A 57,671-nucleotide genomic window follows, 5' to 3' on the forward strand; every position below is an offset into this window, starting at 1 on the left:
CCGGAACAGGCCGCCCCGGCCGGCGCCGAAGAACACCCGGGTGCGGCAGTCGGGGTCGGCGGGCAGGAGGAGGCAGCGCAGCGCGGCCGTATACCGCTCCGGGTCCGTCCCCAGCTCGCCGGCCCGGGCCCGCAGCCTGCCGAACCCGCGGTCGGTGAGCCGTCGCAGGCCGGACTTCAGTGCGTCACTGTTGCCGGCCAGGACGTCTTCGGCCAGCCGGGCGCGGCTGCGCCCGACGGCGCCGGCGATCCAGCGGCAGACGTCCCGGGCGGCGCGGGGAGCGGTGTCCCCGGTGTCTCCGGTGTTCCCGGTGTCCCTGGTGTTCCCTGTGCCCCCGGTGCTTCCGGTGCTCCCTGCGCTCCCGGTGGCGACGGCGACCAGGACGAGCGCCTGCCGCCCCGTACCGAACCGGGCGGTGAGCAGCGCGTCCGCACGCGCCCTGCCGTGCTTCCGGGCGGCGGCGCCGCGCACCGAGACCGCGCGCAGGGCCCACGTCCCGTATTGGGCGCCCTCCAGCTCGCAGTCCGGTACGAGGTCGTCGGGCGCGGCGGGGTCGGCGGCGGCCAGGGCCGCCGGGGCGACCACGGCGACCGTGGCGGGCCGGGACGGGGTGAAGCCCGGGGCGGGCCGGTACGAGACGGGGTCCGGGGCGGAGGCAGGGGCGGTCTCGGGTACGGGACCGGGCCGAGGTGCAGGAGCGGGATCCGGGCAGGGCCGAGGTGCCGGAGCCGGGTCCGGGCGGGGCTCGGCCCGGGGGCCGGGGCCCGGCTCAGGTGGGCCGGGGTCGAGCGGTGGCGCCTCCATCCCCACCGGGCCGGGGGTCACGTCCGGTATCGGCAGGTCCGGAGTGGGGGCCGGGGCCGGGACCGGGCCCGCGTCCACCTTCGGCCCCAGCTCCGGCCCGGAGGGAGCGGGCGCCTCACCCGACGAGTCCGGCCCGTCCGGAGGAGACGACCCGTCCGGAGGGGACGGTTCGTCCGGAGGGGACGGTTCGTCCGAAGAGGGCAGGCCGTCCGGAGTCAGGGGCGGCGCCACCGCACGGAACGCGGAGTCCACGTGGTCGTCGAGCGAGGCCCGGAGCACGTCCCCGACGGCGGCGGGATCCGGGTCCCGGGCGACGGCGCCGACACCGGCCCCGACCCGGCCCCATCGTCCTCAACCTCGTCGTCATCCTCATCCTCGTCCTCGTACAACTCCCGCCACCAGTCGTCCTCGTGGCCGGACTGGTCCGCCTGCTGGCTCATGGGCCGTATTGTCCATGGATGTGCGCCGGGGGAACAGAGCGCACAAAGGGGCCCGCGGCCGGGCGCGGACGCCGGGAAGCGCGTCGGGACACCTTCCGTCAGGCTGGGGCCATGAGCGTGTGGCAGTTGCTCGCGGTCGGCCTGGTCTTGCTGCTCGGCCTGCTCGGCGTGCTCATCCCGGGGGTGCCCGGCCCGCCGATCGTCTGGGCGGGCGTGCTGTGGTGGGCGCTGACGGAGCAGTCCGACCCGGCCTGGAGCGTACTGATCGGTGCCACCGGCCTGCTGCTGCTCAACCAGGCACTCATATGGGTGCTCCCCACTCGCAGCCTGCGCGGTGTCGGAGCGCCCTACCGCACCCTGTTCCTGTCAGGGGTGGCGGGCATCGCGGGGTTCTTCGTCGTGCCCGTCGTGGGGGCCGTGCTGGGGTCGGTCGGCGGGCTGTACGTCCTGGAGCGGTCCCGGCTGGGCAGTCACGGTGACGCTGCCGCCTCGGTCCGTACGGTGATGCGCTCCGTCGGCCTGGCCGTCCTGGTCGAACTGCTGTCCTGTCTGCTGGTGGTGGGCGGCTGGCTCTGCGCCGTCGTCCTGAGCTGAGCCACGGCGGAAACCGCAGTCGCGCCCCTCAGGCGGCCATCGCTCCCTCCGCCCTCTCCTCCTCGGACCCGGCCACTGGCCCCTCCTCGGACCCGGCCACTGGCGCCTCCCCCACCCCGGGAGCCGCCAGTCCGGCCCGCCACAGATGGTGCAGCGCGTACGAGCGCCACGGCCGCCAGGTCTCGTCCGTCCCCGCCGGGCCCACGTCCGGGTCGCCCAGCGCCCGCATCCTGATGTACGCGGCAGCCGCCGGCCCCACCCCGGGCAGGGCACCGAGCGCCCGCTCGGCGGCGTCCCGGTCGGCGCCCGCGTCCAGGACGACGGTCCCCTCGACGAGCGCCGCGCACAGCACGCGCAGCGGCTCGCCGAACGCGGCGGCGGCCTCGGCGCCGGTCAGTGCCTCGGGCTCGGGGAAGAAATGGGTGAGCGTGCCGTCCGGGGCGTCCAGCGGCTTCCCGTACGCCCGTACGAGGTCCGCCGCCCGCTCCGGAGGCCCGCCCAGGACCGTGCGCACGGCCATCTCGCGCGGGTCCGCGGCGCCCGGCGAGCGCAGCCCGGGACACCGCGCGACCAGCGGCCCGAGCAGGGGGTCCGCGCCCAGCCGCTCGGCGACCGCGAAGGGGTCGGCGTCCATGTCGAACAGGCCGCGCATCCGCTGCACGGCGGTGGACAGGTCCCGCAGATCGCTCAGGTGCAGCCGGCACTCCAGCCAGCCGCCGTCCGCCCCCTTGGCGGCCGGGCAGACCAGTCCGGCGCGCGGGCGGGCGCGCTGCCGCGCCCGGCGTGCTCGTGGACCTCGGCGATGCCCGTTCCGTACGCCAGTCGCAGCGTACGGCGGTACGTACGGGCGCCGCGCGCGCCCCGTACCTCCTCCACGCCCGGCACCGCCCGCGCCCCCAGGAAGTCGAAGATCTCGGCCGCCGCGTACGGACCCCGGTAGGCGAGCCGCAGCGGAATACCACCGGGAGCCTGCGGATCACCCCCGCCTCGCGCCGTACCGCCGCCCTTCGCCGTGCCGCCGGCCTTGGTGGCGCGTCCCCGCGTGTCCGCACCCCGGGCGGCCAGCCGCAGTTCGGTGGGGTGCTGGCGTAGATCTCCCGCATCGTGTCGTTGAACTGGCGGATGCTGGCGAAACCGGCGGCGAAGGCGAGGTCGGTGACGGGCAGCCGCGTCGTCTGGAGCAGCACCCGGGCGGTGTGCGCGCGACGGGCCCGGGCCAGGGCCACCGGGCCCGCGCCCAGTTCGGCGGTGAGCTGCCGCTGCACCTGCCGCGCGCTGTACCCGAGCCGCCGGGCGAGGCCACCGACGCCCTCGCGGTCGACCACGCCGTCACCGATGAGCCGTACGGCCCGTCCGACCAGGTCGGCGCGGAGGTTCCACTCGGCGGAGCCCGGCACCGCATCGGGTCGGCAGCGCCGACAGGCCCGGAACCCAGCGCCCTGGGCTGCCGCCGCCGTGGCGAAGAACCGCACGTTCTCCCGCTTGGGGGTGACCGCCGGACAGCTCGGGCGGCAGTAGATCCCGGTCGTCACCACGGCGAAGAAGAACTCCCCGTCGAACCGCGCGTCCCGGCTGCACACCGCCTCGTACCTGGTCTCGTCGTCCTTCACGCATTCCAGTGTGCGGGCTCCCCCGGCCGCCGACCGGCGGAAATCGGACGCCGCGTTCCCTGGTTCCCCGGCGCGAGCGGCGCCGGGGAACCAGGGACAGGAGAGCAGAGGTCCGGACAGCGAGGGTGGCGGCTGCGCGGCATCCGCAGCCGCCGCGCCCTCTACCGCGCCCGGTCCCGGCCCCGCTTCCGCTCCATCATCTGGCGCCCCAGGGCCTGCTGCTGCTTCCAGGTACGGCGCAGTTCCGCGCGCAGCCGCGCGTCCGTCTTCGCCGCGATGTGCTGGTTCTCCCGGAGCAGCTTGCGGTAGCTCTCCAGCCGGCGTTCGGGCAGGGCCCCGGTCTCCACCGCCTCCAGCACCGCGCAGCCCGGCTCCGTACGGTGTTCGCAGTCGTGGAAGCGGCAGTCCGCCGCCAGTGCCTGGACGTCGGAGAAGGTCTGCGTCAGGCCGGAGGCGGCATCCCACATCCCGACGCCCCGCAGGCCGGGGGTGTCGATGAGGGAGCCGCCCCAGGGCAGCGGCAGCAGGTCGCGGGTGGTCGTGGTGTGCCGGCCCTTGCCGTCCCGGTCACGGGTGGTCCGTACGTCCTGGACCTCCTCGCCGACCAGGGCGTTGGCCAGGGTCGACTTGCCCGCGCCGGACTGCCCGAGCAGCACCGACGTACCGCCCGCGAGGATCGCCGAGAGGACCTCTATGCCCTCGCCGGTCTCGGCGCTGACGGCCAGCACCTGCACGCCCGGCGCCGCGGATTCGGTGTCGGCGACCAGGTGGGCGAGGGTGTCCGGGTCCCCGACGAGGTCGGCCTTGGTCAGCACCACCACCGGTTGCGCGCCACCCCCTTCGAAGCCACCCCCTTCGAAGGAGCCGGGACCGGGGGTGTCGGCCGTACCCGGCGTGTCCGTCGTGCTCGCCGGCCCCTGCCCGTCCGGGCCGGAGGACATCGCCAGCGCCAGGAACCGTTCCACCCGGCCCAGGTCGAGGTCCACCGCGAGCGAGACGCAGATGAGGATGTGGTCGATGTTGGTGGCCAGCACCTGGCCTTCGGAGCGCTTGGAGGACGTGGACCGTACGAACGCCGTACGCCGCGGCAGCAGCGCCCGTACGATGCCGTCGACATGCGGCCCGCCACGGTCGTCACCGAGGTCGATGACGGCCCAGTCACCCGTGCACGGGACCCTCATCGGATCGCGGGTGGCGACCAATGCGGTGTCCGCCAGCACGGTACGGACGCCGTCGCCGCCGGGCTCGGCCACGACGGCGTCCACCCGCCCCCGGTCGACGCGGACGATGCGGCCGGGCAGGTATCCCTGCTCGGCGTAGGGAAGGAAGCTCTCCGCGAATCCCTGGTCCCATCCGTAGGACGTCAACGGGTGCGCGGACAGCGGCTGGTGGTGAAACAACGGGATGACCCTTCAGAGGGTGCGGTCCCGGCGGCGCGCGCTCGGCACGCGAGGTGAGGTGATGTCAGCCGGAGACCGCGGAGGTGGAATGGACGGTCTTTTGAACGCGGGCAGCGCTCATCGCAGTGACAGCCATCGGTCACACCTCCCGTTTCTCGTCGTACCGGACACCACACGAACACGCCACGGACGCGGCGGCCTTCAACCGGCCACCGCCCCGGCCCTCACACCCTAACCGCGCCTCCCCCGCGCCCGCCAACCCGTTTTTCACCTGCGCCGATGGCACGGATTGCCGAGCCGCCGGCCGGCGCGGGGGCTCGTCGGGAGTGCGTTGTCGGGTTATCGGGCGCGGGTCTGATAGTGGCGTGCGAGGGCGTGGAAGGCCAGCTTGGGTTCCCAGGGAAGGCCGGGGTAGGTGCGGGCGGCGGCGGGGACGGCGCCCGGGTCGTCGAGGAGCTTGACGATGCCGTAGGAGGCCAGGTCCTCGTCCGGTCCGCAGGTGCGGTGAGGGGTGCTGTATCCGGCGAAGCTGAACCAGAAGAGGGAGTCGACGCCCTCCTCCTCGAACACGGGCAGCAGGTCGTCGAGGTAGCGGACCTGTTCGCCCTCGTCGCGTACGAGGTCCGGTTTGAGGGTGACGCCGTCCGGTTCCCTGGCGACGTACCAGCCCGCGCCGCCCAGGTCGCCCGCCCCCCGGAAGGTGCAGCAGCCGACCTCCAGGACCGCGACCGGTTTGCCGTGGGCGAACTCCTTGCGCAGGTCCTGGCGGTAGGTGGCGGCGTTGTGCAGGCTCCGGAACGGGTTCAGGCCCACGATGTCGAAGGGGCTCCAGTCCACGCCGTCCAGGGGGTTGGAGGCATAGCTGAGGGGGCCGCCGAAGACGGGCCGTACGGCGGTGACGACCTCGCCGAGGAACGCGTTGACCTTGTCGGGGATGCCCGCGAGGGCGGCTTCGCGGCCGGGGCCGGCCAGGACCGGGATGCGGTCGTTCAGGGTGTCGCCGCCGGGCAGGTATCCGCGGGCGAAGACGCTCAGTTCACAGCCGGTGACCAGGCGGACGTCGGCGCCGTCACGGCGCAGCCGTTCGGCCCGTCGGGCGCAGTCGACGAAGTACGGCAGCATCTGCTCGTTCGTCATCTCGCAGGGGAACGGCGAGAACCAGATTTCGAGGCCGGCGTCCGCGGCGTACCGGGCCGCGGTCTCGATCCGGTCGGGGTCGCCGCCGGTGATGCGGACCGCGGTGCAGTGCAGGTCCTCGGCGATGACCCGCATCTCGCGTTCGACGACACGGGGTCGAAGACGGGGCGGGAGGTGTCGCCGTTGGGAAAGGTGCCCGTGTCGTAGTGAATGCCTTTGGCACGCATGACGGATGCCTCCAATAAGAGTCACTGTGTATCTTACGGCGGGCATTAAGATACATGACGTGTCTAAAGAGTTCGCGAGCTCCCCGGAGTCCCCACGCAAGCGTCGCCGAGGGGCAGAGCTGGAGGCGGCGCTCCTGGAAGCGGCCTGGGACGAACTGCGCGCGGTCGGCTACGAGCGGTTGTCGTACGAGGCCGTGGCCGGCCGGGCCGGTACCAGCCGCCCGGTGCTCTACCGCCGCTGGCCGACCAAGCGGGAGCTGGTCCTGGCCGCGCTGCGCCACCAGGCGCCGCCCCTGCCGGACGCGCCGCCGGACACCGGGGATCTGCGCGGCGACGTCCTGGCGCTGCTGCGTCTGGTCGTGCGGCGGATGCGGGAACTTGCACCCGTCCGCGAGGTGCTCGCCGCGGAACAGGGACAGGCGCCGGAGCTGTCCGTGTATCTGGCGTCGCGCAACCAGGGCCCGGGGCACGACTGGATGCGTACGGTGCTGGAGCGGGCGGAGCGGCGCGGCGAGGCCGGCGCCGTGGACGCCCTTCCCGGCCGGCTGGTCTCGCTGCCGGTGGTGCTGGTCGTCCATGAGCTGTTCATGGCCCGCCGCACCCCGGACGAGGCCGAACTGGAGGAGATCGTGGACGAGTTGTTCCTGCCGCTGGTCATGCGCGGGCGGGGACCGCGTAGCTGAGGGAGCTCTTGGACGGACGGGCCGGCAAGGGGGGTCGGTCCGGTCGGTCCGGTCAGCTTCTCCCGGTGGGAGGGGTGTAGGTGAGGAAAACTGTTTCCTCATGGGCCTGGTGGGACTCCTGGTCCACAAGGGTGCTGTTCTCGGCGGCGCGGAGGCGGATGTCGAAGCGGTGGCGGTACGGAGCCTCGGCGCGGGCCAGGAGGGTGCGTGCGCGGTGGTCCGGGAGTGCGGTCAGCAGCGGGTCGGTGGCGTTGGCCGCCGCGTTCCCGGGGAAGTAGACGCGGGTGAACAGGTGGTGCAGCAGGCCGCGGGCGTGGACGCACACCGCGATGTACGGGGCCGCCGTGGGGTGCCCGGCCGGTGCGGCGGGGGGCAGCGTGCGGATGGCGTAGTGCCCGTCGGCGTCGGTGGGGACGCGGCCGAACAGCGAGCTGGGGGCTTGTGTCGGGCTGTCGTCCGGTCCGGTCTGCCAGAACTCCAGGAGCGCGTCCGGGACGGGCGCCCCGGCACCGTCCAGGACACGGCCGTGGAGGGTGAGGGCGTCGGGGTGGCCGGCGGGGGCCATCTGTCCGCCGCCGGGGAGGGGCAGGGCGTGTCCGAAGAAGGGGCCGATGGTCTGGGAGGGGGTGGGGCCGGTCGGCGTGGTCCCCGCGGGCTCGGTTCCGGGCATCGGCGCTCTCCTCGGTCGCGGTGGCGGAGGGCGGAAGGCGGTAGGCGGAGGGCAGGTGCGGAGGGTGGGGCGGCGGGGGCTGGGCGCCGCGCCCTGCCCGCCCGCCCGTCCGTGTTCAGCGTTCGAGTACGAGGGCCAGGCCCTGCCCCACGCCGATGCACAGCGCCGCCAGGCCCGTACCGGAGCCGGCCGCCGCGAGCTGGTGGGCGACGGCCCCGGCGAGCCGGGCGCCGGACGCGCCCAGCGGGTGGCCGAGCGCGATGGCCCCGCCGCGCGGATTGACGATCGTGGGGTCCAGGTCCGGCCATTGGGTGAAACAGCCCAGCACCTGCGCCGCGTACGCCTCGTTCAGTTCGAAGGTGTGGAGGTCCTCCAGGCGCCGCCCGGCCTTGGTCAGGGCCCGTTCGACGGCCTGGACGGGGCCGAGTCCGAAGAGCTGCGGCTCGATGCCGGTCACGGCGCTCGCGCCGATCCGGGCCAGCGGTTCGCGGCCGGACGCGCGCAGCCCTTCCTCGTCCATCAGCAGCAGCGCCGCCGCGCCGTCGTTGAGCGGCGAGGCGTTGCCCGCGGTGACGGTACCGCCGTCCGGGCGGAAGGCGGGCCGCAGCTTGGCCAGGGCCTGGGCCGAGGTGTCCTCGCGGATGCACTCGTCCCGTCAGCGGCCGGTCCGCCGTCCGGCCGCCGGTGGCCGACGGCCCCTGGTACGGGACGACTTCGGCGTCGTAGGCGCCGTCCTTCCAGGCCCGGACCGCCTTCTCGTGGCTGGCCAGCGCGTACGCGTCCTGCCGCTCCCGGGTGATGCCGTGCCGGTCGGCGATCAGCTCCGCGCCCTCGCCCAGGGCCACCGTCCACTCCTGGGGCATCCGGGGGTTGGTCAGCCGCCAGCCGAGGGTGGTGGAGTGCATGGTCTGCGGGGTGGCGGGGAAGGCCCGTTCGGGCTTGGGGACCACCCAGGGGGCGCGGGTCATGGACTCCACGCCGCCGGCGATGACGACCGAGGCGTCGCCGAGGGCGATGGCACGGGCGGCCTGGATGACGGCCTCCATGCCGGAGCCGCAGAGCCGGTTGACGGTGACGCCCGGCACGGTCACCGGCAGCCCGGCGAGCAGCACCGCCATGCGGGCCACGTCGCGGTTCTCCTCGCCCGCGCCGTTGGCGTTGCCGAAGTACACGTCGTCGATCCGGGCCGGGTCCAGGTCCGGCGTACGGTCCACCAGGGCCTTGACGACATGCGCGGCGAGGTCGTCGGGGCGCACGCCCGACAGCGCGCCGCCGTACTTGCCGATGGGGGTGCGCACGGCGTCGACGACGTAGACGGCGCGGGTCGCCGACGCCCCGGCCGGGAGGGGGCCGGCGGGAGCGGAACCGGTGGAAAGGGAACCGTTGGCGGCGGAGCCGGGGGAGGCGGAGCCGGTGGGTTCTCCGGAGGGCATGGTCAGGGGTTCCTTCCAGCGCTCTGGGGCACACGCGGGGCGGCGGGTCCGGGCGCCGGGCACGCCCGCGCGGGGGAACGGGTACCGGCCATGTCGTCGCCTTCGTGACTCTCGTGACCTTTGTGGCCTGTGGGCCGTACGGGTATACGTGCTACTCGTCCGCCGTTCGTGTGGCGAACGGACGTTCATGATCGAGGTGCCCCGAGTCTGAACCCCTCTCCCGGCCCTGTCAACGGCACGGCGGGTGACCTGCGGACGGCCTGCCCCTCCACCAGGACGGCCCCCGCACGACGGGCGCGGACCTGCCGACGGCGCGCTCAGCGTCCGCGGCGCAGGGAGGAGTGCAGCCGGGTCCGTACGTCCTCCGGCGGCAGGAAGTCCGCCCAGCGCTCGGGGTATTCGGACGGCGGGTGACCGTCCTGGTCACCGCCCCAGCCGTCGTCCTCGTCCTCCTCCTCGTCCGGGTCCTCCTCGTCCGCGTCCTCGCCGGACGCGCCGCCCCGGTGTGCTCGCCGTTCCCACCGCCGTCCGCGCGCCGTGCCTCCGCCTCCGCGCGGGCCCGCCGTTCCTTCTCCGCCCGGCCCGCGGCCGTGGCCACCGACGGCCAGACCCGGTCGATCGCGGCGTTCATCGCGGCGCCGATCAGCACCGCGAAGGCGGACACGCCGATCCACAGCAGTACGGCCACGGGCGCGGCCAGCGACCCGTACACCGTGGGCCCCTCGACGGTCTGCGTCAGGTAGATGCGCAGCAGGAAGCTGCCGAGCAGCCACATGGCGAGCGCGACCACCGCGCCCGGGACGTCCTCGCGCCAGGGCGAGCGCACCGGCACGGACACGTGGTAGAGCGTGGTGAGGAAGGCGACGGACAGGATCAGCACGACCGGCCAGTACAGGACGCGGATGACGTCCTCGCTGGCCGGCAGCCAGCTCACGACCGTGTCGGGCCCCACGACCATCAGCGGCAGCGCGACCGCGCCGACGACCAGGGCCGCGAGGTAGAGGACGAAGGCCAGCAGCCGGGTCCGTACGATGCCGCGCCGCCCGTCGAGCCCGTACATGATCGTGATGGTGTCGACGAAGACGTTCAGGGCGCGGGAGCCGGACCACAGGGCGATGGCGAAGCCGAGCGAGATGACGTCGGGGCGGCGGCCGGTGAAGATGTCGTCCAGCAGCGGCCGGGCGATCTCGTCCACACCCTTGCTGGACAGGACGGCGTCCGAGGCGTCCAGGATGTTGCGCCGGATGCTGTCGATGGTGTCCTGGCCGATCCAGGGCTCCATGTAGCCGAGCAGCCCGATGAGGCCGAGCAGCAGGGGCGGCAGCGACAGCAGGCAGAAGAAGGCCGCCTCGGCGGCGAGCCCGGTGACCCGGTTCTCCATGCAGGAGTTCACGGTGTCTTTCACCAGCAGCCAGGTCAGACGGCGTTTGGAGACATTTCGGTACAGGACTCTCGCCCTGTGCAGACGGCCGGATGGCCGCTCTGCCGGTTCTTTCCCTGGCTGCACCTCCTTACCGTATCTGCCATGGCAGATACCACTCACACGGTCACCAACCAGCCTCCGCCCCTGGTGGGACACGATGTCTTCGCCACGGACGCGGCGCTCACCGAGGGCGTGGAGCGGTACGTGACCCCCGCCCTGCACAAGGAGGTCACCACCGAGCTGAGTGAGCTGGGACGGGCGGCCGGTTCGGAGCACGCCCGGCGGTGGGGCGCGCTGGCCAATGACCATCCGCCCGTACTGCGCACCCACGACCGCTACGGCAACCGCCTGGACGAGGTGGAGTACCACCCGGCCTACCACCGGCTTCTGGGGCACGCCGTCTCCTCCGGGCTCACCGCCGCCTGGACCCGCCCGCAGGGCCACCTGCGGCGCGCCGCGGGGTTCCTGGTGTGGACACAGGCCGACGCGGGGCACGGCTGCCCGCTGTCGATGACCCATGCGGCGGTGCCCACGCTCCGTACGGATCCGGCGCTGGCGGCCGAGTGGGAGCCGCTGCTGACCTCCCAGGTGTACGAGCCGGGGCTGCGGCCGATGGGCGCCAAGCCGGGCGCGCTCGCCGGGATGGCGATGACGGAGAAGCAGGGCGGCAGCGACGTACGGACCAACACCACCCGCGCCGAGCCGCTGGCCGAGGACGGCACGTATCTGCTCACCGGGCACAAGTGGTTCTGTTCGGCGCCGATGTCGGACGTCTTCCTGGTGCTGGCGCGGGCCCCGGGCGGGCTGACGTGTTTCCTGCTGCCCCGGACGCTGCCGGACGGGACCCGTAACTCCTTCCGCATCCAGCGGCTCAAGGACAAGCTCGGCAACCGCTCCAACGCCTCGGCGGAGGTCGAGTTCGACGGGCGGACCTGGGCGCGGCGGGTGGGTGAGGAAGGGCGCGGGCTGGCGACGATCCTCGGGATGGTCGCGGCGACCCGGCTGGACTGCGTGCTGGGGTCGGCGGCGGTGATGCGGCAGGCGGTGGCCCAGGCGCTGCACCATACGGCGTACCGGGAGGCGTTCGGGAGCAAGCTGGCCGACCAGCCGCTGATGCGCAACGTCCTGGCGGACCTGGCGCTGGAGTCGGAGGCGGCCACCGCGCTCGCGCTGCGGCTGGCCGCCGCCTACGACGCGGGCACCGAGGCGGACACCGGGCCGGACACCGGGTCCGAGCGGCACTTCCTGCGCCTGGCGGTCCCGGCGGCGAAGTTCTGGGTGACCAAGCGGTGCACCCCGGTGGTCGCGGAGGCGCTGGAGTGCCTGGGCGGCAACGGGTACGTCGAGGAGTCGGGCCTGCCGCGGCTGCTGCGCGAGTCGCCGCTGAACTCCATCTGGGAGGGCGCGGGCAACATCCAGGCGCTGGACGTACTGCGGGCGCTGCGCCGTGAGCCCGCCGCGCTCGACGCCGTGCTGAGCGAAATCGGTACGGCGCGGGGCGTGGACCACCGCTTCGACGGCGCGGTCAAGGGGCTGCTGACGGAACTCGCCGACCTGGAGGGCATCGAGGCGCGGGCGCGCCGGCTGGCGGAGCGGCTGGCGCTGGTGCTCCAGGGCTCGCTGCTGCTGCGGTACGCGCCGCCGGAGGTGTCGGACGCCTTCTGCGCGTCCCGGCTGGGCGGCGACCACGGCACGTCCTTCGGCACGCTGCCGCGCACCCTGGCGCTGCGGGCGATCGCGGAGCGGGCCCGGCCGGTGCTGCCGGAGGCGGGGTAGACCGGTGACGGCCGGAGGCGAGACAGACCGGTGACGGCCGGCGCGGTGGCGTACGGGGCCGGGTGGCGTACGGAGCACCGGCATACCGGCACGGCGGCGGAGCCTCTCCTCGGAGGAGGGCGGGGGTCGGGCTCCGCCGCCGCGCCGGTCAGGAGCGGTGCCGCGCCGACTCGGCACCCCTGCGGGTTCCGGAACCGGTACGCCGCACCGACACCGGAACGCCACTGTCCTCGTACGGCCGCGCGCGGACAACGGTTGCGGCCCGTTGCACCGGCTCCGGACAATGCCTCGTCACCATCCGCCCGCCCACGGCGCCGTCGGCGGGACCCGTACGGCCCCGGCCGCACACCACGGCCGTGCACACGTGCACAACGGAGAGCAGTGTGAGCAGCAAACCGACCGACACCGGCATCTGCCCGTCCCCGGACGTGCGCGAGACGGCACGGCGGCTCGCCTCGGCCCGTGAGAGCGCGCTGTGCGACGGCGAGGTGCCCGCCGCCGCCCGCGCGGTCATCGGCGAATCCTGGCGCCGGGCCCTGGGCTCGGGCGTGGACCCCGAACGCGACCGCCGCCGCACGCCGCTCCCCGTCGAGGAGCTGGAGCACCGCCGGCGGGCCTCCCCGTTGGCGGCGCTGCTGCCCGCGCTCGAAGGGAGTCTGCTGCCGGCCGCGGAGGCCGCACAGCAGATCATGGTGGTGGCGGACGCCGAGGGGCGGGTGCTGTGGCGGGAGGGCAGCGCGCCGGTCCGGCGGCTGGCCGACCGGCACGGTTTCGAGACGGGCGCGGACTGGACCGAGGCCGTCGTGGGCACCAACGCGATCGGCACGGCGCTGGTCGCCCGCCGCCCCGTCCTGGTGCACTCCGCCGAGCACTTCGTACGGAGCCACCACCAGTGGACCTGCGCCGCGGCCCCGCTCCGCGACGCCCGCAACGGCCGGCTGCTGGGCGTCGTGGACGTCAGCGGCCCCGCGCACACCTTCCACCCCACGACCCTCTCGCTGGTCACCGCCGTCGCCCGGCTGGCGGAGGAGGAATTACGGGCCCGGCACCGGCTGGCCCTGGACCGGCTGCGGGCGGTCGCCGCCCCCGTCCTGGCCCGGGTCCAGGGGCAGGCACTGGCCGTCGACAAGGACGGCTGGACGGCGGCGGTCACCGGGACCGCACCGCCGGAACGGGTGGCACTGCCCAAGGGCGTACGGGCCGGGGCGGTATGGCTGCCCCGCTACGGCACCTGCGCGCTGGAGCCGCTGCCCGGCGGCTGGCTGGTCCGCGTCGGGGCCCCGGCCGCCGCCCCGGGCCGAGCCGGGCGCTGCTGGACCTCAGCGGGCCTTCCCGGTGGACGATCGAGGTCGCCGGCGCGGCGGGCACCTGGTCACACACGCTCAGCCCGCGCCACGCGGAGCTGCTGTTCGTCCTCGCCACCCGGCCGGAGGGGCGCAGCGCCGCCCAACTGGCGCAGGACCTCTTCGGCGACCGGGCCCGTACCGTGACCGTACGGGCCGAGATGTCCCGGCTGCGCCGCCATCTGGCCGCCCTGCTGACCCACCGTCCGTACCGCTTCGCCGACGGCATCGGCGTCTCCCTCCGCCTGCCGCCGCACTCCCGGGACCTCCTGCCGCACTCGACCGCGCCCGCCGTGCTCGCCGCCCGCCAGAGCTGACCTGGGTCCGTCGCGGACCTGCCGCCCGGCGTCCGCCGCACCCGTTCAGACGTGTGCTGTCGCGCGGGGGGTGCGGCACGTCTAGCGTGCCGACAACGGGGTGCGGACGAATCAGTTGATGCAGCGACATGTACGGCGCATGCCTTGTACGTGCCGCGGGTGTCGGGTCTGCCGCGGGTGTCGTACGCATGCCGGACGGGCGCCGTACGCACGTCGTACGGACGCTGTACGGACGCCGTGCGTGGCATCGACGGCAGGGATCGACGGCGCGGGTCAGGTGAAGGAAGGCAGCAGCGATGGCCGAGGGTGACGGAGGGGGCGGGGCGACGCCGGAACCGGAACCGGAGGCAGCGACGGGCGCGGAGCCGGCGGCGGAGGCCGAGGCCCCGGCGGCGGAAGAGGGCGGGGGCGAGGCGGACCGGGCGGGGCAGGACCCGGCCCGGGAGCCGCCCGCGGAGGCGGACAAGCCGGCGGCAGCGGAACCGGAAGCGGAAACGGAACCGGAGCCCGCGGCGGAGACACCGGCGGACACGGAAGCGGACGGAGCGGCGGGAGCGGACGGGACAGTGGCGGAGCCGGAGACCGGGACGGAAGAGCAGACGGAAGGGGCCGAAGAGGCGGAAGGGGCTGAAGAGGCGGCTCCCGCCGGCAACCGCCGGACCAAGTGGTGGGCGATCGCGGCGATCGCGCTCATCGGCGGCGGCATGGTGCGCAACGGGCTGGCGGGCGGGAGCCAGGAGCCCGGGCAGCCCTCGTCCGCCGCGGTCGGCAGCGACCGGCTGACCGCCTCGCAGGACTCCGGGCCCTCCCTCCGGGTGTCCGGCGGTGCCTCGGGTACGGAGACCGGGCCCGGCGGCGGGTCCGAAGCAGGCACCGGTCCCGGGCCCGGCACCGGCCCCGACGCCGGGTCCGGCGCCCCTCTTCCCACCGCCTCCGCCGGTGGCGCGGCCGGCCTCCAGGAACTCCCCCGCTCACCGGCCACCCGGGTGGCCATCCCCTCGGCCGAGGTGTCCGCGCCGCTCGTCCCGGTCGGGCTGGACAAGGACGGCTGGATCCAGGCACCGCCGGCCGACGACCCCAACCTGGCGGGCTGGTACGCGGACGCGCCCTCGCCCGGCGAGACCGGCACCTCCGTCATCGTGGGCCATGTCGACACCGCCACCGGCCCGGCCGTCTTCTACCGGCTCGGCACGCTGAACACGGGCCAGACGATCCGGGTGACCCGCCAGGACGGCCGTACCGTGGCCTTCGAGGTCTACAAGGTCCGCACGTTCGACAAGGACCGCTTCCCGGCCGCGCAGGTCTACGGCAACACCGGCCGCCCGGAGCTGCGCGTCCTGACCTGCGGCGGCCCCTACTCCAAGACCACGGGCTACCGCGGGAACGTCGTCGTCTTCGCACGGATGGCGCGCCAGGACTGACATCCACAGGAGCATCCGCCCGGCGGGCGTGCCGTGCCCGGCGGACGGCTCCCGTACGGCCCTTGGGGACGATGCCCGGTACATCGTCAGTTGTAGTGGTCAACCGCGGCGGTTGGTCATCGGGGACGATGCCGGCGACCGGGCGCGCGGTGGAGGGTGGAAGAGCGGGCCGGGTCCTTGCGGGACCGGACGACCGGCGGGTGCCGGCACCGGGCCCGGAGGGAGGACGGCCGATGAGCGGGTCGAAGACGGATGCGGATGAGACGGCGACGGACGGGAGGACGGCGGGCGGGACGGCGACGGGTGGGCTGACGCGCCGTGGGGTACTGGCGGGCGTGGCGGCGGCCGGGCTGGCGGCCGGAGCCACGGCCGTGTCCGCCGAGGCGGCTGCGGCCACCGGTCCTTCCAAGGCCGCGGGTACGGCCGGAGACGGGTGCCCGGCGCCGCGGGAGGCCGTCGAGGTACGGCCGTCGGACCCCCGCTACCGCTCCCTGACGACGCGCGGAACCAACTCCCGCTTCGTCGGCAGCCCCGACGTCATACGGGTGGTGAGCCGTACGGAGCATGTCGTCGAGGCCGTACAGCAGGCGGTGCGGGAGGGCCGGCGCATCGCCGTACGCAGCGGCGGGCACTGTTTCGAGAACTTCGTCGACGACCCGGCCGTCCGCTTCCTGATCGACATGTCCGGCATGCGGACGATCCGCTTCGATCCCCGGCGGGAGGCGTTCATGGTCGAGGCGGGCGCCTCGCTGGCCGAGATGTACCGCGAGCTGTACCTCGGCTGGGGAGTCGCCGTACCGGCCGGTGCGACGCCCGCGGTCGGGGTGGGCGGGCATGTGCTCGGCGGGGGTTACGGGATGCTGTCCCGGCGGTACGGCCTGTCCGTCGACCACCTGGACGCCGTGGAGGTGGTGGTCGTGGACCGGTCCGGGCGGGCCGCCGCCGTGGTGGCCTCGCGCGACCCCGCCGATCCGCACCACGAGCTGTGGTGGGCGCACACCGGCGGCGGGGGCGGCAACTTCGGCGTCGTGACCCGCTACTGGTTCCGGGACCCACGGGCCGCGCGCGGCACCGTACCCGGGCGGCTGCTGCCCCGGCCGCCGGAGTCCCTGCTCACCTTCTCCGCCGACTGGCCGTGGAAGGACATGGACCGGCGGTCCTTCACCCGGCTGGTCCGCAACCACGGGAGCTGGCACGAGCGCAACAGCGCGCCCGGTTCGCCGTACGACTCGCTGTTCAGCGTGCTGATGCTCAACCGCCGGGAGTCCGGCAGCATCACTTTGAGCGGCATGCTGGACGCCACCGGGCCCGGCGCGCGGCAGCGGCTGGACGGCTACCTCGCGGCGGTCGGGCACGGGGTCGCGGTACGCCCGGCCCGTACCCACCGGATCCGCCCGTGGCTCCACGTGGCCGCCGCCGTACAGGACTTCGGGCCGACGCCGGGCAAGGCGAAGGCCGCGTACCTGCGCCGGCGCTTCACCGACCGGCAGACGGAGACCGTTCACCAGCACCTGACGGACGCGGGGTACGGCCACTCCGACGCGGCGCTGTGGCTGGTCTCGTACGGCGGGCAGGTCAACGCCGTACCGCCGGGCGCGACGGCCGCGGCGCAGCGCGACAGCATCCTCAAGGCGATCTACCTGACCGGGTGGGAGGAGGGGAAGGACCCCGCACCGTACCTGAAGTGGGTGCGGGAGTTCTACCGGGCCGTGTACGCCGACACCGGCGGCGTGCCGGTGCCCGGGCCGGTGAGCGACGGCTCGTTCGTCAACTACCCGGACACCGACCTCGCGGATCCCCGCTGGAACACCTCCGGCGTCCCGTGGCACACGCTGTACTACAAGGACGGCTATGCCCGGCTGCAGCGCGTCAAGGCCCGGTGGGACCCGCGCGAGGAGTTCCGGCACGGCCTGTCGGTGCGTCCCGGGAGGTAGCGGGTCTCAGAGCCGCAGCGGCAGACGGGTGAGCCGCCAGCTTCCGAACACCGGGTCACGCTCGAGCTGTTCCGGCTCGACGGCGAGGGAGAGGTCCGGGTAGCGCGCCAGCAGCTTGCCGATGGCGACCTCTCCCTCCTGCCGGGCGAGGGTGGCCCCCAGGCAGTAGTGCATGCCGTGGCCGAAGCCGACGTGGTTCTCGGCCTGGCCCTCCGGTTGGCGGGTCAGGTCCAGTCGTGCGGGATCGGTGTAGTGCCGGGGGTCGTGATTCGCCGCGACCAGGACGGGCTGTACGGCGTCGCCCTTGCGGACCGGCACCCCGGCGATCTCCAGGTCCTCGGTGGCGTACCGGATCTGCGTCAGATGCACCGGTCCGCACCAGCGCATCAGCTCGTGGACGGCGCGCGGCAGCAGCGAGGGGTCCTCCTGGAGCAGCCGGAGCTGGTCGGGGTGGGTGAGCAGGGCGGCGGTGCCGTTGCCGATCAGGTGAGCGGTGGTCTCATGGCCCGCCACCACCAAGACGATGACCATGGTGACCAGTTCGGTGTCGCTGAGCCGTCCGCCGTCGTCGTCGTGGACCCTGATCAGCTCGCTGAGGAGGTCCTCGGTCAGTGCCCGGCGGCGTCGGCGGATCTGCTCCTTTATGTGGTCGATCATGGCCGGGAAGGAGGCGCCCAGCCGTCCGGGCTCCTGCGAGAACAGGTCGGCGCCCCACTTGCGCCACTGCGGGCGGTCCTCCTCGGGGATGCCGATCAGTTCGCAGATCACCGTGATCGGCAGTGGATAGGCGAAGTGCTCGATGAGGTCGACCACGCCGTCCCGGGCATGGCCGGGGAGCCGGTCCAGCAGGCCGTCGGTGAGCTCCTCGACGCGGGGCCGCAGGGCGAGCACCCTGCGGGCGGTGAAGGCCCGGGAGACCAGACGGCGCAGCCGGGTGTGGTCGGGGGCGTCCTTGTTGAGGAGGTTCTCCAGGAGGTGGCCGCGCAGATGCTCGGGGATGCCGAGCATCTCCATGGTCCTGATGGCGGGACTGTCGGCCGCGGCGCCGGTGGCGGTGGCCGGGTCGTTGGCGAAGCGGGGGTCGCGCAGGACCTGCCGTACGTCCTCGAAGCGGGTCACGAACCAGATGGGGGTGTCGTCCATGAACCGGCCGCGTACGACGGGGCCCCGCTCGCGCAGCTCCGCGTAACTGGCGAAGGGGTCGGAGATGAACCGGGGGTCCATGACGTTGGGCTCGTCCGGGTGCTTGCCGACGTGGGTGGTCAGCGCGGTGGTGGAGGAAGTGGACATCGCGGGTCTCCTTGTGAGTGACCTTGTGGGTGACTTGGAGCCGGATCGGGGGTGGCCAGGGATCGGTTCGATGTCTTTTTCGCTGTCTTTCCGCTGTCTTTCCGGTGCCGGGACGGGTGGGGTGTCAGGTGCGTGACCGGCGTCGCATCTCGTGCGCGGTGATGCGGTTCAACTGCTCGTAGAGCGCGATGATCCCGGGCGTGGCGGCGGTCAGCCGGGCGTGCGCGGGAGTGCCGGCCGGTCCGGCGGCGTCCGGGGTCTCCAGCGCGCCGCGGATCACTTGGGCCAGGACGTCGGCCCGTGCCTCGGCGGCCTCCGGGGCACGGTCGGCGAACAGCGACTCGCTCATGCAGAATCCGGTCACCGTCGCCATCAGGGCGTATACCTGGCGGAGCACGTCGGTGTCCTGGCGTACCAGGCCGTGGCCGCGCAGGATCTCCAGGTGGCGGCCGAGGGCCCGGTGGCCCTGGTCGAACAGTTCCGCGCACTCCTTCTTGGCGATGTCGTTGAGCCTGCCGAGGATGTCCCAGTCCTCGAAGTGGAGCGCGCCCAGTACGGGGTCCCGCAGGTAGTCGATGAAGGCTCCGCGCATCGCGCGGCTGGGCAGGATCTCCGTGGCGTCCGCGCGCATGCGTGCCAACTGACGTCGCTGGCTGCGGTCCTTGGCGCGCAGGGCCACGCCCAGGAGCAGTGAGTCCTTGGTCTTCCAGTGCAGGTAGACCGTGCCCTTGCCGACCTTGGCGCGGCGGGCGATCTCCTCGATCGTCACCCGTCGGTAGCCCCAGGCGATCAGCAGCTCCCCCGCGGCGTCCAGGATGCGTTCTCCCCGCTCCGCCAGCTCCTCCGTCCGCTCCACGGTGACGCCCTCCCTCCCACCACGGATCGCTGACCCCGTGACCGGATGCGAATTCCGGTCACGGGGTCACCGTATGCCGGGTGGGCGCAGGGGCGACAAGGCTCTTTCCGGCCTTCGAGGAAGCGGCCGGAGAGGGCGGGTACGTATGGTGACCGGCATGAGCATCATGATCACCACGTGGTCCCTGGAGATGACCTCGCCCGACGACCTGCGGCCGGCCGCCGAACCACCGGCCGAGCAGGATGTCCGGATCCTGCGGTCACAGACGCCCTCGCCCGAGTTCAGCCGCTTCCTCTACACGGCGGTCGGCGGCGACCTCGCGTGGACCGACCGGCTGCCCTGGACGTACGCGCGGTGGCAGGAGTTCCTGGGACGGCCCGGGGCCGAGACCTGGGTGGCGTACGAGCGCGGGACGCCCGCCGGGTACGTGGAGCTGGACCCGCAGCCGGAGGGGGTCGTGGAGATCACCTACTTCGGGCTGCTGCCGGCTTTCAGGGGGCGGCGGATCGGCGGGCACCTGCTGTCCTGCGGTGTCGCGCGGGCCTGGGACCTGGCCGGGCGGTGGCCGCAGCGGCCGGCCACCAAGCGGGTGTGGCTGCACACGTGCACCAGGGACGGGGAGCACGCGATGAGCAACTACGAGCGCCGGGGGTTCCGGCTGTTCGAGACCAAGGTGGAGGAGGAGCCGGACGTCGTGGCGCCCGGTCCGTGGCCGGGGGCCCGGCCCGCGACCTGAACGGGACGTCCGTACACCCGTCGGCCCATACGCCCGTCGGCCCGTACGTCCATGGGCCCGTACACCCGTAGGCCGTACGCCGCTGGAGGCGTCCGCACGGAGAAGCCGCGCACGGCCGCGCCAAAGCTAAGTGACCGACACCACACTGTCCCACGCATTGGGACGGTGTGGTCCACATACTGGATCACGGTGGACTGTCCGGAGAACGCCGTGCCACGCTTCCGTCATGTCTGAAGCTGGAATCGTCTTGGTGAGTCGGCGGCACGTCGACCTCGGTCGCATGTCCAGCGCCATCTGTCCGGCGGGCTGACAGTCTCAGCACCGCCGTTCACCACCCGCACCGTCCCCACCGTCGAGGACACGCGGGCCCCTTCACCCGATCCGAGCCCGCGGGAGCCGCGCCGGTACGTCCCCGTACCGCGCCAGGACGCGTAACCGAAACGCTTCTTCGCAGGTTCCCGCAGACCTTCGCAGGTCTTCGCAGCTCCACCGGCCGGCCGACGCCGCCGGTCCCCGGGTCACTCCGCGGGGCGCAGCACGCCCGCGCCGCCTCGTTTCCGCGCCTCTTGAGCCGCCTTAGAAGGACGTACCGCCATGGCCGCCACCCCGGAAGCCCCCCAGCCCTCGGCCGGGGACGCCGCCGCCACCGCTCCCGCGCACCGCCGCAAGGCCGGCCGCCACCGTGGCGAGGGCCAGTGGGCGGCAGGGCACTTCACGCCGCTGAACGGCAACGAACAGTTCAAGAAGGACGACGACGGTCTCAATGTGCGGACACGTATTGAGACGATCTACTCAAAGGCCGGTTTCGACTCGATCGACCCCAACGATCTGCGCGGCCGGATGCGCTGGTGGGGCCTGTACACCCAGCGCAAACCCGGCATCGACGGCGGCAAGACGGCGGTCCTGGCGCCGGAGGAGCTGGACGACGAGTACTTCATGCTGCGGGTACGCATCGACGGCGGGCGGCTGACCACCGGGCAGCTACGGGCCATCGGCGAGGTTTCCCAGGAGTACGCGCGCGGCACCGCCGACATCACCGACCGGCAGAACATCCAGCTCCACTGGGTCCGCATCGAGGACGTCCCGGCGATCTGGCAGAAGCTGGAGTCCGTCGGGCTGTCGACGACCGAGGCGTGCGGCGACTGCCCCCGTGTCATCATCGGCTCGCCGGTCGCCGGCATCGCCGCCGACGAGATCATCGACGGCTCACCGGCGATCGAGGAGATCGAGCGGCGCTTCATCGGCAGCAAGGAATTCTCCAACCTGCCGCGGAAGTTCAAGACGGCGGTCTCCGGCTCACCGGTGCAGGACGTGGTGCACGAGATCAACGACGTTGCGTTCGTGGGCGTACAGCACCCCGAGCACGGCCCCGGCTTCGACCTGTGGGTGGGCGGCGGCCTGTCCACCAACCCGCGCCTGGGCGAACGGCTGGGCGCCTGGGTGCCGCTGGCGGACGTGCCCGAGACGTGGGCCGGCGTCGTGGGGATCTTCCGTGACTACGGCTACCGGCGGCTGCGCAACCGCGCCCGGCTGAAGTTCCTGATGGCGGACTGGGGCCCGGAGAAGTTCCGCGAGGTGCTGGAGAGCGAGTACCTGGGCCGCAAGCTGGCCGACGGCCCGGCACCCGCCGAACCCAGCTCGCGCTGGCGCGACCACATGGGCGTGCACCGCCAGAAGGACGGCCGGTTCTACGTGGGCTTCGCGCCGCGCGTCGGCCGGGTGGACGGCGCCACCCTCGTCAAGATCGCCGAACTGGCCGCGGCACACGGCTCGGACCGGCTGAGCACCACCGTCGAGCAGAAGATGATTATCCTCGATGTGGCGGAGGACCAGGTCGAGCCGCTGGTCGCGGGGCTGGAGGCGCTGGACCTCCAGGTCCGGCCCTCGCCCTTCAGGCGCGGCACGATGGCCTGCACCGGCATCGAGTTCTGCAAGCTGGCGATCGTGGAGACCAAGGCGCGCGGCGCCGCGCTCATCGACGAACTGGAGCGCCGGATGCCGGACTTCCAGGAGCCGGTCTCGATCAACATCAACGGCTGCCCGAACGCCTGCGCCCGCATCCAGACCGCGGACATCGGCCTCAAGGGCCAGCTCGTACTGGACGCCGACGGCAACCAGGTCGAGGGCTACCAGGTGCACCTGGGCGGCGCACTCGGCCTCCGGGCGGGCTTCGGCCGCAAGGTCCGCGGCCTGAAGGTCACCGCCGAGGAACTGCCCGACTACGTCGAACGGGTGCTGACCCACTTCCAGGAGCAGCGCGAGGAGGGCGAGCGGTTCGCCGCCTGGGCCGCCCGCGCGGACGAAGGCGCGCTGAAATGAGCGGGCGGGCCGCGCCGTTCTACTGCCCGTACTGCGGGGACGAGGACCTGCGCCCCTCCCAGGAGGGGCACGGCTCGTGGGAGTGCGGGGCGTGCAACCGCGCGTTCCGGCTCTCGTTCCTCGGACTGCTGGCCAAGGGCGTCACCGACACGGCCGGGCAGCACGACAACCGCCAAGGGGGCAGCACCACATGACGACGACGCAGGAACGTACGGATGACGAACTGGCCGCGCTCGCCGGACAGGCGGGCCGCGACCTGGAGGACGCCTCCCCGCTGGAGATCGTGACCTGGGCCGCCGAGACCTTCGGCCGGCGCTTTTGCGTCACCTCCTCCATGGAGGACGCGGTCGTCGCCCACCTCGCCGCCCGCGCCTTCCCGGGTGTGGACGTGGTCTTCCTGGACACCGGCTACCACTTCCCGGAGACCATCGGCACCCGGGACGCGGTGGCCGCGGTGATGGACGTCCACGTCATCACCCTCACGCCCCGGCAGACCGTGGCCGAGCAGGACGCCGCGTACGGGTCCCGGCTGCACGACCGCGACCCGGACCTGTGCTGCGCGCTGCGCAAGGTCAAGCCCCTGGAGGAGGGCCTGGCCGGGTACGACGCGTGGGCGACGGGGCTGCGCCGGGACGAGTCGCCCACCCGCGCGAACACCCCGGTCGTGGGCTGGGACGAGCGGCGCCGCAAGGTCAAGGTCGCACCGATCGCCCGCTGGACGCAGGCCGACGTGGACGCGTACATCGCCGAGCACGGCGTACTGATCAACCCGCTGCTGACGGACGGCTACGCGTCGGTGGGCTGCGCGCCGTGCACCCGGCGCGTGCTGGCGGGCGAGGACGCGCGGGCCGGCCGCTGGGCCGGGACCGGCAAGACGGAGTGCGGACTGCACGGCTGATGACCGAAGCGACAGCAACGACAGGAATCCAGGGGTACGAGATGAGCGGGACGGGCCGGCCGGCCACGGCGGCGGACCAGGGGGCCACGGTGTGGCTGACCGGTCTGCCCAGCGCGGGCAAGACGACCCTCGCCCACGCGCTGGCGCAGCGGCTGCGGGAGACGGGCCACCGGGTCGAGGTGCTGGACGGGGACGAGATCCGCGAGTTCCTCTCCGCGGGCCTGGGCTTCACCCGCGAGGACCGGCACACCAACGTCCAGCGCATCGGCTTCGTGGCCGAACTGCTGGCGCGCCACGGCGTCAAGGCGCTGGTCCCGGTGATCGCGCCGTACGCGGACTCCCGCGAGGCGGTGCGCAAGCGGCACCAGGCGGCCGGCACCCCGTACGTGGAGGTACATGTGGCAGCGCCGGTGGAGGTGTGCTCCGCACGGGACGTCAAGGGGCTGTACGCCAAGCAGGCGGCCGGCGAGATATCCGGGCTGACCGGCGTCGATGACCCGTACGAAGAGCCCGAGGCGCCGGACCTGCGGCTGGACTCGCACACCCGGACCGTCGCCCGGTCCGCGGCGGAGCTGTACGCGCTGCTCACCGAGAGGGGCCTGGCATGACGACGGTCGCCCGGTCCGGCACCGGCAGCCCGTACGCGCTCACCCACCTGGACGCGCTGGAGTCCGAGGCGGTGCACATCTTCCGCGAGGTGGCGGGCGAGTTCGAGCGGCCGGTGATCCTCTTCTCCGGCGGCAAGGACTCCATCGTCATGCTGCACCTGGCGCTGAAGGCGTTCGCGCCCGCACCGGTGCCCTTCGCCCTGCTGCACGTGGACACCGGCCACAACTTCCCCGAGGTCCTGGACTACCGCGATCGTACGGTGGCCCGGCACGGCCTGCGGCTGCACATCGCCTCCGTACAGGAGTTCATCGACCGCGGCGAGCTGCGCGAGCGCCCGGACGGCACCCGCAACCCGCTGCAGACCGTCCCGCTGCTGGACGCCATCGCCACCCACCGCTTCGACGCGGTCTTCGGCGGCGGGCGCCGGGACGAGGAGAAGGCGCGCGCCAAGGAACGGGTGTTCTCGCTGCGGGACGAGTTCGGCGGCTGGGACCCGCGCCGCCAGCGCCCCGAGCTGTGGCAGCTCTACAACGGCCGGCACGCGCCGGGCGAGCACGTCCGGGTCTTCCCGCTGTCCAACTGGACCGAGCTGGACGTATGGCAGTACATCGCCCGCGAGGACATCAGCCTCCCGGAGATCTACTACGCGCACGAGCGCGAGGTCTTCGCCCGCGACGGGATGTGGCTGGCGCCCGGCGAATGGGGCGGGCCCAAGGACGGGGAGCGCGTCCAGCGGCGGCTGGTGCGCTACCGCACCGTCGGTGACATGTCCTGCACCGGGGCCGTGGACTCCGACGCGGCCACCATCGAGGCCGTCATCGCGGAGATCGCCGCCTCCCGGCTCACCGAGCGGGGCGCGACCCGGGCCGACGACAAGCTGTCGGAGGCCGCCATGGAGGACCGTAAGCGCGAGGGGTATTTCTGATCATGAGCACGATCGACACCGTCGAGGCGGATGCCACCTCGCTGCTGCGGTTCGCCACGGCCGGGTCGGTGGACGACGGCAAGTCCACCCTGGTCGGCCGGCTGCTGCACGATTCGAAGTCCGTACTGACCGACCAGCTCGAAGCCGTCGAGCGGGTCTCCCTGGGCCGCGGGCAGCAGGCGCCGGACCTGGCGCTGCTCACCGACGGGCTGCGCGCCGAGCGCGAGCAGGGCATCACCATCGACGTCGCCTACCGCTACTTCGCCACCGCCCGGCGGCGGTTCATCCTGGCCGACACCCCGGGCACGTGCAGTACACCCGCAACATGGTCACCGGCGCCTCCACCGCCGAGTTGGCGGTGGTGCTGGTCGACGCCCGCAACGGCGTCGTGGAGCAGACCCGGCGGCACGCCGCGGTCGCCGCGCTGCTGCGCGTCCCGCACGTCGTCCTGGCCGTCAACAAGATGGACCTGGTGGGGTACCAGGAGTCCGTCTTCGCCGCCATCGCCGAGGAGTTCACCGCCTACGCCGCCTCGCTGGGCGTCCCGGAGATCACCGCGATCCCCATCTCCGCGCTGGCCGGGGACAACGTGGTGAGCGCGTCCGCGCACATGGACTGGTACGGCGGGCCCACCGTGCTGGAGCACCTGGAGACCGTGCCGGTCGTCACCGACCCGGGCGCGGACCCGGCGCGCTTCCCCGTCCAGTACGTCATCCGTCCGCAGACCGCCGAACACCCCGACTACCGGGGGTACGCGGGGCAGATCGCCTCGGGTGTGCTGCGCGCCGGGGACGCGGTGACGGTGCTGCCCTCGGGCCGCAGGAGCACGATCGAGGCCATCGACGCGCTGGGCGAGCCGGTGGCGGCGGCCTGGGCCCCGCAGTCGGTGACCGTCCGGCTCACCGACGACCTGGACATTGCGCGCGGCGACCTGATCGTGCCGGCCGCCGCCGCGCCCGCGACCACGCGCGAGGTGACGGCCACCGTCTGCCATGTCGCGGACCGCCCGCTGAAGACCGGCGACCGGGTGCTGCTCAAGCACACCACCCGTACGGTCAAGGCGATCGTGAAGGACATCCCGTCCCGGCTGACGCTGGAGGACCTCTCCCTGCACCCGGCCCCCGGCGAACTCCTCGCCAACGACATCGGGCAGGTCGTGCTGCGGACGGCCGAGCCGCTGGCCCTGGACGACTACGCCGACTCCCGGCGCACCGGGTCCTTCCTGCTGATCGACCCGGCGGACGGGACGACGCTGACCGCCGGGATGGCGGGCACCGCCTTCGCCGCGGCGTCCGGGAAGGCCGCCGGGACGGCCACGGCCGGCGGCGGCGTACGCGAGGACGACGGATGGGACTTCTGAGCATGCCCGGCACCACGGGGGCCGGCCGATGTACGGGCTGACAGCGCCCGCGCCGCATGTCCGCGTGCCGCATACCCCCGTTCCGTACGTCCCCGTACCGCCCCTTGGAAGAACCACCGATCCGCCGGGCGCGCCGTAAAGGCGCCGCGTCCCCGGCCCGACGAGAGGAACCCCTCCCGTGCCTGCCGTCCGACACCGTCTGCTGGCCGCCGTCACCGTCCCCGTGCTGATCGGTGTCCTGGGCGCCTGCGGGTACGGCTCCGCGGCCAAGGACAGCAAGGGGCGGACGGCCGTCAAGGGCCCCAAGGTGGACGGGCTGGATGAGGTGAAGGTCGGCTACTTCGCCAACACCACCCACGCCACCGCGCTGATCGGGGACCGCAAGGGCCTGTTCCAGAAGGAGCTGGGTGGTACGCGGTTCTCGGCGTCGGTGTTCAACGCGGGCCCCGCCGAGATCGAGGCGCTGAACTCCGGCGCCATCGACATCGGCTGGATCGGTCCCTCCCCGCGATCAACGGCTTCACCAAGTCCGGCGGCAGCAGTCTGCGCATCATCTCCGGCTCGGCCTCCGGCGGCGTCTCGCTGGTGGTCGACCCCACGAAGATCAAGAGCCTGGACGACCTCAAGGGCAAGAAGATCGCCACCCCGCAGTTGGGCAACACCCAGGACGTGGCGCTGCTGAACTACCTGGCGGGCCGGGGCTACAAGGTCGACGCGACCACCGGCAAGGGCGACGTGACCGTGCAGCGCACCGAGAACAAGGTGACGCCGATCGCCTTCAAGCAGGGCAGCATCGACGCCGCGTGGGTCCCCGAGCCCACGGCCTCCAAGCTGGTCGCCGAAGGCGGCAAGGTCCTGCTGGACGAGAAGAAGCTGTGGAAGGACGGGAAGTTCGTCATCACCAACGTGATCGTCTCCCGGAAGTTCCTGGCCGCGCACCCCAAGGCCGTGGAGGCCGTGCTGCGCGGCTCGGTGCGGACCAACGCCTGGATCAAGGCCCACCCGGAAGAGGCGCGCACCGCCCTGAACGACCAGCTCGCCGACCCGGGCGTCTCCGGCAAGCCACTCCCCGCCGCAGTGATCGGCCCGGCCCTGCGGAACGTGGAGGTCACCGACGACCCGCTCGCCGCGACCCTCCGGGAGGAGGCCGACCACGCCGTCCAGGCGGGCCTCCTCAAAGCTCCGGACCTCAAAGGCATCTACGACCTCACGCTGCTGAACAAGGTGCTCAAGGCCGAGGGCAGGCCCCCGGTCGACGACGCCGGGCTCGGCGCCGAGTGACCCGCCGTACCGCCGCACCCACTCCCAGGAGGTGACACCGATGACGGCCACCACGCTGCGCCGGCCCGCCGCGCCACAGCAGGACGGCACGGCCCCCTACGCCGCCCGCATCGACCATGTCTCGAAGTCCTTCGGCCGCGCCGGCGCACGGCAGCAGGTGCTGGAGGACATCAGCATCGACGTGGCGCCCGGGGAGTTCGTCTGCCTCCTCGGGGCGTCCGGCTGCGGCAAGTCGACCCTGCTCAACCTCGTCGCCGGGCTGGACCGGCCGTCCTCGGGCGGCATCCGGACCCCCGGCGGCCGGCCCGCGCTGATGTTCCAGGAGCACGCGCTGTTCCCCTGGCTGACGGCGGGCCGCAACGTCGAACTGGCGCTGCGGCTGCGCGGGGTGGCCCGCGCTGACCGCCGCGAGGAGGCGCGGCGGCTGCTGGAACTCGTACGGCTCAAGGGCGCGTACGGCAAGCGGGTGCACGAGCTGTCGGGCGGGATGCGGCAGCGCGTCGCGATGGCCCGCGCGCTGGCCCAGGACAGCCGGCTGCTGCTGATGGACGAGCCGTTCGCGGCGCTGGACGCCATCACCCGCGATGTGCTGCACGACGAGCTGACCCGCATCTGGCGGGACGCCAACGAGGGCGGTCCGGGCGCGGCGGGGCTGTCCGTCCTGTTCGTGACGCACAACGTACGGGAGGCGGTACGGCTCGCGCAGCGCGTGGTGCTGCTCTCCTCCCGGCCCGGCCGGATCGCCCGTGAGTGGCGGGTGGACATCCCGCATCCGCGCCGTATCGAGGACGCGGCCGTCGCCGACCTTTCCGTAGAGATCACCGAACAGCTCCGTGGGGAGATCCGCCGTCATGGCCAGCACTGAACCCGCCGCCGACGTCAAGGACCCGGCCCATCAGGGCGCGAACGGGCCCGGTGGCGTCCGCGCGGCCCCCGCCGACCTGGCCGGGCTGGAGGCCGGGCTGGACGCGCTGGAGACCGTGCCGGCCCACCGCCGCCCGGCCCTGCGGGACCTGGCAGCCAAGGCCGTACCGCCGCTGGTCGCCATCGCGCTCGTCCTGGGGCTGTGGCAGCTCGCCTACCACTTCGAGCTCAAGGACCACTACCTGCTGCCCAGTCCGGTGGACGTGGCCCGCTCGCTGCACCAGAAGTGGCTGGACGGCACGCTGCTGGGCTTCGTGTGGACCAGCGTCTCGCGCGGCGCGCTGGGCTTTGCGGCCTCGGTCGCCATCGGTACCCCGCTGGGCCTGGTCGTGGCGCGGATCAAGGTCGTACGGGCCGCGATCGGCCCGATCCTCAGCGGGCTCCAGTCGCTGCCGTCGGTGGCCTGGGTCCCGGCGGCCATCATCTGGTTCGGGCTGAGCGACGCCACGATCTACGCGGTGGTGCTGCTGGGCGCCGTCCCCTCCATCGCCAACGGGCTGGTGGCCGGGGTCGACCAGATCTCCCCGCTGTACCTGCGGGCGGGGCGTACGATCGGCGCGACCGGGGCGGCCGGCGTACGGCACGTCCTGCTGCCCGCCGCGCTGCCCGGCTACCTCGCCGGTCTCAAGCAGGGCTGGGCGTTCTCCTGGCGCTCCTTGATGGCCGCCGAACTCATCGTCAACGCCGCCGACCTGGGCACCGGGCTGGGGCAGTTGCTGGAGCAGGGCCGGGAACTCCAGGACATGTCCTGGGTGCTCGCCGCGATCCTGCTGATCCTGATCGTGGGCATCGGCATCGAGCTGCTGGTCTTCGCGCCGATCGAGCGGCGGGTGCTGCGCGGCCGGGGCCTGCTGGTGAAGAGCTGACCATGCGCTCCCCGTACCCGGCCCCGCGGTCTCCCCTTCCGGCTCCCCTGCCGCCTCCGCTTCCCCGTCCCCTGTCCTGGTCGTCATCGCCCACGGCAGCCGGGACCCGCGGCACGCGGCGAGCGTCTCCGCGCTGTGCGCGCGGGTGCGCGCGCTGCGGCCCGGACTGCGGGTGGAGGCCGGCTACCTGGACTTCAGCGCGCCGCGTGTGCCACGGCTGCTGGAGCGGCTGGCCGCCGAGGGCGTACGGGAGGTGGTGGCGCTGCCGCTGCTGCTGACCCGCGCCTTCCACGCCAAGGCCGACGTCCCGGCAATGCTGCGGGAGGCCGCCGTCCGGCTGCCGGGCCTGTCCGTACGGCAGGCCGATGTCCTGGGGCCCTCGCCCCTGCTGACCGCCGCCCTGGAGCGGCGGCTGTACGAAGCCGGGCTGCGGCCCGGCGACCGGCGCTCGACCGGGGTCGTGCTGGCCTCGGCGGGCTCCTGTGACCCGGAGGCGATCGCAGTGATCGCTGAAATCGCGCGGGAGTGGCGGCACACCGGTGGTTGGTGCGCCGTGCGGCCTGCGTTCGCCTCCGCTTCCGAGCCCCGTACGGAGGACGCCGTACGGGAGCTGCGGGTGGCGCACGGCGTACGGCGGGTGGCCGTGGCCCCGTACGTCATCGCGCCCGGCTTCCTGCCGGACCGGATCGCGCGCGGGGCCCGGGAGGCGGGCGCCGAGGTCCTGGCGGAGGTGCTGGGGCCGGCACCGGAACTGGCCCGGCTGCTGGTGCGCCGCTACGACCGGGCGCTGCTCGGTGCGGTGGGCGGCGCGGCCTGGGCAGGCGCGGCGTGAGATGAGCACGGCGTCGGCCGTCGTGCCCCGTGGGGGCGGGCGCGACGGCCGACGGGTGGTGCCGAAGCCTCAGCCGGTCACTCGGCGATCTTCAGCAGCTTGTTGGGCGTGCCCGCGCTCGGGTTCTTGATCGCTTCGCTGGTGGCGGCGTCCGTCAGGGCCTTGGCGACCTGGTCCGGCGTGGCGTCCCGGTGACCGCCCAGGTAGACCGCGGCGGCGCCCGCGACGTGCGGGGTGGCCATGGACGTACCGGATATGGTCTTGGTCCCGGTGTCGCTGTCGTTCCAGTCCGAGGTGATGTCCGAGCCCGGCGCGTAGAGGTCCACCGCGCCGCCGAAGTTGGAGAACCCGGACTGCTCGTCGCCCTTGGTGCTGGAGGCGACGGTCAGGGCCTCCTTCACCCGGGCCGGGCTGCTCTGGCCCGCGTCGGTGGACTCGTTGCCCGCCGCGACGGCGACGGTGACGCCGGAGGCGACGGCCTTTTGCACCGCGGCGTCCAGGGCCTCGTCCTTGCCGCCCCCGCCGAGGGAGAGGTTCGCCACCGAGGGGCCCTTGTGGTTCTTGGTGACCCAGTCGATGCCGGCGACCACCTGCTCGGTGCTGCCGGAGCCCTGGTCGTCCAGCACCCGTACGGCCACGATCTTGGCCTTCTTGGCGACGCCGTGCGCCTTGCCGGCGATGGTGCCCGCGACATGGGTGCCGTGGCCGTTGCCGTCGGAGGCGTCGTTGTCGCCGTCGATCGCGTCGAATCCGGAGGAGGCGCGGCCCTCGAAGTCCTTGTGGGTGGTGCGTACGCCGGTGTCGATGACATAGGCGGTGACGCCCTCGCCCGCGCTGTCGGGGTAGGTGTATTTCTTGTCGCCCGCGGTGTTCTGCTGGTCGATGCGGTCCAGGCCCCACGACGGCGGATTGTCCTGCGTGGCGTTGATGTGGAATCGCTTGTTCTGGACGACCTTGTCGACGGCCGGGTCGGCGGCCAGGCGCCTGGCCTCCTCCTCGCTCAGCCCGGTGGCCGAAAAGCCGTTGAGGGCGGCCGAATAGGTACGCTTCACCGTCCCGCCGTATTTGTCGGCGAGGTCCTTGTTCTCCGCGGCATGGACCGCGGGGCTTTCGCCGGACTTCTTCAGCATCACGATGTAGCTGCCTTCCACGGCGCCCTTGGCCTGGGCACCGTAGATCCTGCCCTCGGCGGGCGCGGCGGGGGACGCGCCCGCGGTCACGGCGGTGACGGTGCCGACGCCGGCGGCGGCCACCACGGCGGACACCGCCGTGACGAGCCGTTTCTTGCTGGAACGCTTGTGATGAGCCATTGCGGAGGGTGCTCCTCGCTCGTGCTGTGGGGGGAACGCGTTGCGCAACGGCCCGGAAGAGCAGGAAGATCTCCGCCGGGCTGGCTCGAAACCCTGTCGGATCGCCGGGCCGGAATTCAAGCGCCGTCCGGCGTTGTGACATAAACAACAACCTTGCATAAATGCAAAAGCCCGCCTAAATGGACAGATTGAGTACCCGTCGCACGACCGGCTCGGTCAACTGGCCTTCATAATCCGGAAACAGGGCGCTTTCGCCACATCAACGGGCTTCCCGACCACGCTTCCCATGGGCCCGGCGCAGCGAGGCGTACCGCGAACCGCCCCGGCCTGCTCACCTCTCGCCCCTCTCACTCGATTTCCCCGGCACCGGCTCGTCAGCGCTGGTAGCGGGCGAGGACGAGGTTGCCCTCGCGGACCAGTCGCGCGCGCAGGGCGTCCAGGTCGATCGCGCCGCTGTAGTACTCCTGGAGTCCCGGTGTGGCGATCTTGTCCTTCCACTCCGGGTAGCCGCGTACGGACTGGGCGGGCGCGGAGTGCAGCGAGCCCGCCAGCGCGGTGCCCGTCGCCCAGCCGTACGTCGCGGTCCGCAGCCGGCGGTCGCGCAGGGCCTGGCGACCGGTGGGCAGCATCCAGTCGCCGAGGGCGAGCCGGACCATGTTCGCCGGCCGCAGCAGGAAGTCGACGAAGGCCATCGCCGCCTCCTTGTGCGGGCAGCTCTCGGCGATCGAGAGGGTCTGCGGGCTGACGCCCTGGACCGGGCCGTCCGCGCCCGCCGGCGGCGGCAGCACGGTCCACGGGAAGCCCTTCGGCGCCTGCTGGACGATCTGCTGCCGGTAGGACAGGCCCAGCGGCACGATGGCGTACCGCCCGGCGAAGAATCCGGGCAGGGTGTCGGAGCCGCCCATGCCCAGGGTCGTACGGGCGGCACTGCGGTCGACGTCGATCTGGTCATGGATGGCGCGCGGCACCACCTGGTCGGCGGCGTCGAAGCGGATCTCCACCCTGCCGTCCGGGCGGCGGTCGAAGAGCCGGCCGCCGGTGGACAGGGCGAGGTTGAGGGTGAGGGAGACCGGTTCCTTCAGCGGCCAGGCGACTCCGTACGTGCCGCCTCGCGTCAGGGACCTGGCCGCCGCCCCGAACTCCTCCCAGGACCAGGGGGAGCGCGGGGTGGGCGGGCGGACGCGGGAGCGGCGCAGCAGGCCGCGGTGGGCGATCAGGACGCGCGGCTCCTGGAGGAAGGGCACGCCGTACACCCGGCCGCCGAAGGTGCCGGTCTCCCAGCTCTGCCGTGGGATGTCGCTGGTGAGGCGGTCGGGGAGGAGGTGTGTGAGGTCGGCGAGGTGTCCGCCGTAGGCGAAGTCGGCGAGGTCGTCGGAGGCGTCGTGGATGATGTCGGGCGCCTCGCCGCCCTCGAAGGAGGTGAGCAACTGGTCGTGGACGGTGGGCCAGGCACCCTGGACGTACTCCACCCGGACTGCCGGGTGCCGGCGGTTCCACTCGGCGACCAGTTCCCTGTTGGCGTCGACGGACTCCTTCTGCCAGGCCAGGGACTGGAAGCGCAGGGTGATCCGGCCGCCGCCGGGGACGCGCCGGGTGCCGTCCGAGCAGCCGGGGAGCAGCGCGGCGGCCGGGAGGGCCGCGGCGGCGGCGAGCAGGCGTCTGCGGCCCGTACGGGCGGCGGGCGGGTTCACGGTGGCGGACATCAGCTCTTCACCGCCCCGGCGAGCATGCCGCCGGTGATCCGCCGCTGGACGAAGGCGAACAGGACCAGGCTGGGCAGGGTCGCCAGCAGGGCGGCGGCGGCCAGCGGGCCGAGGTCGGCGACGCCCTCGGCACCCAGGAAGTGGGTGAGCACGACCGGCATCGTCTGTTTCCCCGGCGACTTGAGCAGGACGAGCGCGAAGAAGAACTCGTTCCAGGCGGTGACGAACGCGAACAGGCCGGTGGCGACGATGCCCGGCGCCAGCAGCGGGGCGGTGACGGACACCAGCGTACGGAGCCTTCCGGCGCCGTCCACGGCCGCCGCCTCCTCCAGTTCGGGCGGCACGGCCCGTACGTAACCGGTCAGCATCCACAGCGCGAAGGGCAGCGACCACACCACGTACACCAGGATCAGGCCGGTGCGGGAGTCCACGAGGTGCAGGCTCTTGAGGATGAGGAACAGCGGGATGATGACCAGGACCAGCGGGAACGCCTGGCTGACCACGACCCAGCCGGTGGTGGCCCGCGAGAGGCGGTTTCTGGACCGCGCCAGGACGTAGGCCATCGGGGTCGCCAGGAGGACCGCGGCCACGGCGGAGACCGCGGCGGCGAGCAGGCTGTTGCCCGCGGCCGTCAGCAGCGGCTGCTCGTCGAAGGCGGCGCGGAAGTTGTCCAGGGTGGGTGCCCGGGGGATCCAGGTGGGGTGGACGCTGCCCAGCTCGCGCGGTGGTTTGAAGGCGGTGGACAGCAGCCACAGGAAGGGGAAGCCGAGGAAGGCCAGATAGCCGAGGAGGGCGAGGTACTGCCCGGTCCGGCCGGCGGTCCGACGAAGGGTGACGGGCCGTGGGCTCATTCCGCCTCCTCCCCTCTCAGGCGTCCTGCGAGGTGGACGGCCAGCACGACGGAGACCACGGCGACCATCGCCAGCCCCATCGCCGCGGCGTACCCGAACTGCCCGTACCGGAACGCCTCCTCGTACGCGAAGAGCATCGGCAGCCGGGTCCGGCCGCCCGGCCCGCCGTCGGTCAGCACGTAGACCAGGGCGAAGGAGTTGAAGTTCCAGATGAAGTTGAGCGCGCTGACCGCCAGCGCAACGGGCCTGATGGCCGGCCAGGTCACCGTACGGAAGCGGCGCCAGGCGCCGGCGCCGTCCATGGCGGCGGCCTCGTGCAGCTCGCGTGGCACGTTCTGCAGCCCCGCCAGGAGGGTGACGGTGGTCTGCGGCATGCCTGCCCAGATGCCGACGACGATGACGGCGGGCAGGGCGGTGGCCAGGTCGCTGAGCCAGTCGCGGCTGCCGTCGGTGAGGCCGGCCAGGCCGCCCAGGCCCAGGTCGGCCAGTGTCTCGTTGAGGATGCCGGCGTCCGGGTGGTAGACCAGCCGCCACATGACGCCGACGACCACGCCGGGCATCGCCCACGGCACGATCGCCAGCGCACGGACCAGCCAGCGCAGCCGCAGTTCCTGATTGAGCAGCAGGGCCAGGCCCAGGGACAGGAGGAACTGCGGGACGGTGACGCCGAACGCCCACACCAGCCCGATCCGGAAGGAGTCCCAGAACAGCGAGTCGTGCAGCAGGTCGGAGAAGTTCAGCACACCGGTCCACCGGGTGGCGCGGGTACGGCCCGACTGGGCGTCGGTGAACGCCAGCGCCGCGCCGTACAGGAGCGGTCCGACGCTGAGCACCAGGATCGGGATCAGCGCGGGCAGGACCAGGAACCACGTCCCGGGGCCGCCGCGGCCGGCTCGGGCGGCCGGGGCCGCGGTGGCCGACCGCCGTGGCGCGGTGGCGAGGTTCACGACGGCGGCTCCTCGGCGGCGCCCGGATCGGGTACGCACAGGTGTGCGGGAGTGGCGCCGCCGTCATCGTCGTGAGGGCCGGGACCGCAGTCAAGCACCGGGCCGTCGGCGGACCGCCGCCCGCGTCCGGCCTCCCTCCGGGAAAGACCACCCGGACCTGCGAGACTGTTGGCGATCACGCACCGCAGGAGGCTCCCCATGACCAAAGCGAACAGCGCCGCCTTCACGGAGGCACGGGCCCGGGAGGTGCTGGCGGCGGCCGGACGGCCGGACGCGGCGGCCGGCGCCCGGCTGCTGTCGCTCGGCGAGAACGCCGTGTTCGCCCTGGACGAGGACGGCCTGGTCGTGCGGGTGGGGCGGGACGCGGAGCTGCTGGAGCGCGCGGAGCGGGAGCTGCGGGTGGCCGGCTGGCTGGAGGCGTCCGGGGTGCCGGCGGTCCGGGCCGCGGAGCCGGTGGCCCGGCTGGTGGACGGGCACCCGGTCACGTACTGGCGGCAGCTCCCGCCGGCCGTACGGCCCGCCGGGCCGGGTGATCTGGCCGGGCTGCTGCGGCTGGTCCACGCCCTTCCGGCACCGCCGTTCGTCCTCCCCCGGCGCGAGCTGCTGGGCGGCGTCGAGCGCTGGCTGCGGCTGGCGGGGGACGCGGTCTCGGCGCGGGACGCGGAGTATCTGCGGGGGCGGCGCGACGCGTTCGCCGCCGCGGCCACGGCCCTGGAACCGCATCTGCCGCGCGGCCCCATCCACGGGGACGCCCTGACCCGCAATGTGCACATCGGCCCCGACGGGCCGGTGCTGGTGGACCTGGAGACCTTCTCCGCCGATCTGCGCGAGCACGACCTGGTGGTCATGGCGCTCAGCCGGGACCGCTACGGCCTGGACCCCGCCGCGTACGACACGTTCGTCGAGGTCTACGGCTGGGACGTGCGCGACTGGGAGGGCTGCGCGGTGCTGCGCGGCGCACGGGAGACGGCGAGCTGTGCGTGGGTCTCCCAGCACGCGCCCGGCAACCCCGCGGCCCTGAAGGAGTTCCGGCGCCGCATCGCCTCCCTGCGCGAGAAGGACGCGACCGTCCGCTGGTATCCGTTCTAGACCCTGTCGTCCTGCGGTGTCCGTTCCGGCCGGCATCCGTTGCGGTCCGGCGGCCGTTCGCGCTGTTGCGGTGGTGGGCCGGGTCCGGGCCGGGCGCGGGCCCTGGAAGAATCTTCGGTCACAACCCGGGAGCGTCTCCTCGGAGCACACATCCACCGGCCTGTTTCGCGTGTCTTATGAGTGAGCTGCATACTCATGTGGCCGTAGCACAGGGGAAATTGGAGTATCACTTGAAAACCGGCATCAAGGGCATTCGTCGCGCTTCGGCGACCGTCGTCACCGCGGGCGCGGTCCTGTCGGCCGGGGCGTTCGCCGCTCCGGCGCAGGCCGCCGCCGCGCCCAAGCCGCCCACGATCGTCGCCAAGGGCGGCTTCGTGATGAACAACGGTACGGGCAAGGAGCTGTTCGCCAAGGCCGCGGACACCCGCCGCTCCACCGGTTCCACCACCAAGATCATGACGGCCCGGGTCGTGCTCGCGGAACGGAACCTGGATCTGAACGCCAAGGTCACCGTCCAGAAGGCGTACAGCGACTACATCGTCTCCAAGAACGCCTCCTCGGCGCGGCTGATCGTCGGTGACAAAATCACCGTGCGTCAGCTTCTGTACGGGCTGATGCTGCCGTCCGGCTGCGACGCGGCGTACGCGCTGGCCGACAAGTTCGGCAAGGGTTCCACGCGCGAGGCGCGGGTGAAGTCCTTCATCGGGAAGATGAACGCCACCGCCAAGAGCCTGGGCCTGCGCAACACCCACTTCGACTCGTTCGACGGCATCGGCAGCGGCGCGAACTACTCCACGCCGCGTGACCTGACCAAGCTCGCCAGCAGCGCGATGAAGTACTCGACCTTCCGTAACGTCGTCAAGACCCAGAAGATCCGCGAGAAGGTCGTCACCAAGAGCGGTGGCTACCGCTACATGGACTGGAAGAACACCAACAAGCTGCTCGGCAGCTACTCGGGCGCCATCGGCGTCAAGACCGGCTCCGGCCCCGAGGCCAAGTACTGCCTGGTGTTCGCCGCGACCCGGGGCGGCAAGACCGTCATCGGCACCGTGCTGACCTCCACCTCGGAGGCCAATCGCACGGCGGACGCCAAGAAGCTGATGGACTACGCCTTCAAGAAGTGATCCGGCCCGGGCCTTGAGCGGCCCGGCCCACGGCAGGCGGGGGCCTGTCCGCGCCCGGCGACGGGCCGCGGGCGGGCCCCTGCGCCGTCGCGCGCGCCTTCCCGGCGCCCGCGGTGGCGCCGACGCCATGTCAGGTCCCTTCCCGCCGCTGATGGGGGATCAGCGGCCAGGCCGGTTCGACACGGGCCGCCGGATCCCCGGTGCGTCTGAGGTAGCGCTCGAAGGATGCCGCCTGCTCGGCCGCCGCCCGCTCCTGGAGGGCGTGCAGCGCGGGAGGCGCCGTACCGGCCACGGAGGGGTGCTTCTCGCCGATGCGGCGGACGACCCCGGCCGCAGCCACGGCGTCCGCCCCGGCTTCGTGCGCCCCCTCCAGTGGTACGCCGTAGTGCGCGCACAGCGCTTGCAGGGTGCGTTTGCCCTTTCTGTACCGGTCCAGGTGCTTGTCGAGGACCAGCGGGTCGATGACCGGCGCCGGTTCCCGGCCCAGCCGCTGGGCCGGCGTCCGCAGGCCGTACCGCCGGCACTCGCGGTCCAGCAGCGAGAGGTCGTAGCGCGCGTTCATCACCACCAGCGGTATGTCCTGGCCGAGCGCCGCGGCCAGTTCCCCGGCGATCTCCTCGATCCCGGCCGCCGCCTCCTGGCCGTGGGCGCGGACGTACTCCGTCGTCAGGCCGTGGATGGCACTCGCCTCGGCGGGGACGGGCACGCCCGGATCGAGCAGCCATGTCCGCCGGCCGGTCTCCCGGCCGTCCGCGCCCAGTCTTATGAGCGCGGCGGTCACGATGCGGTCGTGCTCGACGTCCGTGCCCGTGGTCTCCAGGTCGAAGCTGACGAGCGGCTCCTGATGCCAGCCCATGGCGGCCTCCTTCGGTGGTGCTTCCCCCGTTTCCCCTACTCTCCCACGCGGCACTGACAACACCCCGGCCCGGGAAAACAGCGTGACGTCAGGACACCGGCCGCGAGTCGGCCCACACGCTCTCGAACTCCTCGCGGTAGACCTCGAAGAGGCCGGGGTCACCGTCGTCGCGGCCCTGCTGTTCCTGGCGCAGCACCTCCCGGCCGCCGCCGCGCAGCACGAGCACCGGCGACTCCATCCCCCGGCTCTTGCGCAGATAGCTCTGGATGACGGCCAGGCCGTCCGCGCCGTCACCGTCCACCAGGTAGGCGGTGAAGCGGGGGGTCTCGTCGAAGACCTGGATCTCGAAGGCGCCGGGGTCCCGCAGCCGGGCCCGCACCCGGCGCATGTGCAGGATGTTCATCTCGATCGACCGGCTCATTTCACCCTTTTTGAGGCCGAGTTCCCGCTCCCGGCGGCGTACCGCGCTGCTGGCCGGGTTGAGGAAGAGCAGGCGGATGCGGCAGCCGGACTCCGCCAGCCGCACCAGTCGGCGGCCGGAGTAGTTCTGCACCAGGAGGTTGAGGCCGATGCCGACGGCGTCCAGCCGCCGGGCGCCGCCGAAGAGGTCCTCGGCCGGGAGCCGGCGCTGCAGGCGCACCCGGTCGGCGTGGACACCGACGACGTCGGCGTAGCGGTCCCCCACGAGGTCCTCGACGGCGTCGACGGGGAGCCGGCCGGCGGTGCGCGTACCGATGCCGGAGCCCAGGATGTCCAGGAGGCGGGCGGAGGCGCGCTCGGCCTGGGCCAGGACGGTCTGGGACAGGGCGCGGTTGCGCGAGACGATGTTGCGGGCGACCTCCAGCTCGTCCAGTGCCAGCTCCACCTCCCGCCGGTCGTCGAAATACGGCTCGAAACAGGGCCAGTGCTGGACCATCAGCTCGCGCAACTGCGGGAGCGTCAGGAAGCTGATGATGTTGTCGTCGGCGGGGTCCAGGAGGTAGCCCTTGCGGCGGCTGACCTCGCGGACGGCCACCGCCCGCTGCACCCACTCCTGCCCGGTGGGGCCGGCCGCCGCGATGACCCATTCGTCGCCGTGCACCGGCTCGTAGATGGGGCGCAGGACCGCGGCGACAACGGCCCGCAGCCGCTGTTCGACCAGGTTCAGCCAGATATAGGCACGGCCGGCCCGGCGGGCGCGGGTGCGCACCTCGGCCCACGCCCCGGGCCCCCAGTCCAGCTCCGCGCCGATCTCCAGCGGTCGCGCCAGGGACACCGCCCCGGGCGGTGCGTCGACGGAGCCGCCCTCCTGACCCTCGTGACCGTCATGGCCGTCGTCACCAGGGGGCAACTCCAGCCCGCCCGAGCTCACCTGCGCACCGCCTTCCGAACCCCCGTGCCAACGATCAAGGCAGAGTACTGCGGGTCCGGGAGGCGGTGCAGCAGGACCGATCGAGTCCCGCGTCAACTGGCCCTACTCGTAATGACCGTTGTGTCCCGAAAGAGTGGGGGAGTGAGCGGATTCATAGCGGTGACATCACGTGGGGATATCTGAAAGCCCTGCCAGTGGACCGGCATCGGCTCCTGGTCCTCGTCCCGGGCGACATGGTGGAACCCGATGTTGACCCACGCGATGGGGTGCTTGAGCGTCTGACCGTTGACCCACGTGTCGACGCTCCTGCCCGCCTGGGCGCCGCAGTTGGGCAGGTTGTTGCTGGCGAACTGCTCACACTTGTTGTACTCGGTGAAGTAGACGTCGTGCTTGGTGAAACTACGTCCGGAGTACTTGTCGGTGTGGCCGGGGACGATCTCGTACGAGCGGGGGTGGCCGTCCGCGTTCCTGCCGGCGCCGCTGACCACCCGCCACCACCGCATCGGCCCGGCGTCCCCGGCCAGCTCCTTGGTGACCGGCTTGCGGGTGGTCGTGGTCTTCGGCGTACGGCCGTCGGTCTGCGCCGTCGTCGTGGAGTCGAACTGTTCGACCTTGTTGCCCGCGGAGCCGTCCACGCCGAAGTTCAGCCGCCAGAAGACGTTGTGGCTGTGGCTGGTGGCGTAGTCCTTGGCGCCCTTGCCCAGCGGCCAGCCACGGCCGTCGCCCGCGTCGTAGTCACTGGGCGAGACCGTACCGGTGGCACCGACCTGCATATGTATGGTGCCGTCACCGGAAAAGCGCCATTCGGTGATGTATTCGTACCATCCGACCTTGTTGACCGTGTAGACCAGCAGGTCCTTGCCCTGGGCCTGGTAGGTCCTGGGCTGCTCCCCCTGATAGGTGCCCAGCCGGTAGGCGTGGCCCCGGGCGCGGGTGGTGACGCACAGTCCGTTGACGTCCGGGTGGTCGGGGTCGAACGCGCCGGGGACCTTGACGGACTTGATCGAGCCGCCGGGACACTCGCCGGGGTCCAGTGTCTGGAGTCCCTGGGCGAAGCTCTGGCCGGTCAGGTCGTCGTACTCGTTGCCGCCGTCGTCGTAGGGAACGTGTATCTGGGCGAGCTTCGCGGTGGTCAGCACCTTGATCGGGGCGCTCTCGCCCTTGGGCTGGTAGGTGACCTCGTCCAGGGTGAGGCCGGCGTTGCCCTCGTAGTGCCAGCACATCCGCCAGGTGGTACCCCCCTCCAGTGTCTGAGTGATGCTGTAGGGGGTACTGCACGCCGCGGGGGCGGGAGCGGCGGCACCGGCCGCGGCGGGAGCGGCGTGGGCGCCCGGTCCGGCCATGAGTGCCGTTGTGCCGAGCAGCAGCGGCGCGGCGAAGGCCGCCGCGCCCCGGAGGCGGGCACGGTGGAGGAATCTCTCGTGCATGGGAAGGCTCCTGTACGGACGGAGAGAAGCGGAATGACGTCAGACGTACGGAAGTGCGCGGCCCGTGGATGCGTGGCCTGTAAGCACGTGGACCCGCGGGCGACGGCCCCGATGACGTGAGGCGGTGGAGGACCGTGTACGACTCAGTCCAGACGGCCCACGGTACGGGCGCTCAGATCGACGACGAAGCGCCTGGTGTCGATCCACTGGCCGTTCTTCACTTTCGTGAACAGCCGGACGCACCGGTGCCGCCCGCAGTCACGCAGGTTCTCCGGGGCGTCGCCCTCCGCCCGGCCCCGGTAGACGAAGCCGGTGACCATGAGCTGGTCCGCGTCGGTCAGCTCCTTGCCGGTGGCGTGCCGGTAGTCCTTTTTCAGCCCTTCGCCGAGCGGCGCGGCGATCAGCAGCCGGGCCGCCTCGAAGGATTCCTCGCGGTTGGGCGGCGGCTGCACCCCGCGCTGGCTGTCCGTCCCCACGACCTTCCCTGCGGAGAGGTCGACGGTCTTGGTGACGTAGGTGTCCGACGCGTAGTCGTAGACGGAGACGACGGCCCGGCGCGGCGCGTCGGGCCGCCCCGCCTCCGAGGGGTTGGGTTCGGCCAGATCGGTGGTCAGCCGCTCCGGCCCCGGCCTTCCCTTGACGTCCCGGCTGTCCTCGCGGAGCGTACGGGGCAGCGCCAGGTCCTGCGCGCGCCGCAGCTCGCCGTCCGTCAGGGGGTCCCGCCCGGTACCCCGGTCCCCCTCCCGCGGAGCACGCTCGACCACCCCGGGCCGGGCCGGCTGCCCCGCTTCCCCTTGCGCCCGCGTCCCCGGGCCGTCCGCCGCGGACGCCGGGTCGCCCCGGCGCCCCTCCCCCTGGGCGGCTCCCGCGTCCCCGGGCAGCGTCACCGCCACCATGACCGCGGTACCCGTCAGCGCGACGGCCGCGCCGGCCACCACCTTGCCGAGGTGGTGGCGCATCAGTCTGAGCACTCTTCCCCCCTGCTGTTGCTTGCTCCAGCACACATATCGGTCGCCCAGTAGGACGATCGGACATCACTACGGGTTGCCCTCCTTTCGGCGCGGATCTCGGTAAATTCGCGCTGTGCGGGGCAAGTTGGGGAAGGATCGCGGATCGGTCCACGACCCGTGGGCCGTCCGGGCGCGTTTCAAGCCATCCAGTCACCGACACGAGTCATCGAGGCGTCGCGGCGGCGCTCGAAGAAGTGGAAGAGTCGACGCATGCAGGTCTGGCCGGGACAGATGTATCCCCTGGGTGCCACGTACGACGGCGTGGGCACCAACTTCGCGGTGTTCTCCGAAACCGCGCAGCGCGTCGAGCTGTGTCTGCTGCACGACGACGGCTCGGAGACCGCCGTCGAGCTGCGGGAGACCGACGCGTTCGTACGGCACGCCTATCTGCCCGGGATCATGCCGGGCCAGCGGTACGGCTTCCGGGTGCACGGCCCGTACAAGCCGCAGCAAGGGCTCCGGTTCAACTCCGCCAAGCTGCTGCTGGACCCCTACGCACGGGCGGTCAGCGGCAGCATCGACTGGGACGAGGCGGTCTACGGCTACCCCTTCGGCAGGCCGGAGGCCCGCAACGACCTGGACTCCGCGCCGCACACCATGACGTCGGTGGTGGTCAATCCCTACTTCGACTGGGGCGATGACCGGGCGCCGCGCACCGCGTACCACGAGACGGTGCTCTATGAGGCGCACGTCAAGGGCCTGACGATGCTTCACCCCGACCTTCCGGACGACCTGCGGGGCTCGTACGCGGCGCTGGCGCACCCCGCGGTCATCGAGCACCTGACGGAGCTGGGCGTCACGGCGCTGGAGCTGATGCCGGTCCACCAGTTCGTGCACGACCACCGGCTGGCCGACGCGGAGCTGGCGAACTACTGGGGCTACAACACCATCGGCTTCTTCGCGCCGCACAACGCCTACGCGTCCTGGGGCGACCGCGGGCAGCAGGTGCTGGAGTTCAAGTCGGCGGTACGGGCCCTGCACCAGGCCGGCATCGAGGTCATCCTCGACGTGGTCTACAACCACACGGCCGAGGGCAACCACCTGGGTCCCACGCTGTCCTTCCGCGGCCTGGACAACGCCTCGTACTACCGGCTGGCGGACGATCCGCGGTACTACATGGACACCACCGGCACCGGCAACTCGCTGCTGATGCGCAGCCCGCACGTCCTCCAGCTCATCATGGACTCGCTGCGCTACTGGGTGCAGGAGATGCGGGTGGACGGCTTCCGCTTCGACCTCGCGGCGACGCTGGCCCGGCAGTTCCACGAGGTGGACCGGCTGTCGTCCTTCTTCGACCTGGTGCAGCAGGACCCGGTCGTCAGCCAGGTGAAGCTGATCGCCGAGCCGTGGGACGTGGGCGAGGGCGGGTACCAGGTGGGGAACTTCCCGCCGCTGTGGACGGAGTGGAACGGCAAGTTCCGCGACACCGTACGGGATCTGTGGCGCGGTGAGCCGCGCACCCTGGCCGAGTTCGGCTCCCGGCTGACCGGCTCCTCGGACCTCTACCAGGGCGACGGCCGCCGGCCGCTGGCCTCGGTCAACTTCGTCACCTGCCACGACGGCTTCACGCTGCGCGACCTGGTCTCGTACAACGAGAAGCACAACGACGCCAACGGCGAGCACAACCAGGACGGCGAGAGCTTCAACCGGTCCTGGAACTGCGGCACCGAGGGGCCGACGGACGACCCCGCCATCCGGGAGCTGCGCGCCCGTCAGATGCGGAACTTCATCGCCACGCTGATGCTCTCGCAGGGCGTGCCGATGCTCAGCCACGGCGACGAGTTCGGCCGTACGCAGCAGGGCAACAACAACGCCTACTGCCAGGACAACGAACTGTCGTGGGTGCGCTGGCCGGGCGGGCCACGGACGCTGGAGGAGCCGCGGGAGACGGCGCCGGGCGGGCCGGAGCCGCGGGCCGCCGAGGAGGAGGCGGAGCCGGACGTGGGCGAGGTCGCGGAGGCGGCGGACGCGGCAGCCGCGGCGGACGCCGCCGAGGCGCGGGCCGAAGCGGCGGCCGAGGCGGAGGCCGAGGCGGCGGTCGCCGACGAGGAGGACCGCGAGCTGCACGCCTTCGTACGTCAGATGGTGTGGCTGCGGCGGGACCACCCCGTCTTCCGGCGCCGTCGCTTCTTCCACGGCCGCCCCATGGAAGGCACCCACGACGAGCTGTCCGACATCGCCTGGTTCACCCCCGAAGGTGAGGAGATGCGGCAGCGGGACTGGCAGGCGGCGCACGCCAAATCGCTGACCGTCTTCCTCAACGGCAGCGCGATCTCCGAGCCCGGCACACGCGGCGAGCGGATCACGGACGACTCCTTCCTGCTGATGTTCAACGCGCACGACGAGGAGAAGGACTTCACGGTGCCCGTCAACCACGGGCGGCAGTGGCAGGCGGTGGTGGACACCGCGCGCCCGCGGTCCGTGGCGGACGGCGGCGGCGCCAAGGTCCAGGCCGGTGACCGGCTCACCCTCACCGGCCGCAGCCTGCTGGTCCTCCAGCGGCCGGCGTAGGCCCGCTGATCGCGGCGACCCGGAGGGAGGCCATGTGTCCGTTCCGCCGGCCAGGGGACCGCACCACCCGCCGCCGGTCTCCTTCCGGCCCCTGGCGCGGGCCGACTTCCCCGCGCTGGGCGGCTGGCTGGCCGCCGAGCACGTACGGGCCTGGTGGCGCGGGGTGCTGCCCGCACCGTCCGGCATCGACCGGGAATTCGGCCCCCAGGCGGACGGCACCGACCCGACCCGGTCGTTCGTCCTGCTGCTCGCCGGGGAGCCGGCCGGGCTGTTCCAGTGCTACCGCCACGCCGACTACCCCGCCTGGGACAGCGCGGTCGGCGTGCCGGGCGCGGCCGGCCTGGACTATCTGATCGGGGAACCCGGCCACTGCGGCCAAGGCATCGGTACGGCGGCGATCTCGGCCTTCACCTCCGTGGTCTTCGGCCTCTTCCCGGAGGTGATCACACTGGCGTCCGTACCGCAGAAGGAGAACCGCGCGTCGTGCCGCGCCCTGGAGAAGGCCGGTTTCACTCTTCTGGGCGAACGTGACGTCGTCTCCGACGACCCCTCCGACTCCGGGATCAGTTCGATCTACGTCCTGCCCAGGGCGCGCCCGGTACCGGCGGGCGGAGGCTGAGGGACACCCGCGGAGGCCGAGGGACACCTTCGCAAACCGTGATCCACCCTCCTGTGCCTCATCCGCACCATCGTGGCTCCCGGCCCGGGGGCGTTCCGGCCCGAGGGCGTCGCGGCCCGAGGGCGTCGCGGCCCGGATGAGGCAACCCGCCCTCCCGCGGGTACGTCTGTTCCCATGACGGCCGAATCCAGTGCGCCACCCACCGCCACGTACCGGCTTCAGCTCCAGCCGGGCTTCCCCTTCGCCGCCGCCGAGAAGGCCGTACCCCATCTCGCCGCGCTGGGCGTCTCCCACCTGCACCTCTCCCCCATCCTGGAAGCGGTGCCCGGGTCCACCCACGGCTACGACGTGGTGGACCACTCGGCGGTCCGCGCCGAGCTGGGCGGGGAGGAGGGGCTGCGCGCGCTGGCCGCGACAGCCGCGGCGCACGGCCTGGGGCTGGTGGTGGACATCGTGCCCAACCACATGGCCCTGCCGGCGCCGGAGTCGCTGAACGGGCCGCTGTGGGAGGTGCTGCGGGACGGTCCGGCGTCCCCGTACGCCCGCTGGTTCGACATCGAGTGGGACGGCGGGCACGGCGGCCGGATGCTGCTGCCCGTACTGGGCGGACGGCTCGGTGACGAGCTGCGCCATCTGCGTGTCGACGGGGACGTGCTGCGCTACCACGACCACGCCTTCCCGATACGCCCCGGTACGCGGGAGCTGCCGCTGCCCCGCCTGCTGGCCGCGCAGTGGTACCGGCTCGCCTGGTGGCGGCTGGCCCGCAGCGAGCTGAACTACCGCCGCTTCTTCACCATCTCCGACCTCATAGGACTGCGGGCCGAGGACCCGGAGGTCTTCGAAGCCACCCACGCCACGGTGCTGCGGCTGCTGCGCGAGGGCGTCATCGACGGGCTGCGGGTGGACCACCCGGACGGCCTGGCCGATCCGGGGGCGTACCTGGCCCGCCTCCACAAGGCCACCGGCGGGCGCTGGACGGTGGTCGAGAAGATCCTCACCGGCCACGAGCGGCTGCCGGCCGGCTGGGCCTGCGCGGGGACGACGGGCTATGACGCGCTGCGTCACATCGACGGGCTGTTCGTGTGCCCGCTGGGCGACGGCCAGCTCTTCTCGGTCTACCGGGACTTCGTCACCCCGCTGGCGGACAGCGGCGGCGACTGGGAGGAAACGGTACGCCGCGCCGCGTACGAGGTCATCACCCACGACCTGGCGGCGGAGGTGGAGCGCCTGGTGCGTACGGCGTCGCGGATCAGCGACCGGGCGCCCGGTCCCGGTGACCACGCGCCGTGGGCGCTGCGCACCGCGATCCGTGAGCTGCTGGTCCGGCTGCCCGTCTACCGCCCGTACGCCGCCGAGCGGTCCCGCGGGGAGCACGACGCCGCGATGCTGGCCGCCGCCGCCGCGCGGGCCCGTACGGTATTCCGGGTGCCGGAGGAGGCGCAGGCGGTGGATCTCATACGGGACCTGGCCCTCGGACTGACGGGCGAGGGGCCCGACCGGGCGGACTTCAGTGCCCGGTTCGCGCAGACCGCCTCCGCGCTGCGCGCCAAATCGGTGGAGGACACCGCCTTCTACCGCTATCTGCCGCTGCTGTCGGCCTGCGAGGTGGGGTGCGACCCGGGGGCGCCGGCCGTGGGTTCGGACACCTTCCACGAGTACTGCGCGCGGCTCCAGCGGGACTGGCCGCTGACCGGTACGGTGCTCTCCACCCACGACACCAAGCGCAGCGCCGACGTCCGGGCGCGTATCGCCGTACTGTCCGAGTGCCCCGAGCGCTGGCGGGACCTGCTGAACCGGGTGACCGCGCGCACCGCGGGCGGCGACGACGCCCTGGCGCCGGACCAGCAGGTGGCCTGGATGGCCTGGCAGACCGCGTTCGGACTCGGCAGGCCGTCGGCGGAGCGGCTGATCCCCTCGGTGCTCAAGGCGGTCCGCGAGGCGGGGCTGTGCACGTCGTGGACCGAGCGGGACCCCGTCTACGAGGACGCGGTGACCGACTTCCTGCGCGCCGGGCCCTGCGGTCCGGCCTCCTCCGCGCTCACCGCGCTGGCGGTGGAACTGGCCCCCTTCATCCGCGCCAACGTGCTGGGCGCGGCGCTGCTGCATCTGACCATGCCCGGCGTGCCCGACCTGTACCAGGGCACCGAGACGGAGTACGCGGCGCTGGTCGACCCGGACAACCGCCGCCCGGCCCGCCTGCGGACCGCGCTGCTCGGCGAGCTGCTGGACGGGGCCGCGCCGCGCGACCTGTCCGGGGAGAAGCTGCTGCTGACGGCGGCGGCCCTGCGGCTGCGCCGGGAGCACCCGGGGTGGTTCGGCCCGGCCGCCACGTACACGCCGCTGCACGCCGAGGGCCCGGAGGCCGGGCACTGTCTGGCCTTCGCACGGGCCGGCCGGGTGGTGACGGTCGTCACCCGGCTCTCGCTGCGGCTCGCCGAGGACGGCGGCTGGGACCGTACGGAACTGCCGCTTCCGTCCGCGGGGCCCTGGCGGGAGCTGCTGACCGGGCGCGAGCTGACGGGGCAGGTGGCGGGCCTGGCCGGGCTGCTGGACCGGTTTCCGGTGGCACTGCTGGTCGCCGGCTGACGACCGGCGGGGCCGCACGCACGGGCCGACGGGCCGCACGTACGGGCCGGGGGAGCCGGGGCGCCGCTCCCCCGCCGGCCCGCCGGGCGGCCATTGACATGTTCGACAGGGCGCCGCTTGAATCGGCCACGGCACCCGGCGGCGCACGCCGCGAAGCCCGGCGTACGGCGCCGCGGGTGCTGATCGTGGCACACCCGCGCGGAAGCGGCCGTCGGACGACGGCCGTTCGTCCAAGTGAGAGGGGACCACAATGATCCGGAAATTCGCCGTGCCGTTCGGTGTCCTCGCCCTGAGCACCGTGGGCCTGCTCGGAACCGCCCCGAACGCCGGCGCCGGCACACCGCCCGCCGAGGACGGGGTGCGGGCGGGAACCTTCTATCTGTACCAGCACGACGACTACAAGGGCTATTCCTACGACTACCGTGGCAGCGACTCCAATTTCACCAACAACTACTGGAACCACGACAGTTCCAAGGGGTCGATCAACGACGGCACCAGCTCGGTGCAGAACCACACCGACCGCAATGTCGTGCTGTGGCAGAACGCCGGCTACACCGGTGACAACTACTTCTCCAAGAAGAATTCCGTCGACCGGGACCTGAGCAACAACCACTTCGACAACAAGGCCAGTTCCATCCAGTTCCAGTAACAGGACGGAACCGACGGTCACAGCGCGCGGAGGGTGGCCCACGCCGCTCTCCGCGGCCCCGACGGAAGGGAGTGCCGTGCCCGGATCCCGGCGGCCGGCCGCCCGCTCGTCACGCCGGCCGTGCTCCTGGCGGCCCTGGCCGGCACCGGCTGCGCGGCACACACGCCGCCCTCCCCGGACCCTCCCGCCGCGCCCGCGTCCCCGTCCGGGCTGCGGCCCCCGGCGCCCAGCCCGTTGGCCCGGAGTCTGGTGCTGCCCTTCGACGCGTACGAGCAGTCCCTCGACGAGTACTACACCGTGAAAGCCGCCGAGGACCTTCTCGTACGACAATGCATGCGCGAACGGGGATTCACCTGGAAACTGCTGCACCGCACGACGGCCGACACCACCGGGCTGAAGAACCGGCGGCGTTACGGCGTCATCGAGCCGGACGTCGCCCGCACACTCGGCTATCACGTCGTTCCCGGCCTCCTGAGCCCCCGGAAGTCATCAAGGAATGGCAGGCAAGGAAAGACGGGCTGAGCGAGCGTGAACACCGGGCCGTCTACGGGAAGAACGGCTGTGCCGACCGCGCGTCCGAAGACCTCGCGGCCGGTCCGCGCATCGATGAATCCCTGTTCAACCGGCTCAGCGCGGACGGCCTGGAGAAAGCACGGCGTACCCCCGGGGTGGCGAAGGCGCTGAGCGGATGGCGCAGGTGCATGCGGGAAAAGGGATACCGGTACGCGGACCCGTACGCCGCGGCCGGTGCGGCGAAGTGGAACGGGGCGAGAACACCCTCGGCCCTGGAGATCGCCACGGCCACGGCGGATGTCGCCTGCCAGCAGCGCAATCGGCTCGTCACCACCTGGTTCGCCGCCGAGAAGAGAATCGAGGAAGAGGACATCCGGCAACACCGGGAGTATTTCCGGAAACTACGGGACGCCAAGGAAGGGAATGTGCGGGCGGCGCGGGCCCTGCTCGCCCGTACCCGCTGATCCGCCTCCCGGCCGCCCGTCACCGCCCCTCGCCGCCCGTCATTGCCCCTCGCCGCGCAGCATCTCCACGAACGCCGCGGCGGCACCGGTCGGTTCGACCCGTGAGAAGGCGGTGATCTCGCGCCGCCACTCCGGCACCACGGGGACGGCCGCGCAGTCCAGCCCGCCCAGTTCGTGCTCCGCCGTGATCAGGACCCCCACGCCGGCCGCCGCCATCCGCGCCGCCGTCGAACTGTTCCGGGTCCGTACGGCCGTACGCGGCGTGAAGCCGGCCCGCTCGCAGGCCAGGTCCAGGACCCGGCGGCCCTCCACGAACGGCTCCAGCGCACAGCGCACCCACGGCCGTTCGGCCAGCTCCTCCAGCCGCACGGCGGCGCGGGTGGCGAGCGGGTCGTCGTGCGGGACGGCCAGCACCATCCGCTCCTCCCCCACGACGGTGACCGGCCCCGGCCACTCCTTGGGGCGCGGCCGACCGCCACATCGGCGATGCCGCGCTCCATCCGCTCGTACAACTCCTCGGTGGTGGCGTATTCGTGGAGCACCAGGCTCACCCCGCCGTACGCCCGTCCCCAGCGCTCGCACACCTCGGGCAGCACCCCGAAGGCATGCGCGTGCACGGTCGCGATGTGCAGCTCGCCGGTCCGCGCGCCGGCCGCGGCCAGGGCTGCGCGGCGGGCCTGGACGGCGCTGCGTACGGCGAGTTCGGCGTGCGGGAAGTAGGCCCGGCCCATGGGAGTCAGCCGCACCCCGCGCGTCAGCCGCTCCAGCAGCGGGCCGCCGACCTCCCGCTCCAGGGCCTTGATCTGGTGCGAGAGCGCGGACTGGGTGACGTGCAGCGCCTCGGCGGCGCGTGTGAAGGACTCCTCCTCGACGACCGCGACCAGGTACTCCATCTGCCGCAGACTCATCCGCCCTCCCCATGCACAACGTTCATCGCCTCCATCGAAACCTTGCCTTGGACTCATCGTCGCAGGTGGACGCAGGCTTGCCGCATGAACGTCTGCACGGATGAAACAGCCGGACGCCCCGGACACCCCGGACACCCGGACGAGACCGATGTGATCGTCATCGGCGGCGGCACCGGCGGCTACAGCACGGCCCTGCGAGCCGCCGCGCTCGGCCTGCGGGTCGTCCTGGCCGAACGCGACCTGGTCGGCGGCACCTGTCTGCACCGCGGCTGCATCCCCAGCAAGGCCATGCTGCACGCGGCGGAGCTGGTCGACGGGATCGCCGAGGCACGCGAACGGTGGGGGTGAAGGCCACCGTGGAGTCCCTGGACTGGCCGGCGCTGGTCGCCACCCGCGATGACATCGTCGGCCGCAATCACCGGGGGTGGAGGGGCAGTTGGCCCGCGCGGGGGTGCGGGTGGTGCGCGGTACGGCGCGGCTGACCGGGCCGCGTACGGTCTTCGTGGACAGTACGGATTTCGCGGTAGTGCGGATTTCGCGGGTAGTGCGGATTTCGCGGGCAGTACGGACTTCGTGGGCAGTACGGGCGCGGGCTCGGACAGGGGCTTCGGCGGCAGGCGTTTCACGGCCCGGCGCGGCATCGTCCTGGCCACCGGCTCCCGCCCGCGGCTGCTGCCCGGTCTGGTTCCCGACGGCCGTCGCGTCGTCACCAGCGACGACGCGCTGTTCGCCGTCGGCCTGCCGGCTTCCGTCCTGGTGCTGGGCGGGGTGCGATCGGCGTGGAGTACGCCTCCTTCCACCGCTCGATGGGCGCCGAGGTCACTGTCGTGGAGGCGGCGGACCGACTGCTGCCGCTGGAGGACGAGGACGTCAGCCGCCATCTGACGCGCGGCCTGAAGAAGCGCGGCATCACCGTCCGTACGGCATCGACGCTGGTGGGGCGGAGGTGCTCGAAGACGGCGTACGGGCCACCGTGCGCACTCCCAAGGGGGAGGAGGTGGTCCTGGAGGCCGAGCGGCTGCTGGTCGCGGTGGGCCGGGTGCCGGTGACCGACGGCCTGGACCTGGCGGCGGCCGGGCTGGCCACGGACGGGCGGGGTACCTCGCGCCCGCCGACTGGTCGCGGCTGGAGACCGCCGTACCGGGCATCCACGTGGTCGGCGATCTGCTGCCGCCGCCCTCCCTGGGCCTGGCCCACGCGTCCTTCGCCGAGGGCCTGCTGGTCGCCGAGACGCTGGCGGGCATCCCCTCACGGCCGGTGGACTACGCGGCCGTACCGCGGGTGACGTACTCCAGCCCGCAGACCGCCTCGGTCGGCTCACCGAAGCCGGGGCCCGCGCCCGGGGCCTGGCCGTGAAGGTCAACACCATGCCGCTGACGGCGGTCGCCAAGGGGATGGTGCACGGGCAGGGCGGCCTGGTGAAGGTCCTCGCGGCGGCGGACGGCGCGGGCGGCGAGGCCACCGGTGCGGTGCTGGGCGTCCACCTGGTGGGGCCGCACGTGTCCGAGATGATCGCCGAAAGCCAGTTGATTGTGGCCTGGGACGCCGAGCCGGGCGATGTGGCCCAGCACGTCCACGCGCACCCCACGCTCTCGGAAGCGGTCGGGGAAACCTTCCTCACGCTCGCGGGGCGGGGCCTGCACCAGCACTGACGGCCGGGGCGCCGGTGGCGCGGGCCGGGCCGTTGTCCGGCCGTCGCCGGGCCGGGCCGGAAAATGAGTTGCGGCCCGCCCGTACGTGTCGATAACCATGGTCCGGTACGTACGTCCACCCCCCACGGGAGAACTTCATGCGCCGAAACCTCGGAATCACCCCGCGCCCCTACCGGACGACGACTTCCGAGGTTTCGACCCGCCATGCACTCCCGTCACACCCGACCCACTGCACGTACGCGCTCCGCCAGTGACTCCCCCACCGTCCGCCACACACTGAACATCGGCATCCTCGCCCACGTCGACGCGGGCAAGACCAGCCTGACGGAACGGCTGCTGTACACCACCGGCGCCATCGACCGCCTCGGCAGCGTGGACGCCGGTGACACCCGTACGGACACCGGCGCCATCGAGCGGCGGCGCGGCATCACCATCCGCTCGGCGGTCGCCTCCTTCACCGCCGGGGACGTCCAGGTCAACCTCATCGACACGCCCGGGCACGGCGACTTCATCGCCGAGGTCGAACGGGCCCTGGGGTCCTGGACGGCGCGGTCCTGGTGCTGTCCGCCGTGGAGGGCGTCCAGGCCCGTACCCGCGTACTGATGAAGACGCTGCGGCGGCTGCGGCTGCCCACCCTGCTCTTCGTCAACAAGATCGACCGGGCGGGCGCCCGGGACACCGCGCTGCTGGCGGACATCCGGCACGCCCTGGCGCCGCTGGTGCTGCCCATGGCATCCGTACGGGACGTGGGCACCCCCTCGGCGCGGGCGCTCCCGCTGTCCCTGGACACCGAGGACGTCCGGGCACGGGCCGTCGAGACGCTCGCCGAGGCGGACGAGCGGATCCTGGCCCGCGCGGTGGACGGGCCGCCGCCGACCGCCGGGGACCTGTGGGAGGCGCTGCGCGCCCGCACCGCGGACGGGACGGTGCATCCCCTCTACTTCGGCTCGGCGCTGGGCGGGCAGGGCGTCGACGCGCTGATCGAGGGGATGACGCGGCTGATCCCGCCGTACCCGGCACGCGAGGGCGCGCAGCCGCGCGGCACGGTGTTCGCCGTCCGGCACGGCGCCGACGGCAGCGGCCCCGCCGGTGGCGCCGGACGCGCACGTGGCGCCGGACGCGCGAATGGCGTCGGACGTGCGACGGGCGTCGGCCGCCCCGGTGAAAAGACCGTCTACCTACGGCTCTTCGAGGGTGAGCTGAGCCCGCGGCAGCCGGTCACCTTCCACCGCCGGAACCCGGACGGCAGCACCCGCGAACTGCCCGGCACCATCGCCGCACCGGAGGTCGTGGGCCGGCCGCCGGGCGGCGGCGGACCGCTGACCGCGGGGGACATCGCCGTACTCCGCGGCCTGCCGGACGTCCGCGTGGGCGACCACCTCGGCCGGCCCCCGGCCACCGCCGACGCCCTCTTCTCCCGCCCGACGCTGGAGACCCTCGTACGGCCACGGGACCCGGCCGCCACCGCGCGCCTGCACGCCGCCCTGCTGGCCCTGGCCGAGCAGGACCCGCTCATCCACGCCCGCCCCGCCCCGGACGGCGCCACCTCCGTCCTCCTGTACGGGGAGATCCAGAAGGAGATCATCGCGGAGACGCTTTCCCAGGAACACGGGCTGAGCGTCGAGTTCGAGCCGAGCCGGACGGTGTGCGTCGAGCGGCCGGTGGGCACCGGCGAGGCGTACGAGGAGATCGCCCGCCGTGACCACAAAGGGTGGTGGGCGACCGTGGGGCTGCGCGTGGAGCCCGGACCGACGGGCTCCGGGCCGGTCTTCACGTACGAGACCGAGCTGGGCGCGCTGCCGCACGGCTTCCACCAGGCGATCGAGGACACCGTGTACGAGACCCTGCGCCAGGGGCCGCACGGCTGGGCGGTGACCGACTGCCGCGTCGTGCTGACCCGCTCCGGCTACGCCTCGCCGGTCAGCACGGGCACCGACTTCCGCGGCGTCACCCCGGTCGTGCTGCGGCGCGCCCTGGAGCGGGCGGGCACCCGCGTCTACGAGCCGTACCACGCCTTCGAGGTACAGCTCCCCCACGACACGATCGCCGCGGTCACCGGCCGGCTCGCGGCCCTGGGCGCGGACCTCCAGGACACGGTGCCCGGCCCCACCTCCTGGCTGCTGACCGGCACGCTCCCGGCCCGGCGGGTGGCCACCGCCGAGCAGTGCCTGCCGGGCCTGACCCGCGGCGAGGGGCTGTGGCTGTCCACACCGTGCGGCGACCGGCCCGTTCGGTCCGGCCGTGGCCAAGGACAGTGATGGCCTCCGGGCTCCCCCAACGCCCCTTCGACGCCCGGACCATGTCGTCGGCAGCCCCCGGGGGGCTGCCGGCCGGACCCGCCTACGGGTCCGGGTCCTGTCCCCGCGTAAGGACCTACCCCTGCGTCAGGAGGTAGTCCACGCGGCCGAACGTGACGTGGTCGCCGGGGCGGACGGTCACCTCGCCGATGACCCGGCGGCCGTTGACGCACGTCCCGTTCGTGGAGCCGAGGTCGCGCAGCAGCCAGCTCTCGCCGGTGCTGCGCAGCTCGGCGTGGATGCGGGAGACGGTGTCGTGGTTCAGGCGCAGGCCCGCGCCCGGCGCCCGCCCTATGACCAGCGGGAACGGGCCGGGCGAGGGCAGCAGCAGCTTCGGCAGCCGCTCCGCGCGCCACGCCCTGCGCACCATGATGTTGAACGCCGACACCTTGCCCACGGTCCGCAGCACGGCACTCTGGAAGCGCCCCCGGGACTCCAGGTCGCCGGTGGCCGCGGTCAGTTCGTCGCGGTGCCGGGCGGTGAGCACGAGCTCCAGACGGCGCAGGAAGGTGTCCTGGGACAGCCGGCCCTGGGCCGCGCCCTCGCGCAGCAGCTCCAGGGCACGTTCCCGGTCGGCCTCCGACGGGCGGGCCGGCCGCGCCGGGAACTGAAGCGATGTCATGCCGGTGATTGTCCGGCGCACGCGGCTTTGTGTCCAGAAGAGGCACCCGCCGTGGCCTGCGCACCGCTGCCGGGGCGGCGCCGGAACCCGTACGTACGCACCCTCCGCGACGCCGGAATTCCGTGGTGCCGCGCCGCCCGCTCCGCTAAGGTCCGGCATGCCCGGAGCAGAGGAAGGAGGCGAAGAGCTGTGTTCACGACGTTCGCGACCGTGGTCTTCACGACTGTGGCCTTCACGACCGTGGTCGCCGCGACCCCGTACGCGCGCTCCCGCCCCGTCCACCGGGCACCTGCCGTCTGAACCGTCCGGCCGGGAGCGCCTCACCTTCCCGGAAGGACCCCATGACCGAGCTGGTCTTCCGCGCGCTCACCGAGAGCGACGCGCATCTCTTCCACGAACTCCACGACCCCACGGCCGCCCTGGTCGGCCACGGTGCCTTCACCCGCCGCTGGGCGACCTTCGCGCAGGGCGGGCTCTACCGCCCCGACTGGGCGGGTGGCGCTGCGCGGCCGTACGGTGGTGGCCCGGGCCGCCTGGTGGGCCGGGCCGCGCGACGAACGGCCGCTGGCCCTGGACTGGCTGGACTTCGCCGAGGGTGAGGCGGACGCCGCGGCCGGACTGCTGCGCAGGGCGCCGCTGCACGCGGAGTACATCCAGTTGCTGCCGCCCGGCTGGCGCGACCGGACGGAGGTACGGGCCGCCGCCGAAGCACGTCGTGACGCGGCGCTCGCGGCCGGCCTGCGCCCGCTGGTCGAGCGGTTCCACTACACCTGGACGCCACGCTGCGGTGTTCCCGAGGACCCCGGGCGGCTGGACTTCCGCCCCGAGCCGGACGACGCGGTGATCCTGGACCTGCTGCGCCGGATCGAGACCGGTTCGCTGGACGCGCACGCCCGTCAGGCCATCGCCTCGGGTGGCGTGGAGCAGGCCGCCCGGGAGGAGCTGGAGATCTTCCACTGGTACGACTCGCCGCGCGACTGGTGGCGGGTGGCGTACACGAAGGGCACCGGCCCCGCCGGCGGGCGCGGCGGGAGGCCGTCGGGCTGCACATCCCCGCGCGCAACCCGCGCTCGCCGGTCATCGGCTTCATCGGTGTGGTCCGCGAGCAGCGCGGCCACGGCTACGGCTACGACCTGCTCATGGACTGCACCCGCCACCTCGCCGCCCACGGAGCCGAGACGATCCTCGCCGATACGGACCAACACAACGTCCCAATGGCGGCGGCCTTCGCCAGGTCGGGCTACCCCGTGACGCAGGAGCGTGCTTTCTTCGTCTGAGGACGAGGACGAGGACGAGGGCGGATGGCCGGACGGCGCCGGGCGGGTCCCGGCAGGTTCTGACGGGCCGTCCGGTGCCGTGGACGCCGGACGAAGGAGGCAGTCGTGCTGTTCGAGGTGTGGGCGCCGAGCGCCGAACGGATCGCGCTCCATTGGGCGGCCCCGGCGGCCCCGGCCGGGTCGGGCGCGCCGGAAGAAACAGGCGACGGCGCGTGGAGCGACGCGCTGCGGGAGGGCCCCGCGGTCCCCATGGAGCGCGACCCGGCCCGCGCGGGCTGGTGGCGTGCCCAGGCACCGGCCCGGCACGGCGACCACTACGGCTTCCGCCTCGACGGCGGCCCGCTGCTGCCCGACCCGCGCTCGGCCCGCCAGCCGCTCGGCCCGGACGGGCCGAGCGCGGTCGTGGACCACACGCGCTTCCCCTGGCGGCACGACTGGCCCGGCCGCCCGCTGCCGGGCGCCGTCCTCTACGAGCTGCACATCGGTACGTACACCCCGGCGGGCACGTTCGACTCCGCTGTGGCCCGCCTCCCCCACCTCGCCGACCTGGGGATCACCCACATCTCCCTGATGCCGGTGTGCCCCTTCCCCGGGACGCACGGCTGGGGTTACGAGGGCGTCTGCCTGTGGGCCGTCCACGAGCCGTACGGGGGCCGGACGGGCTCAAGCGCTTCGTGGACGCGGCGCACGGCCACGGCCTGGGGGTGGTGCTGGACGTGGTGCACAACCACCTGGGCCCCTCCGGCAACCATCTCCCGGCGTACGGGCCGTACTTCACCGACACCCACCACACCCCCTGGGGCGCCGCGGTCAACCTCGACGCGCCCGGGTCGGACGAGGTACGCGCGTACCTCATCGGCAGTGCGCTCTCCTGGCTGCGCGACCACCGGATCGACGGGCTGCGCCTGGACGCCGTACACGCCCTGCGCGACACCCGGGCCCGGCACTTCCTGGCCGAGCTGTCCACCGCCGTGGACGCGCTCGCCGCCCATCTGCGGCGCCCGCTGTTCCTGATCGCCGAGTCCGACATGAACGACCCGAGGACCACCACGGTCCGCGAGGCCGGCGGCCACGGCGTGCACGCCCAGTGGAACGACGACTTCCACCACGCCCTGCACACCGCGCTGACCGGCGAATCGCAGGGCTATTACGCCGACTTCGCCCGTGCCCCGATGGCTGCCCTGGCCAAGACGCTGACCGGCGGGTTCTTCCACGACGGCAGCCACTCCAGCTTCCGCGGCCGGGCCCACGGCAGCCCACTGGACCGGCGCACCACCCCCGCCCACCGGCTGCTGGCCTACGCCCAGACCCACGACCAGGTCGGCAACCGCGCGCTCGGCGACCGGCTCGCCCAGCACCTGTCCCCCGGCCTGCTCGCCTGCGCCGCGGCCCTGGTGCTGTGCTCGCCCTTCACCCCCATGCTGTTCATGGGCGAGGAGTGGGGCGCCGGCACGCCCTGGCAGTTCTTCACCGACCATACGGATCCGGAGCTGGCCGAGGCCGTACGCAACGGGCGGCGGCGTGAGTTCGCCGCCCACGGCTGGCCCCCCGAGGACATCCCCGACCCGCAGGACCCGGCCACCCGCGACCGCTCCTGCCTGGACTGGGAGGAGCGAGGGCGCGCGCCGCACGCCGGGCTCCTGGACTGGCACCGCACCCTGATCGCACTGCGCCGCGCCCATCCCGCGCTGACCGACCCGGACCTGACCCGCACTCAGGTCCGCTACGACGAGGACGCACGGTGGCTGGTGCTGCGCCGGGGGCCGGTGCGGGTTGCGGTCAACCTCAGCGGGGAAC

Annotated in this window: 38 protein-coding genes and 11 pseudogenes (2 of these 49 cut by a window edge); 30 read left to right on the forward strand and 19 right to left on the reverse strand. The window is 72.9% G+C overall.

Annotation, left to right across the window (positions count from 1 at the left end; genetic code table 11):
- On the reverse strand, positions 1 to 1,083 hold the 5' portion of the coding sequence (locus KGS77_RS06885) for a protein phosphatase 2C domain-containing protein (RefSeq protein ID WP_242579488.1). Its footprint begins 483 nt before the window's first position; only the first 1,083 of its 1,566 coding nucleotides appear in the window; it begins with the start codon at positions 1,081 to 1,083; its stop codon lies beyond the left edge, outside the window.
- 272 nt (positions 1,084 to 1,355) lie between these two features.
- Here KGS77_RS06885 and KGS77_RS06890 point away from each other — a divergent pair, with 272 nt between their 5' ends.
- A complete protein-coding gene (locus tag KGS77_RS06890; protein ID WP_242579490.1) occupies positions 1,356 to 1,838 on the forward strand; it encodes a DUF456 domain-containing protein in 483 nt (160 codons plus the stop codon).
- A 28-nt stretch (positions 1,839 to 1,866) separates the two neighbouring features.
- On the opposite strand, the pseudogene KGS77_RS06895 reads toward KGS77_RS06890, so the two are convergent.
- From KGS77_RS06895 to KGS77_RS06905, 3 genes and pseudogenes are all read right to left on the reverse strand, one after another.
- Positions 1,867 to 3,448 (reverse strand): annotated as a pseudogene (locus KGS77_RS06895) (AlkA N-terminal domain-containing protein).
- A 161-nt stretch (positions 3,449 to 3,609) separates the two neighbouring features.
- Complete coding sequence (gene rsgA, locus KGS77_RS06900) at positions 3,610 to 4,848, reverse strand: ribosome small subunit-dependent GTPase A (protein ID WP_242579492.1); 1,239 nt, start codon at positions 4,846 to 4,848, stop codon at positions 3,610 to 3,612.
- A 339-nt stretch (positions 4,849 to 5,187) separates the two neighbouring features.
- Positions 5,188 to 6,120 (reverse strand): hypothetical protein, encoded by a 933-nt coding sequence (locus KGS77_RS06905; RefSeq protein WP_347404447.1) that lies wholly within the window; start codon positions 6,118 to 6,120, stop codon positions 5,188 to 5,190.
- Positions 6,121 to 6,271: 151 nt separating this feature from the next.
- Here KGS77_RS06905 and KGS77_RS06910 point away from each other — a divergent pair, with 151 nt between their 5' ends.
- Positions 6,272 to 6,895 carry a TetR/AcrR family transcriptional regulator gene (locus KGS77_RS06910; protein ID WP_242579494.1) on the forward strand — a complete coding sequence of 208 codons (624 nt, stop codon included), beginning with the start codon at positions 6,272 to 6,274 and terminating at the stop codon, positions 6,893 to 6,895.
- A gap of 52 nt (positions 6,896 to 6,947) precedes the next feature.
- Here the strand turns inward: KGS77_RS06910 and KGS77_RS06915 are convergent, their stop codons facing one another.
- From KGS77_RS06915 to KGS77_RS06925, 3 genes and pseudogenes are all read right to left on the reverse strand, one after another.
- On the reverse strand, positions 6,948 to 7,565 hold the full coding sequence (locus KGS77_RS06915) for a protocatechuate 3,4-dioxygenase subunit alpha (protein WP_242579497.1): 618 nt from the start codon (positions 7,563 to 7,565) through the stop codon (positions 6,948 to 6,950).
- A 115-nt stretch (positions 7,566 to 7,680) separates the two neighbouring features.
- Positions 7,681 to 8,863 (reverse strand): annotated as a pseudogene (locus KGS77_RS06920) (thiolase family protein).
- Positions 8,864 to 9,227: 364 nt separating this feature from the next.
- Positions 9,228 to 10,403: a YihY/virulence factor BrkB family protein gene (locus KGS77_RS06925; protein WP_242579500.1), complete on the reverse strand. Its 1,176-nt coding sequence runs from the start codon at positions 10,401 to 10,403 to the stop codon at positions 9,228 to 9,230.
- Between the two features lie 120 nt (positions 10,404 to 10,523).
- Here KGS77_RS06925 and KGS77_RS06930 point away from each other — a divergent pair, with 120 nt between their 5' ends.
- The 4 genes and pseudogenes from KGS77_RS06930 (at position 10,524) to KGS77_RS06945 (ending at position 17,212) form a co-directional block, all read left to right on the forward strand.
- Entirely contained in the window at positions 10,524 to 12,197 is a 1,674-nt protein-coding gene (locus KGS77_RS06930) for an acyl-CoA dehydrogenase family protein (RefSeq protein WP_242579502.1), read from the forward strand.
- 383 nt (positions 12,198 to 12,580) lie between these two features.
- A pseudogene (locus KGS77_RS06935) lies at positions 12,581 to 13,857 on the forward strand (GAF domain-containing protein).
- 704 nt (positions 13,858 to 14,561) lie between these two features.
- Entirely contained in the window at positions 14,562 to 15,278 is a 717-nt protein-coding gene (locus KGS77_RS06940) for a class F sortase (protein ID WP_242587327.1), read from the forward strand.
- 233 nt (positions 15,279 to 15,511) lie between these two features.
- Entirely contained in the window at positions 15,512 to 17,212 is a 1,701-nt protein-coding gene (locus tag KGS77_RS06945; protein ID WP_242579503.1) for an FAD-binding protein, read from the forward strand.
- Positions 17,213 to 17,218: 6 nt separating this feature from the next.
- On the opposite strand, the gene KGS77_RS06950 is transcribed toward KGS77_RS06945, so the two are convergent.
- Together KGS77_RS06950 and KGS77_RS06955 are read right to left on the reverse strand one after the other, a co-directional pair.
- On the reverse strand, positions 17,219 to 18,502 hold the full coding sequence (locus KGS77_RS06950; RefSeq protein ID WP_242579504.1) for a cytochrome P450: 1,284 nt from the start codon (positions 18,500 to 18,502) through the stop codon (positions 17,219 to 17,221).
- 124 nt (positions 18,503 to 18,626) lie between these two features.
- Positions 18,627 to 19,358, reverse strand: a complete 732-nt coding sequence (locus tag KGS77_RS06955; protein WP_242579505.1) for a TetR/AcrR family transcriptional regulator — start codon at positions 19,356 to 19,358, stop codon at positions 18,627 to 18,629.
- 157 nt (positions 19,359 to 19,515) lie between these two features.
- On the opposite strand from KGS77_RS06955, the gene KGS77_RS06960 reads away from it, so the two are divergent.
- The 12 genes and pseudogenes from KGS77_RS06960 to KGS77_RS07010 all read left to right on the forward strand — a co-directional run bounded on the left by KGS77_RS06960 (position 19,516) and on the right by KGS77_RS07010 (position 30,108).
- The gene (locus KGS77_RS06960; protein ID WP_242579507.1) at positions 19,516 to 20,094 is read left to right on the forward strand and encodes a GNAT family N-acetyltransferase; all 579 of its coding nucleotides are present in this window, start codon (positions 19,516 to 19,518) and stop codon (positions 20,092 to 20,094) included.
- 226 nt (positions 20,095 to 20,320) lie between these two features.
- A complete protein-coding gene (locus tag KGS77_RS34900) occupies positions 20,321 to 20,404 on the forward strand; it encodes a putative leader peptide (protein ID WP_347404578.1) in 84 nt (27 codons plus the stop codon).
- Between the two features lie 284 nt (positions 20,405 to 20,688).
- Positions 20,689 to 22,413 (forward strand): nitrite/sulfite reductase, encoded by a 1,725-nt coding sequence (locus tag KGS77_RS06965; protein WP_242579509.1) that lies wholly within the window; start codon positions 20,689 to 20,691, stop codon positions 22,411 to 22,413.
- Positions 22,410 to 22,607 (forward strand): hypothetical protein, encoded by a 198-nt coding sequence (locus KGS77_RS06970; protein ID WP_242579511.1) that lies wholly within the window; start codon positions 22,410 to 22,412, stop codon positions 22,605 to 22,607. Before KGS77_RS06965 ends, KGS77_RS06970 begins: the two co-directional genes overlap by 4 nt.
- Complete coding sequence (locus KGS77_RS06975; protein ID WP_242579513.1) at positions 22,604 to 23,311, forward strand: phosphoadenylyl-sulfate reductase; 708 nt, start codon at positions 22,604 to 22,606, stop codon at positions 23,309 to 23,311. Before KGS77_RS06970 ends, KGS77_RS06975 begins: the two co-directional genes overlap by 4 nt.
- Before the next feature lie 41 nt (positions 23,312 to 23,352).
- Positions 23,353 to 23,919 carry an adenylyl-sulfate kinase gene (gene cysC / locus KGS77_RS06980; RefSeq protein ID WP_242587328.1) on the forward strand — a complete coding sequence of 189 codons (567 nt, stop codon included), beginning with the start codon at positions 23,353 to 23,355 and terminating at the stop codon, positions 23,917 to 23,919.
- Positions 23,916 to 24,845 (forward strand): sulfate adenylyltransferase subunit CysD, encoded by a 930-nt coding sequence (gene cysD, locus KGS77_RS06985; protein WP_242579514.1) that lies wholly within the window; start codon positions 23,916 to 23,918, stop codon positions 24,843 to 24,845. The genes cysC and cysD overlap by 4 nt, the downstream gene beginning before the upstream one ends.
- Before the next feature lie 2 nt (positions 24,846 to 24,847).
- Positions 24,848 to 26,205 (forward strand): annotated as a pseudogene (locus KGS77_RS06990) (GTP-binding protein).
- A 178-nt stretch (positions 26,206 to 26,383) separates the two neighbouring features.
- Positions 26,384 to 27,486: pseudogene (locus tag KGS77_RS06995) on the forward strand (aliphatic sulfonate ABC transporter substrate-binding protein).
- Positions 27,487 to 27,526: 40 nt separating this feature from the next.
- Positions 27,527 to 28,351 (forward strand): ABC transporter ATP-binding protein, encoded by an 825-nt coding sequence (locus tag KGS77_RS07000; RefSeq protein ID WP_242579515.1) that lies wholly within the window; start codon positions 27,527 to 27,529, stop codon positions 28,349 to 28,351.
- Positions 28,338 to 29,276, forward strand: a complete 939-nt coding sequence (locus KGS77_RS07005) for an ABC transporter permease (RefSeq protein ID WP_242579516.1) — start codon at positions 28,338 to 28,340, stop codon at positions 29,274 to 29,276. The genes KGS77_RS07000 and KGS77_RS07005 overlap by 14 nt, the downstream gene beginning before the upstream one ends.
- Positions 29,277 to 29,352: 76 nt before the next feature.
- Positions 29,353 to 30,108 carry a sirohydrochlorin chelatase gene (locus KGS77_RS07010; protein ID WP_242587329.1) on the forward strand — a complete coding sequence of 252 codons (756 nt, stop codon included), beginning with the start codon at positions 29,353 to 29,355 and terminating at the stop codon, positions 30,106 to 30,108.
- 77 nt (positions 30,109 to 30,185) lie between these two features.
- Here the strand turns inward: KGS77_RS07010 and KGS77_RS07015 are convergent, their stop codons facing one another.
- The 4 genes from KGS77_RS07015 to KGS77_RS07030 form a co-directional block, all read right to left on the reverse strand.
- Positions 30,186 to 31,418: a S8 family peptidase gene (locus KGS77_RS07015; RefSeq protein WP_242579517.1), complete on the reverse strand. Its 1,233-nt coding sequence runs from the start codon at positions 31,416 to 31,418 to the stop codon at positions 30,186 to 30,188.
- Between the two features lie 374 nt (positions 31,419 to 31,792).
- The gene (locus KGS77_RS07020; protein ID WP_242579518.1) at positions 31,793 to 33,121 is read right to left on the reverse strand and encodes an extracellular solute-binding protein; all 1,329 of its coding nucleotides are present in this window, start codon (positions 33,119 to 33,121) and stop codon (positions 31,793 to 31,795) included.
- Entirely contained in the window at positions 33,121 to 33,972 is an 852-nt protein-coding gene (locus KGS77_RS07025) for a carbohydrate ABC transporter permease (protein WP_242579519.1), read from the reverse strand. Before KGS77_RS07025 ends, KGS77_RS07020 begins: the two co-directional genes overlap by 1 nt.
- Positions 33,969 to 34,919: a sugar ABC transporter permease gene (locus KGS77_RS07030; protein ID WP_242579520.1), complete on the reverse strand. Its 951-nt coding sequence runs from the start codon at positions 34,917 to 34,919 to the stop codon at positions 33,969 to 33,971. Before KGS77_RS07030 ends, KGS77_RS07025 begins: the two co-directional genes overlap by 4 nt.
- Before the next feature lie 198 nt (positions 34,920 to 35,117).
- Here KGS77_RS07030 and KGS77_RS07035 point away from each other — a divergent pair, with 198 nt between their 5' ends.
- Both KGS77_RS07035 and KGS77_RS07040 read left to right on the forward strand, forming a co-directional pair.
- Complete coding sequence (locus tag KGS77_RS07035) at positions 35,118 to 36,008, forward strand: aminoglycoside phosphotransferase family protein (RefSeq protein ID WP_242579521.1); 891 nt, start codon at positions 35,118 to 35,120, stop codon at positions 36,006 to 36,008.
- A 230-nt stretch (positions 36,009 to 36,238) separates the two neighbouring features.
- Complete coding sequence (locus tag KGS77_RS07040; protein WP_242579523.1) at positions 36,239 to 37,132, forward strand: serine hydrolase; 894 nt, start codon at positions 36,239 to 36,241, stop codon at positions 37,130 to 37,132.
- Positions 37,133 to 37,262: 130 nt separating this feature from the next.
- Here the strand turns inward: KGS77_RS07040 and KGS77_RS07045 are convergent, their stop codons facing one another.
- The 4 genes and pseudogenes from KGS77_RS07045 to KGS77_RS07060 all read right to left on the reverse strand — a co-directional run bounded on the left by KGS77_RS07045 (position 37,263) and on the right by KGS77_RS07060 (position 41,737).
- Positions 37,263 to 37,988: an exonuclease domain-containing protein gene (locus tag KGS77_RS07045; RefSeq protein WP_242579525.1), complete on the reverse strand. Its 726-nt coding sequence runs from the start codon at positions 37,986 to 37,988 to the stop codon at positions 37,263 to 37,265.
- Positions 37,989 to 38,076: 88 nt separating this feature from the next.
- Positions 38,077 to 39,339, reverse strand: a complete 1,263-nt coding sequence (locus KGS77_RS07050; RefSeq protein ID WP_242579527.1) for an SAV2148 family HEPN domain-containing protein — start codon at positions 39,337 to 39,339, stop codon at positions 38,077 to 38,079.
- 102 nt (positions 39,340 to 39,441) lie between these two features.
- Positions 39,442 to 40,766 (reverse strand): annotated as a pseudogene (locus KGS77_RS07055) (copper amine oxidase).
- Between the two features lie 143 nt (positions 40,767 to 40,909).
- On the reverse strand, positions 40,910 to 41,737 hold the full coding sequence (locus KGS77_RS07060) for a Tat pathway signal sequence domain protein (RefSeq protein WP_242579528.1): 828 nt from the start codon (positions 41,735 to 41,737) through the stop codon (positions 40,910 to 40,912).
- A 249-nt stretch (positions 41,738 to 41,986) separates the two neighbouring features.
- Here KGS77_RS07060 and glgX point away from each other — a divergent pair, with 249 nt between their 5' ends.
- The 6 genes from glgX (at position 41,987) to KGS77_RS07090 (ending at position 49,118) form a co-directional block, all read left to right on the forward strand.
- Complete coding sequence (gene glgX, locus KGS77_RS07065; protein WP_242579530.1) at positions 41,987 to 44,287, forward strand: glycogen debranching protein GlgX; 2,301 nt, start codon at positions 41,987 to 41,989, stop codon at positions 44,285 to 44,287.
- A 34-nt stretch (positions 44,288 to 44,321) separates the two neighbouring features.
- Complete coding sequence (locus KGS77_RS07070) at positions 44,322 to 44,906, forward strand: GNAT family N-acetyltransferase (RefSeq protein WP_242579532.1); 585 nt, start codon at positions 44,322 to 44,324, stop codon at positions 44,904 to 44,906.
- Positions 44,907 to 45,080: 174 nt separating this feature from the next.
- Positions 45,081 to 47,492, forward strand: a complete 2,412-nt coding sequence (treY, locus tag KGS77_RS07075; protein ID WP_242579534.1) for a malto-oligosyltrehalose synthase — start codon at positions 45,081 to 45,083, stop codon at positions 47,490 to 47,492.
- 250 nt (positions 47,493 to 47,742) lie between these two features.
- Positions 47,743 to 48,141 (forward strand): peptidase inhibitor family I36 protein, encoded by a 399-nt coding sequence (locus KGS77_RS07080; RefSeq protein WP_242579536.1) that lies wholly within the window; start codon positions 47,743 to 47,745, stop codon positions 48,139 to 48,141.
- Positions 48,142 to 48,174: 33 nt separating this feature from the next.
- Positions 48,175 to 48,663: a hypothetical protein gene (locus KGS77_RS07085; RefSeq protein ID WP_242579538.1), complete on the forward strand. Its 489-nt coding sequence runs from the start codon at positions 48,175 to 48,177 to the stop codon at positions 48,661 to 48,663.
- A 179-nt stretch (positions 48,664 to 48,842) separates the two neighbouring features.
- Positions 48,843 to 49,118 carry a hypothetical protein gene (locus KGS77_RS07090; protein ID WP_242579540.1) on the forward strand — a complete coding sequence of 92 codons (276 nt, stop codon included), beginning with the start codon at positions 48,843 to 48,845 and terminating at the stop codon, positions 49,116 to 49,118.
- Positions 49,119 to 49,157: 39 nt separating this feature from the next.
- On the opposite strand, the pseudogene KGS77_RS07095 reads toward KGS77_RS07090, so the two are convergent.
- Positions 49,158 to 50,026: pseudogene (locus KGS77_RS07095) on the reverse strand (LysR family transcriptional regulator).
- An 84-nt stretch (positions 50,027 to 50,110) separates the two neighbouring features.
- On the opposite strand from KGS77_RS07095, the pseudogene KGS77_RS07100 reads away from it, so the two are divergent.
- Both KGS77_RS07100 and KGS77_RS07105 read left to right on the forward strand, forming a co-directional pair.
- Positions 50,111 to 51,678, forward strand: a pseudogene (locus KGS77_RS07100) (FAD-dependent oxidoreductase).
- 204 nt (positions 51,679 to 51,882) lie between these two features.
- Positions 51,883 to 53,936 (forward strand): annotated as a pseudogene (locus tag KGS77_RS07105) (GTP-binding protein).
- Between the two features lie 115 nt (positions 53,937 to 54,051).
- Here KGS77_RS07105 and KGS77_RS07110 read toward each other — a convergent pair.
- Entirely contained in the window at positions 54,052 to 54,597 is a 546-nt protein-coding gene (locus KGS77_RS07110) for a DUF1707 and FHA domain-containing protein (protein ID WP_242579542.1), read from the reverse strand.
- 341 nt (positions 54,598 to 54,938) lie between these two features.
- Between KGS77_RS07110 and KGS77_RS07115 the strand changes: the two are divergent.
- Positions 54,939 to 55,874: pseudogene (locus KGS77_RS07115) on the forward strand (GNAT family N-acetyltransferase).
- Between the two features lie 225 nt (positions 55,875 to 56,099).
- Positions 56,100 to 57,671, forward strand: a pseudogene (gene treZ, locus KGS77_RS07120) (malto-oligosyltrehalose trehalohydrolase); it runs 248 nt beyond the window's last position.

Source organism: Streptomyces sp. MST-110588 (assembly GCF_022695595.1).
Taxonomy (GTDB): domain Bacteria; phylum Actinomycetota; class Actinomycetes; order Streptomycetales; family Streptomycetaceae; genus Streptomyces.

Excerpts from the sequence above, each read along its gene's own strand:
- cysD (WP_242579514.1), top strand. The coding sequence starts at position 23,916 with ATGACGACGGTCGCCCGGTCCGGCACCGGCAGCCCGTACGCGCTCACC.
- KGS77_RS06945 (WP_242579503.1), top strand. The coding sequence starts at position 15,512 with ATGAGCGGGTCGAAGACGGATGCGGATGAGACGGCGACGGACGGGAGG.
- KGS77_RS06975 (WP_242579513.1), top strand. The coding sequence starts at position 22,604 with ATGACGACGACGCAGGAACGTACGGATGACGAACTGGCCGCGCTCGCC.
- KGS77_RS07045 (WP_242579525.1), bottom strand. The coding sequence starts at position 37,988 with ATGGGCTGGCATCAGGAGCCGCTCGTCAGCTTCGACCTGGAGACCACG.
- KGS77_RS07110 (WP_242579542.1), bottom strand. The coding sequence starts at position 54,597 with ATGACATCGCTTCAGTTCCCGGCGCGGCCGGCCCGCCCGTCGGAGGCC.
- glgX (WP_242579530.1), top strand. The coding sequence starts at position 41,987 with ATGCAGGTCTGGCCGGGACAGATGTATCCCCTGGGTGCCACGTACGAC.
- cysC (WP_242587328.1), top strand. The coding sequence starts at position 23,353 with ATGAGCGGGACGGGCCGGCCGGCCACGGCGGCGGACCAGGGGGCCACG.
- KGS77_RS07090 (WP_242579540.1), top strand. The coding sequence starts at position 48,843 with ATGCGGGAAAAGGGATACCGGTACGCGGACCCGTACGCCGCGGCCGGT.
- KGS77_RS07015 (WP_242579517.1), bottom strand. The coding sequence starts at position 31,418 with ATGGCTCATCACAAGCGTTCCAGCAAGAAACGGCTCGTCACGGCGGTG.
- KGS77_RS07000 (WP_242579515.1), top strand. The coding sequence starts at position 27,527 with ATGACGGCCACCACGCTGCGCCGGCCCGCCGCGCCACAGCAGGACGGC.
- KGS77_RS06890 (WP_242579490.1), top strand. The coding sequence starts at position 1,356 with ATGAGCGTGTGGCAGTTGCTCGCGGTCGGCCTGGTCTTGCTGCTCGGC.
- KGS77_RS07005 (WP_242579516.1), top strand. The coding sequence starts at position 28,338 with ATGGCCAGCACTGAACCCGCCGCCGACGTCAAGGACCCGGCCCATCAG.
- KGS77_RS06970 (WP_242579511.1), top strand. The coding sequence starts at position 22,410 with ATGAGCGGGCGGGCCGCGCCGTTCTACTGCCCGTACTGCGGGGACGAG.
- KGS77_RS06915 (WP_242579497.1), bottom strand. The coding sequence starts at position 7,565 with ATGCCCGGAACCGAGCCCGCGGGGACCACGCCGACCGGCCCCACCCCC.
- KGS77_RS06965 (WP_242579509.1), top strand. The coding sequence starts at position 20,689 with ATGGCCGCCACCCCGGAAGCCCCCCAGCCCTCGGCCGGGGACGCCGCC.
- KGS77_RS06930 (WP_242579502.1), top strand. The coding sequence starts at position 10,524 with ATGGCAGATACCACTCACACGGTCACCAACCAGCCTCCGCCCCTGGTG.
- KGS77_RS06905 (WP_347404447.1), bottom strand. The coding sequence starts at position 6,120 with ATGCGGGTCATCGCCGAGGACCTGCACTGCACCGCGGTCCGCATCACC.
- KGS77_RS07080 (WP_242579536.1), top strand. The coding sequence starts at position 47,743 with ATGATCCGGAAATTCGCCGTGCCGTTCGGTGTCCTCGCCCTGAGCACC.
- treY (WP_242579534.1), top strand. The coding sequence starts at position 45,081 with ATGACGGCCGAATCCAGTGCGCCACCCACCGCCACGTACCGGCTTCAG.
- KGS77_RS07035 (WP_242579521.1), top strand. The coding sequence starts at position 35,118 with ATGACCAAAGCGAACAGCGCCGCCTTCACGGAGGCACGGGCCCGGGAG.
- KGS77_RS06940 (WP_242587327.1), top strand. The coding sequence starts at position 14,562 with ATGGTGCGCAACGGGCTGGCGGGCGGGAGCCAGGAGCCCGGGCAGCCC.
- KGS77_RS06960 (WP_242579507.1), top strand. The coding sequence starts at position 19,516 with ATGAGCATCATGATCACCACGTGGTCCCTGGAGATGACCTCGCCCGAC.
- KGS77_RS06950 (WP_242579504.1), bottom strand. The coding sequence starts at position 18,502 with ATGTCCACTTCCTCCACCACCGCGCTGACCACCCACGTCGGCAAGCAC.
- KGS77_RS07020 (WP_242579518.1), bottom strand. The coding sequence starts at position 33,121 with ATGTCCGCCACCGTGAACCCGCCCGCCGCCCGTACGGGCCGCAGACGC.
- KGS77_RS07025 (WP_242579519.1), bottom strand. The coding sequence starts at position 33,972 with ATGAGCCCACGGCCCGTCACCCTTCGTCGGACCGCCGGCCGGACCGGG.
- KGS77_RS34900 (WP_347404578.1), top strand. The coding sequence starts at position 20,321 with ATGTCTGAAGCTGGAATCGTCTTGGTGAGTCGGCGGCACGTCGACCTC.